The sequence below is a fragment of the Microvirga sp. 2YAF29 genome (genome assembly GCF_052114605.1).
In the GTDB taxonomy this organism is placed as follows: Bacteria; Pseudomonadota; Alphaproteobacteria; order Rhizobiales; family Beijerinckiaceae; genus Microvirga.
Map to the genome: position 1 here is coordinate 1 of NZ_JBFRFB010000002.1, position 56,120 is coordinate 56,120.

Genomic DNA, 56,120 nt, shown 5'->3' on the forward strand with positions numbered 1-56,120 from the left:
TCACCAGCTTCTCGGTGGGCACCCTGGATGGGCGGGATGCGATGATGGTGATCGAGCTGGCCACCACACCGGAAGAATACGAGCGTGGCGTGCGGCATCAGATGCCGGTGGCGATGACGCCGGAGCATGCGCGCGAGCTCGGCGAGGCCCTGCTCCTCGCCGCAAAGGCCGCGCTCATGGGCGACACACCCTCCTACGCCGTCAACTAAAAAGCATCGAACGCAAAAAGCGGAAAACCGCGTTGCGTGGAAGATGATCAAGACATTGAAACTCGAAGCATCGGCAGTGGATTCGAACTCGTGCTCGATGCTTAAAACCAGCGCCTTGGGGCAAGGGCGCTGGTTTTCTTATTTCCAGAGCTGTTTTACCGACACGCGCGAAAGCGGCCCATGTCGAGATGAAAATGGTCGTGGTGTGCGGCGTTGTAATCGGGACTGAGCACCACATCGAAGAAATCGCATGCGCCGTCCCGCACGGCTCTCAGGAAAACCTCATGGCGGCTGTTTCCGTTCCAGTCCCTGCGTAGAGTGATCTGCTTTCCATCTGCAAGCACGAAGCCTGAAATGTCCATGGCGTTGGCCGTCGCGTGCTCGCTGCGTCGTCCCCTCTCACGATGATCGATGTTGCGGCACGCATAAGTGCCGAGATGGAGCACGCGCGCCACATCCTGCCCAAGATACTCTCGCGCTGCCTGACCTATCACATTCCTTTCGAACAGCGCCCAGGCGACAGCCAAAGGGCATGTAGCGGTAAAATTTCCGCTCAGACCGATTGACGCATCTATCACTTCGACTGCGTTCGAGAGCCCGCATCCATCGGCGAGATCGCGATCGGGCACAGGCCTGTGGGACAAGGGCGATTCGGCCAAAACCGCGCGGCATTGCAATTCATCCCGTTCGAGCCGCGAGAGCTTGTGGCGTGTGAGCCAATTTATCTCATCCGTGATACGCAACGGCGCGAAGGGATTGAGGTGACGAGGGATCTGCACGACACCGCCCCAGACCAATCCGCCGGTAATGCCGAGACCGAGAGCGGCGGCAAGAGCGAGGCGCCCGATAATGGTGAGGACGACATGGTGCCGCTGTGAAGGGTTATGCTGTTCTTCCACCCTCGTGATCTGGGGTGCCTCACCCCTCGCCGCCAGCCTGCAAGATTCGAATCTCTGGACTTCTCGCCAGGTCCGTTGAATCCTCAAGCCTATAAGAAAGCGAGGCGATGATGACGCTCGATACGACAGAGGGGCGCGAGGCGGTGATCCGGACGATCGCCATGCCTGCGGATACGAATCCGGCCGGAGATATTTTCGGCGGCTGGCTGATGTCGCAGATGGATCTTGCCGCCGGCAACGCCGCGGCCAGACGTGCTAGAGGACGCTGCGCGACGGTTGCCGTCGACGGCATGGTCTTTCACACGCCCGTTCATGTGGGCGACGAAGTATCGGTCTATGCCGATCTCGTTTCGACCGGCCGGACTTCCATGAAATTCCAGGTTGAGGCATGGCGCCGTTCCCGCGATGGGGACGAGCAGATCAAGGTCACGGAGGCGATCTTCACGTTCGTCGCCATCGACAGCGGTTCACGCCCCCGTCCGCTCCCACCCGGCTGACGGGAAAGCTCAGATAGCCTTGAACACGCCAGTGTCGAGAAACGTCTCGATCATCTCGCGATAGGGCGCGATGTCGATCCCGTTCGCATCAAGCCAGTCCGGGTTGTAATAGGTCGAGGTATAGCGGTCGCCACTGTCGCAGATGAGCGACACGAGCGACCCCTCCTCGCCCGCCGCCATCATGCAGCTGGCGATCCAGCACAGCCCGAAGAAGTTCGTGCCCGTCGATCCGCCGACGCGGCGGAACAGGCGCTCGGACAGCACATGCATGGCGGCGATGGAGCCCGCATCCGGAATCTTGATCATGTGGTCGATCACATCCGGAATGAAGGACGGCTCGACACGCGGACGCCCGACGCCCTCGATGCGTGAGGGACGTGCGCACGTGACAGTCGGATCCTTGCGGCAATAGGAATCGTAGAAGGCGGAGTACTCCACATCCACCACGCAGAGCCGCGTGTCGTAGTTGCGATAGCGGATGTAGCGGCCGATGGTGGCGGAGGTGCCGCCCGTTCCCGCGCTCATCACAACCCATGCGGGGCGCGGATAGCGCTCGGCTTCCATCTGCTCGAAAATGCTCTCGGCGATGTTGTTGTTGCCGCGCCAGTCGGTGGCGCGTTCGGCGTAAGTGAACTGATCGAGATAATAACCGCCCGCCTCACGGGCGAGGCCTGCGGCGACATCGTAGACCTCACCGGGATTATCGACGAAATGGCAGCGCCCACCGAAACGCTCGATGGCCTCGATCTTCTGCCGGCTCGTCGTGCGCGGCATGACGGCGATGAAGGGTAACTGCAGCAGGTGAGCGAAATAGGCCTCGCTCACCGCCGTCGAGCCCGACGAGGCCTCGACCAGCGTCATGCCCTGCCTGATCTTGCCGTTGCAGATGCCGTAGAGAAACAGGGAGCGCGCCAGCCGGTGCTTGAGGCTGCCCGTCGGGTGCGTCGACTCGTCCTTGAGATAGATCGAGATGCCCTTCAGCCCGCGAAAGACCGGGTTGATGAGATGCGTGTCGGCGGAGCGCCGTCCATCGCCCTGAAGAATGGCGATCGCCTGTCTTGCCCATTCCCGGTCGACGCAGGGCGGCAGGCTCATGATGGGCGGACAGGCTGGACAGGACGCGGCGTCGCTCAACTCACTCTCCCGGAAGATCCATGAACCACCAAACGCTTCACGAGGCGGTGGCGCAAGCAATCGATTATACAGCTACTCCCTATACCCTTTTACTCCTTCGAGGGAAGTTTGCCGGGAGAAACCGCGCTTTCCACTCGCTCCGACAGGCTCCCCCCCTGCCAAGGTCATAAAACTGAGATATCGGGCCGGTATCGGGTGGGCGCCATGAAGACAATTGATCGAGATATTCGCGATCAGGCTCTCGATGCCGAGGATAGCTCCAGTCACTGCCCGGGATGGTTCGTTCTCTCAATCCCTCTGGCGGCCTTGGCCTGTGCGGCCGCAGCCATGATGTTCGGCTGAGAGCAAGCGCGTTGGCCGCTTGGCCGAGAGCTATTAACCATAAGACTAATTGCCTTACGTAAGCAGAGCCGGCTAATGCCGTTCCATGCATGATCGACACACACGCCCTGGCGAAGATGTTCTTGCAAAGATCTGCAATGTGTTCGCGCTGCTGTGCGGCCTGGGGCTCCTGACCCTGGCCATCAATGTCGTCCACATTTAGAGCGGACGCAGCCATGCCGGATCTGACGAAATCGCCGACGACGTCTCCTGCAATCTGGAGGATGACCGACTGGCCCGTCTATCAAGATGGGTCGGCCTGTTCAGCGGATTGTTTTTCCTGGTCTTCGCGCTCTTCATCGCTCTTGAAACAGCCGGAACCTGACAAGCGCGTCCCGGCTTCTCGGATGTGTCATTCACCTGCCTATCCGACCTGACCCGTCTCCATCTCTCCGCACCCGGCGGCCGGCTTATGATGGAGACGAAGTGGTGTTCAGGTTCGCGGTCGCCCATGTGGCGGCCTGGGTCCGGTTGGAGGCATTCGTCTTTTTCAGAACGGCTTTTACGTGAACCTTGATGGTCGCCTCGGATAGCCCCAGTTCCTGAGCGATGAGCTTGTTGGTCGCTCCCTTCATCAGGTACCGCAAAATCTGCGTCTCCCGTGCAGACAAATCTTTCGACTGCACTGCGACATTGTCGGCCAGAAGTGCATCAAGGCCTCGACCATCTTCAATATCGGCGCGAGCCAACTCATCCATGAGCTGGTTCAGGAAAGCCGAAGGAATGGAGGTCTCGCCTGATGCCACGAGTTCAAGCGCATTGATCAGAGCCTCACGCTCCATGTTCGGCCGGCAGAACCCGTTCACTCCCGCGCGCCAGAGATAGATGATAGCTTCGGTATCGAGTTTCTCCGCAATGAGCACGATCCGCACGTCAGGATGATCGGCCCTTATCTGTTCAATGCACGCCAGAGCGCTCTCCCGTGTGGAGGGCTCGCAAATGAGGAACATGCGAGGGCGCTCGGCAGATGCATCCGGCCTGTCATCCGAAATGACGAAACGTGTGCCGGACAAGAGGTGCCTGATGCCGGCGCGGAGCAAATTGTTCCAGCAAACCAAAGCAGTCGGCACATCGCTCGACGCGATGGAGGACAGGGATAAGCCCTGCTCTCTCGAAGCGACAGAAATTTTAGCCATGGAATGCCCCGATAGACATTCGGCGAGCATCGGCGAGGGTCCTGACCACATCTGTAATGTGCTCATCGGTCAGGCAGCCCCCTTGCGAGCGGGGCGAATTCCCCTGCTCTGCGATGAGAGGGGCGACAAGGCACGGATCTGGCATTGCCAGTAACGAGACAGGCTTCAAGGATCCCTCACAGCTAAGCTTTTTGAGAAGGCTAGAGCAGGTGCGCTGAGGGTCAGATGAGCCTAGTGGGTTTACCACTTTTTATTGTCTCAGTCGGAGCGGCGCGGGAGGGGTTATAGCGGGGCTATTTAGGAATGAAAGGAGAATTGCGTCATTTTGCATAGCGGCAAAGCGTCACTTTGACCCGCTCTCGAGGCATGATCGAGCAATCCCGCATGTGCCGTGATCAACTCCGACTCGAGACCAGATTCTCAGGCAATGGCCAGGCCGAGACAAGCTGTAGCGCTTTCATATCTCGAAAATTCGAATGGCTAATTTTCCCAATTTTCACTGCCTCACTGAAGAGGTGAGACGCCCTCAACTATAGAATTCATCCATTTGGATATTCCTAGCCTTTTGGATAAAAATGCAATCCCAAAGGATTACCACCGATGTATTGGTGCGGCTGAAAGCCGGAACGCATTCCTCTTATTACTGTTAAATTCTCATCCAACCAAGCCGATTAGCCTCGGAGCCCCTTCCTGGACTGAGAGTTTATTATGAAGTCGACCCATCAGCTTGCCTTCGCAGGCCTCGCTACCCTTTTGTCTTCTGTCAGCGCATTCGCCGCCGATCTGGGCCGTACAGAGGCGATGCGTCAGCCTCACCACACGCGTGGCGGGCAATGCATGCCTGCTGTGGCGAACCCGGAAGATTATACGAACTGTCGGTTTCGATATGTGAGAGGCGAGGAGATCTGCCGCTGCCAAATCACGGCTCCGGCGCAGCGGCTTGTACGCACCCCGCTCGACCGGACGGATCTCACGACCGGGTCCATCTCGGGAGCACCAAACTTCGGCGGCGTCGGTTCGATCACTCCGAACACCCCGCGTGATCGAGGCGGCCCTGACTATGCCTCTTCGTCCGGCAACCCATCGCGCGGCAACGGCCCCGAGAGTGCCCCCGGCGCGGGACCTGGAAACCCGAATGGCGGCCAAACGGGCAATCCCCCTGGCCGTAATCCCGGATCAGGTGGCGGGACCAATCATGGCGGAAGCACGCCTCCTGGTGGCGGCACGAGCTCCGATGGCGGCACGTCGCCTGGATCCAATCCCGGAAATGGCGGCTCCGCTCCGGGTGGCACGGATAATGGCGGGAATCCCGGAAACAACCCGGGTGGACCTGGAGACAATCCTGGCACCCCCAGCGGTGGTGATACGGGCACTCCTGGCAATCCCGGCGGCAATCCCGGTTCAGGTGGAGGTCATCCCGGACATGGTGGCCCCGGACACGATGGTCCTGGAGGCGGTAAAGGAGGCCACGGTGGAAAGGGCGATCACGGTGGCGGCAAGGGCGAACACGGTGGCAAGGGTGACCACGGTGGCGGCAAGGGCGGACACGATGGAAAAGGTGACCATGGTGGCGGCAAAGGCGGCCATGGCGGGAAAGGAGACCACGACGGCGGCAAGGGTGGCCATGGTGGAAAAGGAGACCACGGTGATGGCCGCGGTGATCATGGAGGCGGCAGAGGCGACAATGGCGGCAAGGGTGACCACAGCGGTGGCGACCATGGCGGTCGAGGTCGCGACTAACCGATTGTCATAAGGAGGAGCCGCGGAGATCACGCATCCTCCCAGATTAAAGGCCCTGCCAGAAGTCGATTCTGGCAGGGCTCCCCGAATTGGTGAACGTGCCCGGTCAGACGACGAAGAAATCGTGCGCATGAGCTTGTTCGATAGCATCGCAATTTGAAAAAATTGGTGGGCCCGGCAGGACTCGAACCTGCAACCAGACCGTTATGAGCGGCCGGCTCTAACCATTGAGCTACAGGCCCTTCCGAGGAAGGCCAGGGGTGTCCGGAACCTTGGTTCCTCACCCCTTTTTCGGTGGCGGGCCGGGTGCTCCGACCGTCCCTTGTACCTGTCTTACAATAGGTCCCGCGTCAAGCCGCTTTGGCTCTGGAAGGCAATCTACAGCTACCCTTTTACGGCATCCTGCGCCATGGGCACCGTTGGTGCCGGATCCTGCTCCCCTATGTAGAGGCTCAACTTCCGGGAGGATGGAATGGGATTGCTGGTGGATGGCGTCTGGCAGGATCGCTGGTACGAGACGAAGAGCACGGGTGGGCGCTTCGTGCGCAAGGATGCCGCATTCCGCAACTGGGTCACTCCCGACGGCGCCGCCGGCCCTACTGGCAAGGGCGGCTTCATGGCGGAGCCTGGGCGCTACCACCTCTATGTCGCCCTCGCCTGCCCCTGGGCGCATCGCACGCTGATCATGCGCAAGTTGAAAGGTCTGGAGGCGACAATCGGCCTCTCCGTCGTGCACTGGCTCATGCTTGAGCACGGCTGGACCTTCGAGGAGGGGCCCGGAACCATTCCCGACCCGATCCACAACGCGCGCTATCTCCACGAGGTCTACACGGCCGCCGCACCGGACTACACAGGCCGTGTGACGGTGCCGGTTCTGTGGGACAAGAAGACATCCACCATCGTGAGCAATGAATCCGCCGAGATCATCCGCATGATGAATTCTGCCTTCGACGCGGTGGGCGCGAAGCTCGGCGATTATTATCCGCAGGCCTTGCGTGAGGAGATCGATGCGCTGAACGCGCAGGTCTACGACAAAGTCAACAACGGCGTGTACAAGGCGGGCTTTGCCACCACGCAGCAGGCCTATGAGGAAGCGGTCCGCCCATTGTTCGAGATGTTGGACAGGCTCGACGAGCGCCTGTCCTCACAACGCTATCTTTTCGGCAGCGCCATGACCGAAACGGATATCCGCCTGTTCACGACTTTGGTGCGCTTCGATCCCGTTTATGTCGGCCACTTCAAGTGCAACCTGCGCCGCATCGCGGATTACGCGAACCTGTCAGGATATCTGCGCGACATCTACCAGATGCCCGACATCCGCGAGACCGTGAACATGCATCACATCAAGAGCCATTATTACGGCAGTCACAGGTCCATCAACCCGACTGGCATCGTGCCGATGGGACCCGTGCTCGATCTCGATGCTCCGCACGACCGCGCGGCATTCTAGGATGTCAGGCGATCACGCGCAGATGCAGAGCGCATCGACGATCCTGACATCGCCGCTGCCTTTTCGGATGACGACCGGGTTGAGGTCGCAGGCGATCATGATTCCATCGAGGTCGCTGGCGAGCCGCGAAAGATTGACGGCGGCCTGCACAAGCCCATCCCAACTCGTCTTCGGCGAGAGGTTCCGATAGCCGTCCAGGATCTTGGCGAGCTTCGTGCCGCCCACCATGGCCCGCGCATCGTCCTCGCTCAACGGCCCAAGCTTCGCCGCGCGGTCTGCCAGGATCTCGACCATGACGCCGCCGCTTCCCAGAACCATGAGAGGCCCGAAGGGTTCAGCCGCGGTAAAGCCGGCCATGGCCTCGATCCCGCCGATGATCTGCTCCTGAAGTTCGTACCCGTCGATAACGGCGCCGGGCAAAGCCGCACTCACCTTCGTGCGGATCGACTCGATTGCGGATCGCAGCGATGCCTCATTCTCGACGCCGAGCACGACGCCGCCCACATCGGAACGGTGCTGGATCTGTGAAGATGCGACCTTCACCACCATGGGGAAGTCTATTTCGCTTGCACGCCGGACCGCCTCGTCCGCATCTTTTACGACAATCGACCTGACGAGCGGGAGATCGTATTCCCGTAAGATCCGGAAGGCTGTTGCCGGATCGAGCGGGCCGGATTGCTCCGCCAATTCGCGGCGGAAGGAAGCTGCGTTCGGATGGAAGGGCTGGCGCTGAGGCTTGCGTGCATCGGCCCAGGCGGCGGCGCGGCCCGGCCTGCCGAGGTTCAGGTTGCCGACGGCCAGGAGCCCAGGCCTCAGACCCCGAAGCAGAGGTACATTGTGCTCCGCCATCAGATCGATCACCTTTGGGTGAAGGTTCTCGGAAGTCGGAGAGATCACGACGAGCGGCTTCTTCGCTTGTGCGCCGGTTTTCGCATAGACATTCAAAATGCCCATGTAATTTTCCAGCCCCGCGGGATTAAGGCTTTCCTGGCAGTCCTGGAACGCCACAATCGCCCCGACGTTGGCATCGTCGGACACGGCTGCAATCGCCTCGTCGGGATTGCGGTCAGCACTGATGCTCGCGCCGAAATCGACTGGATTGAGGCCCGAGACTCCCGGCAGGGCTTGCAGCAGCCGCTGCTCCGTCGCATCACTGAACTGCGCGACCTCGATCCCGCTCATCTCGGCGATGTCGCAGGCAAGCGCGGTTTGGCCGCCGGAAATTCCGACAATGCCGATGGCGCTTCCTCCGACCATTCTCTTGGAGACCGCACCGCATTCCAACGATGCAATGAGCTCGTCGTAATCAGACACGACGGCGATGTCTGTCGACTCGAAAAAGTCATCGTAGGCATCACTGCTGCTGACCAGCGCACCGGTATGGGCCTGCGTGGCCGCAAGGCCGCTGGCTGTGCGGCCAACCTTCAGGATGACCAGCGATTTTCCTGCCGCATGGACGGCCTCGGCGGCATAGGCCAGAGCCACGGGATCCTTGATCGATTCCGCCACGACGCCGATTGCGCTCGTTGCGTCGTCGTCGGCCAGCCAGCGGATATAATCGGCAGCGGCGACATGAAACTCGCTGCCCATCGTGACGACCTTCGAGAACCCGGCGAGGGTCGAGTTCATCACGGAAATCGCAGCTGAGCCCGATTGCGCGACCAGGGCGACCCGGCCAGGCCGCAGGCGCTTGGATGGGCGGGCGGGATAAAGGGGAATGGAATCCGTAAAGTTTACGAGCCCCATGCAATTGGGTCCATGAACCTTGATACGGCTGGACTGCCCGAATGCGCGGATGGACTTCTCCTGCTCATCCGTGAAGCCGTTCGTGAACACGATGGCCGACCGGACAGGACTTTGCTCGAGTTCCGCGAGCATGCCTGGAACATGCGCGGCCGGAATCGCGACAATCGCGAGATCGGTATCGCGCGGTAGATCGGCGACGGAATTGATCGCCCTCAGCCCGTCGATCTCCTTGGCCTCGGGATGAACCGGCAGAACGTGACCGGCATAGCCCCATTCCTTCAGGTTACTGATGACGACGTTTCCCTGCGTCATTCTTTTCGCGGATGCGCCGACAATTGCGACGGCCCGCGGGCGCATCATCGAAGTTACGTCAATATGCAAGGTCGTGTCCTCTCAGAAGATCGATGATGCGGCACAGCCGATGAGGCTATGCCGCAGATATCAATGGGCGTTTTACTGCTCGCTCTTCGGCAACCAGGCCTCGGCCCAGTTCGGGTGCGTGTTGAAGGAGAAGTTGAACTGCGCGTCCAAGCCCTTCAGGTTCGTCGTCACCGCCTCGAAGACCTGCGAATTGGTCAGGGCGAGCTGGTTCAGGTCCCGCGCGACGATCTCGGCATACTTCTTATAGTGGGCCTTCTGCTCGCTGAGCGGTGCAGCCGAGGCATCGAGCGCCACTTTGTCGAACTCGGGATTGCAGTAACCCGTCGGATTGGCGAACGGCACGTTTCCTTCGTTGCAGACGAAGCTGCGATCGACGCCGAGCACAGGATTGGTGCGCCCAGTGAGCGAGATGACCGAGGCGTCGAAATCACGCTTGGTATAGACCTTGTCCGTCCAAATCTGCTGGTCGAGTGCGCTCAGCTTGACATCGATGCCGATGGCCGACCACTGCGATTGCACCACCTGCGCCACAGCATCGTAAGGAGGCTTTCCGATCACGGTCAGCTCGATGCTGAAGCGCTTTCCATCTTTAAGCGGATAGCCTGCCTCGTCGAGAATCTTGCCGGCCTTCACGGGATCGTAGGCGAAAAGCGTATCGTAGTTGATCGAGGTATCGTGCAGATCCTTGAACTGGGTCGGGATGGCGTTCTTGGCCGTGTCCGCGAGGCCCTGATAGACGTCCTGCACGATGCGCTGCCGGTCGATGGCATGGAAGAGAGCCTGCCGGACCTTGATGTCCTTCGTCGGCCCACGGGTCACATTGAGATCGACGACGGCCGTTTCCGGCGCGTTGTTGACGATCTGAACAACCTTGATCTTGCCGTTCTTCGCCGCGTCCTGTGTGGCTTTGACCTGCACGACTTCAGGACGGTACCAGTTCACCTCGCCGTTGACGATCGCGTTTAGGCGCTGCTGCGGAGCGGGGATCAGGGCGAACACGACGGAGTCCAGATAGGGCTTGGAGCTTTCCCAGTAATTCTCGTTGCGCACGAAGGTGATCGACTGTCCGCTCTCCCAGCTCTTGAACTTGAACGGTCCAAGGCCGACAGGCGCGCGGTTGGCGGGGTGAGTTGCGATGTCCTGCCCCTGATAGACATGCTTCGGCATCAGGGGGAAGACCTCTTTGTCGAAGAGATCGAGCGTTGCCGTCAAAGGCTGCTTCAGCTTCAGGACGAAAGTCTTCGCATCCGGGGCGGAGGCCTCCTCGATCAGCGGCATGAGCTTGGTCAGATAGGTGTTGTACTTGCCGAAATCATTGAGCGTGAACACCACGTCTTCGGCAGTGAACGGCTTGCCGTCCGACCATTTTACGCCTTCGCGCAGATGAAAGGTGTAGGTCTTGCCGTCCTGCGAGACGTCCCACTTGGTCGCTAGGCGCGGAAGGCGCTTGCCCTCACGATCGTAGGTCATCAGGCCGTCGGCCCACACATCGGCCGCGAACAATGCGGGGACGGAAGACGTCAGCTGCGTGTTGAGCGTCGGGATCGTCGTCGCGTTCAACGCCGCAACGACCGTGCCGCCCTTAACGGGCTTTCCGTCATCGGCTTGAGCTGAGGCGACACCCGCTGTGCAGGCAAGGAGCGTGGATGCGAATAAGGCACTTGTTGTCGAACGGCGAAGTGTCAGTCTCATTGGCGTTCTCCCGTTGTGATCGTTGCTGCGCATTTCTTGCCGTTTGTTCAGCCTCGGCCTTCGTGCGCTTTCTTCTCCGTCATCCATCCGGCAGTGAGTTCTTCCGCGCGATGGCAGGCGGCCAGGGTCGTGCCTACGCCAACCGGCCGCAGGGGCGGGCTGGATTGGGCACAAATCTCAATCGAATAGGGGCAGCGGTTTCGGAAGCTGCATCCGCCCTCGACCGGTGTCTGAGACACGGGCGCGGGAGGCTTGATCACTGACGACCGGATGCGGCTGCGCCGAGGATCGGGCGAGAGCCTCGCATCGAGAAGCAGGCGCGTATAGGGATGAACCGGTGCGGTGTAGATCGTGCTGCCGATCTCGACGATCTTGCCGCGATACATGACCGCCGTGCGGTCGGCGATCGATTCCATCGCGCCGAGATCATGGCTGATGATGACGAAGGCGACGTTCGTTCTGCTCCGCAGGTCGCGCATGAGCTGAAGCACCTGCGCCTGAATGGACACGTCGAGGCTGGAAAGAGGCTCGTCGGCTATGATGACGCTCGGCTCCAGCATCATGGCCCTGGCAATCGCGACACGCTGCTGCTGACCGCCGGAGAGCTGATGCGGAAAACGGCCGGTATATTTCTCGGGCGGAGTGAGACCGACGGCATCGAGCTGCGCTTCGATGAAGCGTGTCTGATCCGCAGGGGGAACGAGATCGTGGCGTCTGACCACATATCCCAAGGATTGCTCGACCGTCATGCGCGGGTTCAAGGACGACGACGGATCCTGAAAGACGGCCTGGACGTTGCGCCGGTACTCGGCGCGGACAGCACCCGCGAGTTTGGACAGGGATTGCCCGCGATAGACGACCTCCCCTGCCGTGGGACGGTTGAGCATCAGCAGCAGCTTGGCCATGGTGCTCTTGCCGGAACCCGATTCACCGACGATGGCGAGCGTTTCACCCTGGTTGACGGCGAGATCGACTCCGTCCACGGCACGCACGGTCGTCCAGCCCCAGCCCGTCGCATCGCGGCTGGTATAAGTCTGGCTGACTTTCCTCAGTTCGAGAATGGGCATGTTCATGACAGGACACTCTTCTCATGCCGACCATGCGTGCTCAGCCCGATGAGGCGCGCCGAGTACGGATGTTGCGGCCGCTCGAACAGATCGATGGTCGATGCGCTCTCGACGGTCTGACCGCCTTTCATGACGTAGACGCGGTCGCACAGCTCCGCGATGACGCCGAGATCATGGGTGATGATCGCAACCGCCATGTTCCTTTCCTTGTGCAGCCTGTAGATCGTCTCCAGGACCTGGAGCTGCACCGTGGCATCGAGCGCCGTCGTCGGCTCGTCAGCGAAGAGAATTTTGGGATCGCTCGCCAAGGCCATCGCGATCATCACCCTCTGGCGCATGCCGCCCGAGAGTTCATGCGGGAAGCGGCGCGCGACATTGCGTGGATCGGCGAACCCGACCTCGTCGAGAAGATTGCAGACCCGTTGGCCCGCCGATTGACCGCGTGCATTGTCGGACAGGGCTTCGGCGATCTGACGCTCGACGCGCTGCGTCGGGTTCAGGTATCCGAGAGGGTCCTGAAAGATCATCGAGAAGCCCCGCGCACGCCGCAGGGCACGCAGGTCGCGATCGCTCATGCTAAGAAGATCGCGGCCCTCGAACTTCACATCGCCGGACAGTTCCTCGATGCGCAGGTTCGGCATCAGCCGGGAGACGGCCCGCACCAAGGTGCTCTTGCCCGAACCGGATTCTCCGACGACTCCGACGCATTCGGACTGATGGACCTTGAGGTCCGCGCCATCGACGGCCCGGACGATCTGATCCGACACGCGAAGGTGAACCTTCAGGTTCCGCACATCAAGAAGCATGTCTCCAGCGGCGTGCAATCCCGTATTGACCGCGTTCATTGGAGACCTCCCATGCCGCGCGTGGCGCGCGGATCGTTGATCTCGTTGATGCCGTCGGCGAAGAGGTTGAGGCCAACGACGGTCAGGCAGATCGCGGCGCCGGGAAACACGCTCATCCACCACGCGCTGTCCATGTAATCCTGGGCGACGAAGAGAAGCTGTCCCCAGCTCACCATCGAGGGATCACCCAGCCCGAGGAAGCCGAGGCCGGCTTCGATGAGGATGGCGATGCTGGCATCGAGCGCGACCTGGACGATGATCGGCTGCGCCGCATTCGGCATGATCTCGCGGAAGATGATGTGAGATGTCGACAGATCGGCCACGCGCGCCGCGGCGATGAACTCACGCTCGCGGAGCTTGATATACTGGCCATAGACCAGACGCGCCTCCATCGGCCAGATCGCCAGCGCGACGGCGATGACGAGCAGCCAGAAATTGGACCCGAAGAGCGCAACCGCGCACAAAACGAGCATGATCACCGGCAACGTCTGGAAGAGCTCGATGACGCGCATCAGGATCACTTCAACCGGGCCCCGGAAATAGCCCGCGAGGATTCCGATGGTTCCGCCGACGAGAAGAGCGGCGAGTGCTGCACCCAATCCGACGAGAAGCGACGATTGCGCGCCGTAGAGGATGAGCGAGAATATGTCTCTGCCGATATTGTCCGTGCCGAACAGGAATTCCTTCGACGGCGGCGCAAGGCTCTGCGGTGTCTGCTGCAGCGGATGATAGGGCGCGAGGACCGGCGCCAGGATCGCGATGAGGACGAGCAGCAGCAGGATCACCGCACCGATGGCGCCATGCCGGGTTCCGGCCATGTTGCCGACCAGCGTGAGACCCCGGTCGAACCTGGCGCGAAAGCCGGACGTGACGGGTTTTGAAGTAAGGCTTGCCATAAGCGGATTACCCCTTCGTCCTGATGCGCGGGTCGAGCAGCGCATAGAGCATGTCGACCACGAGGTTCATCAGAATGACGGCAAGGGCCGAGAAGATGACGACGCCGATGATGGTCAGGTTGTCGCGAAGGCGGATCGAATCCACCATGAGCAGCCCCAGGCCAGGCCACGTGAAGACGGTCTCCAGCAGAACCGCGCCGCTCAGGGCCGAGCCGAAGGCGTAACCGGCGATGGTGACGAGCGGCAGGCTGGAATTGCGCAGCACATGGCGACGGATGATCTGGCCACGTGTGAGCCCTTTCGAGCGCGCCGTGATGATGAACCCTTGCGACAGCGTATCGATCACGCTGGCACGCATGATGCGGGCGAACCGCATGCCCTCATGGATGGCGAAGGCAGCGACCGGCAGCGCCAGATACTGCATCTTTTCCAACAGCCAGTTGAACCCGCGAGCACGGGACACGAGCGGCCCGATGCCTTGCGTGGGGAACCACCCGAGATTCAGGGCGAAGAACATGACGAGGAGCTGAGCGAGCCAGAAGGTCGGCACCGCGTACATGATGAGCGCGGACGTGGTCCAGAACTTGTCGGTCCGCGCGCTGGGCGTGGTGCCGGCAATCACGCCCAGCAGGATTCCGAGCGGGATTGCGAGGGCAAATCCGACGGATGCCAGCAGGATCGTGCGCGGCGCACGTTCCAGGATGATGTCGAGCACGGGCCGCTGGTTCTGATAGGAATATCCGAAATCGCCGTGCAGAACGGAGGTGAGATAATTCCAGACCTGCAGCAGGAAAGGATCGTTCAGCCGATACTTCTCTTCGATGGCCGCCCTATAGGCGGGCGGCACGGGAAAATCGCCAACGAGGGACTGAACCGGGTCCCCCGGGATCAGGTGAAGAAGGGTGAACATCACCACGATGATCACGAAGATCAGCGGCAGCGCGTAAAGAACCCGTTGTGCGATGAACCGGAGCATGCCGGACCTCCACCGTCAGAGGCGATGGAAGTTGGCTGCGTTGCCGTACAGCCACTTTTCGATCACGTGATCCTTGAGCGGCAGGTTCTTGTAATCGTCGATCAGGCTCTCGAACGACGTTCCGAAGAGATAGCGCGACAGGCCGACCATCACCTTGTCCTGCAGCAGGGTGTTGCCGAACTGGAGGAATTGCTCCCAGCCGGAACCATTCTGCGCGAAGTAGCGCGGATGATGGGCCGCGGTGTCGACGTAGAGATTGGGGTGCCTGCGCAGGAGCCCGACCATGTCGTTGACCCAGGGCCAGCCGGCGAGACCCGCCACGATCCTCAATTCGGGGAAATCCACCGCGACATCGTCGAGATAACGCGGATGCCCCAAGTCGTAAGGCCGGTCGTTCGCATAATTCATGGATGTGTAGATGCGCACCGGAACGTCGAGTTCGGCGGCTTTCGCATAAAGCGGGTAATAGCGGCGGTCGTTGGCCACCACGCCGTTATAGAGAGCAGAGAGGCGCAGGCCGTTCGCGCCTTCTTCCTTGACCAGACGCTCGAATTCCCGGACGGCGCGCATGCCGTCCATCGGATCCATGGTCACGAACATGAAGAAGCGACCCGGATGGGCGGCGTGGATCTTGCCCGTCGCGCTGTTCTCGGCGCCGACCAGCAATCCGCGCTCGACTCCCGCGCGGTCCATGTCCTCGACAAGACGCTTCAACCCGCCGTCATCGACCGGCTGTTCGGGCGTTTCGCCGCGTTCGCGGGATTTGAAGACGCGACCGTAATTGGCGAAACCATAACCCTCAGGACGCGGAAGCGATTGCGCGAAGGGAGTGCCGGGACGCCCGCGTGCGATCCGCTCCAAGTCCGGGTTGGCCTCGCTGGCCGGCAGCCCGATTTCCATATCGATGACACGGGTCATTCTGGCGTCTCCCTGACAAGCCTTTATGGCTCTTGGCTTTGCTTCTGCCTGATTTGATGACCTTGGGTTACCTCTGTCAACTAAATTTACATTTGTAGTGCAAAATGTCGAATATGTTGACACTATTGACCGGATAATGTTTTATAATGCTCAAGAGCAGGCATCAGGTGGCCTGGCTTGGGCAGCCTCTACAGGCATGCTTCCGGTTTTCGACGCTGCTGGCAGGGGGCATTGGCGTGCAGGAGCTTGATGTGACGGAATCAGATCGTGATGCCGGATTCGCGACGACATTGGCGAAGGGCCTCGCCGTTCTCGAGGCATTTCGGCCTGACCGGCCTTCGATGAGCAATGTCGAGATCGCCAAGCATACCGGCCTGAATCGCCCGACCGTCGCTCGTCTCACTTACACACTCGCGAAGCTCGGCTATCTCAAACAGGAGGCATCCAAGTTCAGGCTCAGCTGGGCCGCGCTGATGCTGGTCAACCCGCTGCTCGTCAACACGAAGATCCTCCAGATCGCCCGCCCCTCCATGCAAAAGCTCGCGCAGGACGTGGGTGGCACGGTCTCCATCGGCGTCATCGACCGTTCGAATTTCGTCTATCTCGAAACATCCCGCGTCAACGAAAATGTCTGGACGTCCCAGGACCTCGGCACGATCGGCCCTTTGGTTCCGGCCGCGATCGGCCATGCGCTGTGCGCGCAACTCACAGATGAGGAATTCGAAGTCAAAATTCGGCAGATGAAGCGCAACACGCCGGAGCTGTGGAACAAGTACTCCCCGGCATTCATGGAGGGCGTGGAAAGCTGCAAGAAACGCGGCTTCTCGGTTGTGCGCGGGACATGGATTCCGGGGACGCATTCAGCCGGCGTTCCTCTGCTCCGCGACAAGAACGGAGAATGCTTCGCCATGAATTGCCGAGTGCCGGTCTTCAGGCTTCAGGGTAATCAGATCGAGGATGAAATCGGCCCTCGCCTGATCTCTCTTGCCGAGAGCGTCAGAAACCAACTCGCTTTCATTTTTCCATAGGGGCGCACCGTCCCTTTTGGCAGGCCGCGCTGGAAACCGACTTCGTCTTCACATTCGCTAGAGGTGGAAGATGCGTAAGCTACAGGTCAGACGTTTGGCGCCGACAATCATCGCGCCAGACGATGACCCACGCTTTGTGATTGCCCTCGCACGCGGCTTGAGCGTGCTCAGAGCATTCAGGCGCGGCGAACCGGGACTCGGCAATCAGCATATCGCGGACCGCACCAGCCTCCCGAAATCGACCATCTCGCGACTGACCTATACCCTGAGCCGCCTGGGCTATCTGGAATACTCGCCGCTGACCGGGCTCTATTCACCTTCCGCCGCCGCCCTTGCCCTTGGCTTCAGCGCACTTGGCGGATTGTCCATTCGCGATGTGGCGCGGCCGATGATGCAGACCCTTGCTGATCGGATCGGATGTTCCGTCTCCATCGGCGTGCCGGACCGCGGAACCATGGTGTATATCGAGCATTGCCGCGGCCCGGGCCTGCTTCATATCGGCATCGAGATCGGCGCGCATATCGACATGGCGATGTCCGCCATAGGGAGAGCCTATCTTGCGGGCCTTGATCCGGCCACGCGTGACAATGTGCTCGACGAGATATGTCCGCCTGAGCCACGCGGCGATGCCGTTCGCCTGGGAATCCAGCGCTCCATGGAGCAGTTCAGTGCACAGGGATATGTCACCATGGCCGGGGAATGGAAGGAGGAAATCCACTCCGTCGGCGTGCCCCTCACGCTGCGCGGTTCGCAGCCTTACGCGGTCAATTGCGTGGGGCCGGCGCATCTTCTTCGCGGCGACTTTCTGGAGGATGTCGGTTGCAATCTCGTCGACCTCACGGCACGCATTCGTCGCGCCATGAGTTCGGATTGAGAGCGCATCCGCGTTCCCTCAGATGTGAATGGCGCGGCCCTGCGCATTCAGCACAGCCTCCTGAAGGGCCTCTCCCTGTGTCGGATGAGCATGGATCGTGCCTGCGATATCGTCGAGACAGGCACCCATCTCGATTGCCAACCCGAAAGCCGTGCTCAACTCCGAAATCCCCTGCCCCACCGCCTGGATGCCGAGAACCAATTCGTTGTCCGCACGTGCGACGACGCGCACGAAGCCGTCTTCCTCCAGCTTGGTCATGGCGCGGCCATTGGCCGAGAACGGGAAGCGCCCGACACGAACGTCGATACCGGATCGCTTGGCCTCGTCGGGCGACATCCCTACCGAGACGATTTCGGGATCGGTGAAACACACCGCCGGAATGGCCCGCTTGTCCCAGACGCGGTTATGTCCGGCGACGATCTCCGCCACCATCTCTCCCTGCATCATGGCGCGATGGGCAAGCATCGGCTCGCCGGTGACATCGCCGATGGCATAGATGCCGCGCATAGAGGTTTCGCAGCGGCTTCCGATGCGAATGAACGGCCCGTCCATGTCGAGCACGAGATTCTCGATGCCCCATCCTTGCGTCAGAGGCTTTCGCCCGACGGTAACGAGAATCTGTTCGGCCGCGAGTTGTCTCTGCTTTCCGTCCTCGCTTTCGACCAAGAGGGAGCCCTTCTCCTTCGCAAGGCCCAGCACCTTCGTTCCCGTCATGACCGTGACGCCGAGCCCCTGGAGCCTCTTGGCAACTGGCCGCGTCAGATCGGCATCGTATTGCGGGAGGATGCGCTGCTGCATCTCGACGACCGTCACATCGACACCGAGCTTGGCGAATGCCGTTCCGAGCTCCAGCCCGATATAGCCGCCGCCGACCACGGCGAGGCTTTTGGGAAGCGTCGTCGAACTGAGCGCATCGGTCGAGGAGATGACGGTTCCGCCGAAGGGGAGGTTCGGAAGCTCGACCGAGGTCGAGCCCGTTGCGATCACCACATTCTCCGCGCGGATGACCTGCATCCCCGTTTCCGTCTCGACTTCCACACTCTTTCCGTCGCGAAAACGAGCCCAGCCATCCACCACTTTGACGTGGGATTTTTTCAGGAGACCTGCGACGCCGTTGGTCAGCCGGCCGACGATACCGTCCTTCCACGCGATGGTCTGAGAGAGGTCGATTTCGGGCTGCGCGACGCGAATGCCGAGCGGGCTGTGGCCCGATCCCATATGCGTGATCTTGGCATATTCTTCTGCCGCGTGAATGAGCGCCTTGGAGGGGATGCAGCCGACGGTGAGACAGGTGCCGCCGAGCCTCGTCGCCTCCACGAGAACCGTGTCGATGCCGAGCTGTCCGGCGCGGATGGCGCAGACATAGCCGCCGGGTCCTCCACCGATCACGAGGAGCTTGCAGGAAATGTCCTTCATCGGCTCAAGCCTCCACGAAGATCATGGCAGGGGTCTCCAGGAGCGTCTTGATACGCTGGATGAAAACGGCGGCATCCCAGCCGTCGACGACACGATGGTCGAAGCTGGAGGAGAGGTTCATCACTTTACGAGGCACGAATGTCGATCCGTCCCACACGGGACGTACGACCATCTTGTTGACACCGATGATCGCGACCTCGGGATAATTGATCACCGGCGTCGTCACGATGCCGCCCATTGCGCCGAGCGAGGTAATGGTGATCGTCGATCCGGTGAGATCATCGCGCTTCGACGTGCCGTCCTTGGCTGCATCGGTGAGCCGTTTCAGCTCGATGGCGCATTCCCAAAGATCGAGCGCTTCCGTGTGGCGGACGACGGGAACGACGAGGCCGGAATCGGTCTGCGTCGCGATGCCGATATGCACGCCTTCATGCTGATGAATGATGCCGGCCTCGTCATCGTAGATCGAATTGAGGCGGGGCTGCTCGGCAATCGCCTTCACCATGGCGCGCATGAGGAAAGGCAGAAGTGTCAACTTCGGCCTGTCGGCGCGCTTGCTGGCATTCAGCTCCGAGCGGAGATCTTCCAGCGCGGTGACATCGACTTCTTCCACATAGGTGATGTGGGGAATCCGCGATTTCGAGATCGCCATCTTCTCGGCGATCTTGCGGCGCAGGCCCACGACCTTGATCTGCTCGACGGCGGTCTTCGCGACAAGTCCGGTCCCCCGGAATGTCTGGACCCCATGCGCCATGAAGGCATCGAGATCTTCATGCGTGATGCGCCCGGCGGGACCCGTGCCGGGAATCTGGCGCAGATCGAGACCGGCTTCGCGCGCACGATGGCGTACGGATGGCGGCGCAATCGGCTTGTCGCCCTCTCCACGCGCCATCGCTGGCCTCGGCACTCTCGGCGTATCGCTCGGACCCTCGCGCGGCGGGCGCGGCGTGGTCAGCCTCACAGGCATCGACGGCTTTTCCCGAACCGCCGGCTCAGCCGCCGCAGGAGAAGGCGCGGCCTTCTCGACTTCTTTCACCTCGGAAGGAGGCGAGGACGCAACAACATCTTCGCCTTCGATCTTCAACCGGATGAGAGGCGAGCCGATCGGGATCACGTCGCCGATATCCCCGCCGAGCCAGGTCACCTCGCCATGAACCGGAGAAGGAATTTCCACCGTGGCCTTGTCGGTCATGACCGCGGCGAGGATCGTGTCCTCGCGAACGAGATCGCCCACCTTCACATGCCACTCGACAAGCTCGGCCTCGGCAACGCCCTCCCCGACATCGGGCATCTTGATCACATGCTCGCTCATGTCAGGCCTCCATCGTCTCAAGGAGTGCGCGGCCAACGCGGGAGGGACCTGGGAAGTAATCCCATTCCTGCGCATGGGGATAAGGCGTGTCCCACCCGGTCACGCGCGCAATCGGAGCTTCGAGGTGATAGAAGCAGGCCTCCTGCACGAGAGCCGCCAATTCCGCGCCGAAGCCTGACGTGAGGGTCGCTTCATGAACGACGACGCATCGCCCGGTCTTCCTGACGGATGCGGCAATCGTTTCCAGATCGAGCGGCACGAGCGTCCGCAAATCGATGATCTCCGCATCGACATTCGTCTCCGCTGCTGCTGCCTGGGCCACATGAACCATCGTGCCATAGGCCAGCACGGTCACGGCCGATCCTTCCCGCACGATTGTCGCCTTGCCGAGCGGATGCGAGAAATAGCCGGAAGGGACTTCACCCAGTTCATGCTTCGACCACGGAATGACGGGACGATCATGATGGCCGTCGAAGGGACCATTGTAGAGGCGTTTCGGTTCGAGGAAGATCACCGGATCGGGGTCCTCCATCGCCGCGATCAGCAGGCCCTTGGCATCGTAGGGGTTCGACGGAACGACCGTCTTCAAGCCCGCCACATGCGTGAACAAAGCTTCGGGACTTTGGCTGTGCGTCTGCCCGCCGAAGATGCCGCCGCCGGTCGGCATGCGAATGACCAGTGGACAGGTGAACTCGCCGTTCGAGCGATAGCGCAGGCGCGCCGCCTCCGACACGATCTGGTCGTAGGCGGGATACATGTAATCCGCGAACTGAATCTCGACACAGGGGCGAAGGCCATAGGATGCCATGCCCACCGCCGCGCCGACGATTCCCGATTCACTGATCGGCGCATCGAAGCAGCGTGTCCTGCCGTATTTCTGCTGAAGTCCTGCCGTGCAGCGGAAGACGCCGCCGAAATAGCCGACATCCTCGCCGAACACGATCACCTTTTCGTCGCGCGCCATCATCACGTCCATGGCGTCGCGGATGGCCTCGATCATTGTCATGCGTGCCATAGTCAGACACCCGCCTGCTGGCGCTGACGACGCAGATGCGGCGGCATCTCCTCGTAGACGCCTTCGAACATATCGCGGGCGGAAGGCTTGCCGCCCGCATGAAGCGTGCCATGGCTCTCCGCCTCCTTCTGCGCAGCGATGACCGTATCGAGAATTTCCGCCTCCGCCTGCTTGTGCCGCTCCTCGGACCAGGCGCCGCGAACGATCAGGTGGTTCTTCAACCGCTCGATGGGATCACCGAGCGGCCATGCATCGGACTCGGTCTTGGGCCGGTAAGCGGAAGGATCGTCCGATGTCGAATGCGCACCGGCGCGATAGGTCACATATTCGATGAGCGTCGGCCCGAGATTGCGTCGGGCGCGCTCAGTGGCCCATGCGGCGACCGCGTGAACCGCGAGATAATCATTGCCGTCAACCCGCAGAGACGGAATGCCGAAGCCCAAGCCCCGCGCGGCGAAGGTGCCCGCCCCTCCTCGCGCAATTCCCTGGAAGGTGGAGATGGCCCATTGGTTGTTGACGATGTTGAGGATCACCGGCGCCTTGTAGGTGGAGGCGAAGACGAGCGCGGCATGAAAGTCCGATTCCGCCGTCGAGCCGTCGCCGATCCAGGCGGCTGCGATCTTGGTATCATTCTGGATCGCGGATGCCATCGCCCAACCCACGGCCTGGATGTATTGCGTGGCGAGATTGCCCGAGATCGTGAAGAACCCGTGCTCCTTGGATGAATACATCACCGGCAGCTGGCGGCCCTTCAAGGGATCGTGCGCGTTCGAATAGATCTGGCACATCATGTCGACCATGGAATAGCCGCCGGCGATGAGAAGCCCGGCCTGCCGATAGGTCGGAAAGTTCATGTCTCCCGGCGAAAGCGCCTTCCGGAACGCGGAGCTGATGGCCTCCTCGCCGAGATGCTGCATGTAGAATGAGGTCTTACCCTGCCTTTGCGCGATCAGCATGCGCGCATCGAAGGTGCGCAGCGTCATCATGTGCCGCATGCCCTCGATCAGTTGCTCATCGGTGAGCAGCCCCGCCCACGGCCCTACCGCTTCGCCCGCCCGATTGAGGACGCGGATGATGGAAAACGCGAGCTCGCGGATATCCTCCGGGTTCGCATCCACCTCGGGCCGCGGCACGGTTCCCGCCTTGGGGATTTTCACATTGGAGAAGTCGGGCGCGCCGCCCGGGCGGACAGCCGGTTCGGGGACGTGAAGGGACAAGGGTCGGACATCGTTCATGGCGATTGGATCTCCCGGAGAGGGAAATAGGCGCGCAAGCCACCTAGGCCATAGGCATTGCCGGTTTCAAAGCGGATGGATGCTTCCAGCCCGTGAAGCGCCGCGCGTGTTCCCTCCCCCTTGCGGGGAGGGTTAGGGTGGGGGTGGTGCGACCGGGTGAGTGCTTTGTGAGTCTGGCTCAGTGTCATCCCCGGCGAGCGTCAGCGAGGGAAGGGGATCCACGGTCAAGCGCAGCGCTATGGATTCCCTTCCCCTCCGCTGCGCTCCGGCCGGGAATGACACTGTAAGGCTGTTGTGCTCGCTGGACGAAGCGCATCGCTCCGACTTTGCGACCCCCACCCCCACCCCTCCCCGCAAGGGGGAGGGAAACATGCGCTGAATCTTTAAGGCCGGTAAACCTCGACAGGCTCCGTGAAACCCTGCACCTGATGCATGCCGAGCGTCGAGGGATTGCCCCAGAGATGTTCCACGAAGGGCTTCGACATGAGAAGCGGTTCGCTCAAGGTCTTGTTGAGATCCGCGATGCGGCTCGCCAGGTTCACGTCGCGCCCGATCACGGTGAAATCGAGCCGCTGGCCCGAACCCACATTGCCGTAGGCGGCATCGCCATGATGAAGGGCGATGCCCACCTCGATAGGCACGGGAAAACGGCCTTCGTTGTTGGCGGCCTCCACCCGGCGCAATGCCTTGGTCGCCGCGCTCAGTGCCGATTGCGCCGCGCCGCCGGTATCGTCGCCTTTGTCGCGGACAATGGCGAGCAAGCCGTCGCCCAGGTATTTCAGCACCTCGCCGCCCTCGTCCTCGATGGGCGGGACAAGGCAGTCGAAATAGTTGTTCAGGAGTTCGACCGCACTCTCGGGGCTGAGCGTCGATGAGATGCGCGTATATTCGCGCATGTCCGCGAACAGGATCGCGGAGCGGATCCGGGTGACCTGTCCGCGCTGGATGGTGCCGCCGAGGATCGCCCGGTGCGGATCGTCGCCCACATAAATGCGCAGCACCTCGTCAAGCCGGTTGCTCGTGGCGCGCAGCTCCGTCACGAGCGCGAAGGACGGCAGGATCAGGCGCAGGATCGTGAGGCTGCGGGAGTTGAACCCCTCGGCCGAGCGGGTCGCGAAAGAGATCGCGTTCTTGGCGCCGTTCGTGAAATTGATCGGAATGGTGAGGTAGTGGCGGTAACCCACTTCCTTGAGCTCCGGCACAATGGCGAAGAGCGAATCCGGCGTCTCGTCGAGATTGAGGAACAGCCACTCCCCAGTCCGGCTCACATGGGCGAAGGGGCTCTGCTGATAGACCGCCTCACGCCGGTCGCCGTGGGGCAGGTAGCGCACGATGGTGCCCTCCTCCCGGGTCCAGAACCGCCCGATGCCGGCATATTCCGAATGCAGCGCCTCGATGGCCGAGGCAGCCCGGTCGATGGGAAGCCCGAGATCGATCAGCTTGAGCAGGAACCCGGTGAGAACCTCGTTCGCATCCTCCATGCGTGAGGCGGTCATTTCCAGCCAGTCCCGCAGGGCGATGACGCGAGTGAGCGTCTCCGGCTCCAGGCTTCGGGCCAGGGACAACAGATCGCTCGGAAGCGCCGCGTAGGGTGAAGCTGACATCATAAGGCCAAGGTGTGTTCTCCCCCATCCTCCTTCAAGCCGTGAGGACGGGTCGGATTGGAGAAAAGTCTTATGCAATGAAAAGTGGCAAGGATTTTGACAGAAGGCCAGCCACATAATAGAGCCGAGGCATGGCAACCATCGATACCTTCTTCGTCACCAAGATCTACCGCGCCGAAATGACGGACGCCAAGGCCGAGCGACGCAATGCGGAGCTGGAAGCCGCCTGCCTGTCCATCGCCGAGGACGACGAGGCAGGCCAGCGCTGGTGCGACAAGAACGGCTATCCGGGCTACACCTCCTATGCCTCCCTGAACGACCTGCCCTGGCGGGTGCCGGTGTTCGGCGAGCTGCTGAAGGAACTCGACAAGCACGTGGCGGCCTTCGCCAAGGATCTCGAGTTCGATCTCCAGGGCCGCAAGCTGGTGCTCGACAGCCTGTGGATCAACATCCTGCCGCCGGGGGGCATCCACACCTCCCACCTCCACCCGCATTCGGTGATCAGCGGCACCTATTACGTGACCATTCCCGAAGGCGCGAGCGCCCTCAAGCTCGAGGACCCGCGCCTCGGCTTCATGATGGCCGCCCCGCCGCGCAAGCCGAAGGCCAAGCCTGAGAACCGCCAGTTCGCCTATATGAAGCCCGCCCCCGGCACCGTGCTGCTGTGGGAAAGCTGGCTGCGCCACGAGGTGCCCCTGAACGAGGCCGAGAGCGAGCGCATCAGCGTGAGCTTCAATTACGCCTGGCAGTAACTGTCACCTCCCGTCATCACCGGCCTTGTGCCGGTGATCCCGATGGTTTGAGGCGTGGCGCTTTTCGCATCGGGATGGCCGGGACAAGCCCGGCCATGACGGAAAAGGAAATGCACGCCTCCCAAAATCAACGCCTCGTTTCCGGCGGCAGGGCCTTGCGGGATGGGCTATAAAATGCCCATGACCCGTGATGACGACACCCTCTATGCAGCTCTCCTCGCCCGCGATCCTTCTTATGAAGGCTTCGCTTATGTGGGCGTGAAGACGACCGGCATTTTCTGCCGCCTCACCTGCCCCGCCCGCAAGCCCAAGCGCGATAACGTGGTTTTCTTCGGGAATTGCGAGGATCCACAAGGCGCAGGCTTCCGCCCTTGCCTGCGGTGCAAACCCTTGGGCCGGCAACGGCCGGTGAGCGGCGCACTGGAAACCTTGCGTGAAAAGATCAAGGCCGAGCCGGACCGGCGCTGGAGCGCCGAAGACCTGAAAAGCCTCGGCTACGACCCGTCCACCGTCCGCCGCGCCTTTCAGCGTGAATACGGCGTGACCTTCGCGCAATATGCCCGGTCGCAACGCCTAGGGGTGGCCGTCAACCGCTTGAAGGAGGGAGGCTCCGTGATGGATGCGCAGCTGGATGCCGGATACGAATCCGGAAGCGGCTTTCGCGACGCGATCACCAAGCTCGTCGGCGATGCCCCCGCGAAGGCCACGGGACGCGCGATCCTGACCGCGCAATGGCTCGACACGCCCATCGGCGCGATGCTTGCCATCGTGGACGATGTGGGTGTGCAACTTCTCGAATTCGTGGACCGCACGGCGCTCCCAACCGAGATCAACCGCCTGCGCAATCGCGTCGGTCCGATCTGCTTCGGCAATAGCCCTGTGCTCGAAGAGCTTGCTCGACAGGTTGCGCGCTACTTCTCTGGCCAGTTCACCGATTTCGACATTTCGGTGGTGCAGAGAGGCAGCGCCTTCGAGGCAAGCGTATGGACGGCACTGCGGCAGATCCCGATGGGCAGCACGCGCAGCTATGGCGAGATCGCCCGCTTCATCGAGCGGCCTGAGGCGCCGCGCGCCGTGGCGCGGGCGAACGGGGCCAATCAGGTGGCGATCATCGTGCCCTGCCACCGGGTGATCGGCGCCGACGGAGCCTTGACCGGCTATGGCGGAAAGATCTGGCGCAAGAAGTGGCTGCTGGAGCATGAACGGCGCATGGCCGATCAGATTGTCAAAGCTTCACAGCATTCAGCGCAGCCGACATTCGCGCTTTAGGATTTTCTCTGTCGCCAATACCACCCGCTCACGTCATCACCGGCCTTGTGCCGGTGATCCACGCCTTCACTTCCTACCCACCAACCTCATCCTGAGGAGCAGCAAAGCTGCGTCTCGAAGGATCGTCCAGCCATCTCTGGACACGCCCTCGTCCTTCGAGACGGATTGCTGACGCAATCCCCTCAGGATGAGGGCTATGGGGAAGGCGTGGATGGCCGGGACAAGGCCGGCCATGACGAGGTGGAAATGGGACAGTCGTGCTCGCTAGATCAGGCCCGCGCCCTTTCGATCCTCGGCAGGAAGTATGTCAGCAGGCCGATGGCGGGCAGGAACGACACGACCTTGTAGACCGTCTCGATGCTCGTCATGTCGGCGAGCTGCCCGAGCACTGCGGCACCGAGGCCGCCCATGCCGAAGGACAGGCCGAAGAACAGGCCCGCGATCATGCCCACGCGGCCCGGCACCAGCTCCGTCGCATAGACGAGGATGGCGGAGAAGGCGGAGGCGAGAACGAGACCGATGATGATGCTCAGCACCGAGGTCCAGAACAAGTTGGCATAGGGCAGCATCAGCGTGAACGGCAGCACGCCGAGGATCGATATCCAGATCACGTAGCGCCGCCCGATCCGGTCCCCGATGGGACCGCCGATGACGGTGCCCGCCGCCACCGCGCCGAGGAAGGCAAAGAGATAGAGCTGCGAGTCCTGCACCGACACCTGGAACTTCGCCATCAGGTAGAAGGTGAAGTAGCTCGTCATGCTCGCCATGTAGAAGTTCTTCGAGAAGACCAGCACCATCAGGATCGCGATGGAGATGGCGACGCGCTTCCTTGTCAGATTCGACACGGCAGCGGCGGCACGGGGCTTCGTCCTGAGGTCGACCAGCTTCGCGTTATACCAGCCGCCGACATTGAACAGGATGACCATGGCCAGCAGCGCGACCACGGAGAACCAGGCGATGCTGGTCTGACCGAATGGCACAACGATGAAGGCCGCGAGCAGAGGCCCGAGCGCCGAGCCCGCATTGCCGCCCACCTGGAACACCGATTGCGCGAGGCCATGCCGCCCGCCGGACGCCATGCGGGCGACGCGGGAGGATTCAGGATGGAAGACGGATGAGCCCATGCCGACGAGCGCAGCACCGAGGAGAAGCATGGGATAGGAATGGGCCTGCGAGAGCGTCAGCAATCCGATCAGGGTGAAGCCCATGCCGATGACGAGCGAATAAGGCTGCGGCTTCCTGTCGGTATAGATCCCGACAAGAGGCTGGAGCAGCGAGGCCGTACACTGGAAGGTGAGCGTGAGCAGGCCGATCTGGCCGAAGTCCAGGCGGTAATTCTCTTTGAGGATCGGATAGATCGCCGGAAGCAGGGACTGGATCAGGTCGTTCAGGAGATGGGAGATGCTGATCGCCGCGAGGATCGATACGGCCACTCCCTCCACCTTCGGCTGAACGGGAGCGGCGGTGAAAGCGGGCGATTTGGTATCCATTGCGGCGTTCTTCTGATCCAGGGGCAGAGCCTTAAGACAAAAGCCCCATGTTTGGCGTTTCTTAGCTGCCTATAATGCAGATTGCCTCATGAAGCGCCATGTTATCCTGCAAGGCAGGGTTGCCGCCCAAGCACACCCCTACTTCTTTTCCTCCCATTCATAGACCTCCTCGGGGCCATCGGCGTAGGGAGCGACCTCTTCCTCCACTTCGCGGAAGATGATCTTGACCTGGGGGATCACGTTCTCGTCGTTCTGCTGGATGCGCTCGAAGCGCAGCACGTCGTAATAGGCGCAGCGCGAGCGACCTGGATAGGAACGGCAGACCGAGGGACGTCCGTGATAGATCGTGCAGCCGCGGGTCTTCTGGTCAAGGAACATGCAGGTGCGCTCGAAGATCACGTCCTTGACGCGCTTGAGCACGCGCTCGCCTTCGAAATCGGTCGTGTAGCGACGCTTGGCCTCATCAATGGATACGCCGAAGAACTTGGCCAGCCGCGTGATGTCGCGTTTCGTCACCACCACGCGCTCATAAATCGAACAGCAGAAGGCCGGGCACTTGTTGCAATCGAAATAGACGCGGGGCTGGTCGTCCTTGATCACCCGTTCGGACATGAAGGCTCCTGTTGCGGACCAGGCCGGGAGAATGGTCGGACAAACATATCTATAGGAGTACGCCGCTCAATCCAGCGCCTTCCCTCACTCATTCACAAGCGTAACTTCAGTGGCTTCATGCTGCGTCCCTGCGCCGCGCCCCGGTCAAGCTTGCAACGCCCCCGGCGTCACAAGTTCCGCTCATTCGCCCTCTAGTTCCGGTTGCAAGAAAAATCACGGAACAAGGGGTCCTCTTCATGGCACAGGCAACGGCTTATGAGCAGCTCATGCTCGAACTGGTGAACGCAGCGCGCGCCAAAACCGGCGCACAGCCGCTCACCTTTAACGGCAACCTCAACGCCTCCGCCGATTCTCATAGCCAGTGGATGATCGACGTGGACGTCTTCTCCCATACGGGTGTGAACGGTTCCGCGCCGACGCAGCGCATGGAGAGCGCTGCTTATGCCTTCACCGGCTCGTGGGGCTCTGCCGAAAACATCGCCTGGGCCAGCACGCGCGTGCCGAACGGCTTTCAGGATGAGGTGCGATTGCTGCACACCAACCTCATGAACAGCCCGGGCCACAAGGCCAACATTCTCAACGGCGATTTCCGTGAGATTGGCATCGGCTTCAAGGTCGGTCCCTATCAGGGCTGGGAAGGCGCCTTCGCGACGCAGAACTTCGCGCTCTCCGGCGGCAAGGTGTTTCTCACCGGCGTCACGATGGACGATAAGGACGGCGACCGCGCCTACGATATCGGCGAAGCGCTAGGCGGCCTGACTGTCAGTGCGGTCAGCTCCACCGGCGCGCGCTTCACCACGAAGTCGGGAGGAGCGGGCGGCTACAGCCTCGCGCTCGATCCCGGCTCATACAAGGTGACCTTCTCCGGCGGCGGTTATGCCTCCGTCACCAAGGAGGTGACCATCGGCACCAAGAACGTGAAGCTCGATCTCATCGATCCGGCGAAGGCTGCGCCGGTGAAGGTCCTCGTGGGCGATGCGCTCGCCAATGTGCTCAACGGCACGGGCGGAGCGGACCGGATCCACGGAAAGGCCGGGCACGACAAGATCCATGGGAAGGGCGGCAACGACACTCTCATCGGTGATGCCGGCAATGACTGGCTTTACGGCGAGAGCGGCCGCGACACGCTCATCGGCGGCGCGGGCAACGATGTGCTTACCGGCGGCTCGCATGCGGACAGCTTCCGCTTCACCGGCAAGTGGGGCCGCGACAAAATTCGCGACTTCCAGGACGGTATCGACCGCATCGACCTGCGCGGCAACGGCCTGAGCTTCGACAAGCTGTCGATCGCCACGGGTAACGCCGACACGGACCGCATCGCCGACGACGTGATCATCAAGGCGAACGGACAATCGATTGCGCTGCTGAACGTAAAGGCCGCGCTCATCGGCGCTTCGGATTTTCTGTTCTAAGCTGCCGCGCTTCATCCCTCCCTCCTTCTGGCAGGGAGGGATGTATGAACCCGACCCTGGCGTCAGGAGCCGGAAGTTTTCCGCTTCGATGCATTCAACGCCACAGCCGCACGAATAAGCGCCTTCAGCGCCTCTTCATCGATCGTGTCGCCTTCGCGAAGATCGATGGCGCGTCTGGTGTTGCCCTCCAGGCTGGCGTTGAAGAGGCTGGATGGATCCTCCAGCGAAGCGCCCTTGGCGAAGGTCATCTTCACGACGGACTTGTAGGTCTCGCCCGTGCAGATGATACCGGCATGCTCCCACACGGGAACGCCTCGCCACTTCCATTCCTCGACCACGTCGGGAACGGCCTGCTTGATGAGAGCGCGGACACGGGCAAGCGCCTCGCCGCGCCAGTCGCCCAGCTCCTCGATCTTCGCATCGATCAGCTCAGACGGCGAAAGCTCGCCGATGACGCTCGAACCGGGCTTGTCTTTCTTCACGATTGCCATCTCACATTTTCTCTCCGGGCAATTGGCTGGCCTGTTTCACCCAATCGACGAACCGGGCTTCATCGAGCCGATCGTTCTCATGAATATCGAGATATCGCACCTCCTTCTGCTTGGACATGCCAGGAGGAACAGGTGTCAGCGATGTGCCGCGAAAGAAGACTATCTTTACGTATTTCGTGAAGCAATGGAAGCTGAGGAACCACCCCTCGCCTTCGACGCCGTAGAATGGCGAGTTCCATTTGACCGCCTTGCTTACTCCGGGAATTGCGTTCTCGATGAGCGCATCGATGCGGCGCCCAAGATCGCTTTTCCAACTGGGCATCGCGGCGATATAGGCCTGCACCGGCGCATCGCCGTAGCCCTTCGCTATCTGAGGATTTCCGCCCGAGAGAAGAACGGGTTGCGCGGAAGGCGCCGCAGTATTCGCCTTCTTCGCAGTCGTTCGTTTGTGTGCAGCGTCGGTCATTGTCTCAATCCAGCAGCCACGCCAGCACTAGCGGCAGAAGCAGCGCGGTGACGAGCGCGTTGAGGCCCATGGCGATGCCGGCGAATGTGCCGGCGAGCGAATTCACCTGAAATGCCCGCGCCGTGCCGATGCCGTGCGAGGCGAGCCCCACGGCGAATCCACGGGCGCGCCAATCCTTCATGCGCAATGCATTCATCAGCGGCGTCACCATGATGGAACCGACAACGCCCGTGAACATGATAAGGATCGCCGTCAATGCGGGGGCCCCGCCCAACGCCTCAGTGATGCCCATGCCCACCGGCGCGGTGACGGATTTCGGCGCGAGCGAGATGAGGAGGTTTTTCGGAATGCCGAAGAGCTGCGCGACCGCGACTGCCGATACGATGGCCGTGACCGAACCGACGACAAGCGCCACCATCATCGGCACGATGGCGCGCATCACGATGCGGCGGTTCTCATAGAGCGGGATAGCGAGCGCGACTGTCGCGGGTCCGAGCAGGAAATGGACGAATTTCGCGCCCTCGAAATAGACCGGATAGGGCGTGGCGGTCGCCCACAATACGAGCGCCACCGTCACCACGGACAGGAGCACCGGATTGAACAGGGGATTGCGGCTGAACGCTTGCGAGATCCGATCCGCGATCAAATAAGCGATCAGCGTCACCACGAGCCAGAGCAGCGGCGTCTGCGAGAGATAGACCCAGAGGGAAAAGGTCTGATCAGTCACGCCTCTCGCCCTCCTCCGCCGTTTCCATGGACGAGCCGCTGAGGCGCGACACGAGCACGAAGGTGACGACCGTCACGACGAGCGTGACGAAGGTGGACGCGATCACCGCTACGCCAAGCCCGACGCCGTAATCGGCCAGCACGTCGAGCCGCTGCACCACGCCGACGCTCGCGGGGATGAACAGAAGCGAGAGATGCGAAAGAAGCCCCTTCCCCGTCGAGTCCAGTGCCCTGCCGAATTCCGGCACCCAAATCCTGATGCGATCACGCATGCTCAAAAGCACGAGCAGGAGGATCATGCCGAGCACGGGACCGGGCACGAGCCAGCCGAACCCGCGGGCGATGACTTCGCCGAGGAGCTGGCAGAGAAGGATGATGGTGAGGCTGACGATCATGATGACGGAGGATACGAAAAAGGCGGGCTCGATGCCCGCCTTATGTTGTTGCTCAGTTATCCAGGAAGCTTCTGAGCTTCCGGCTCCGCGAGGGATGCTTCAGCTTGCGCAGGGCTTTCGCCTCGATCTGGCGGATACGCTCGCGGGTCACCGAGAATTGCTGGCCGACCTCTTCGAGAGTGTGGTCGGTGTTCATGCCGATGCCGAAGCGCATGCGCAGCACTCTTTCCTCGCGCGGGGTCAACGACGCGAGGACTCGCGTCGTTGTCTCACGAAGATTGCTCTGGATCGCCGCATCGATGGGCAGGATCGCGTTCTTGTCCTCGATGAAGTCGCCGAGGTGTGAATCCTCCTCGTCGCCGATGGGCGTTTCGAGGGAGATCGGCTCCTTGGCGATCTTCAGGACCTTGCGCACCTTTTCCAGCGGCATGGCGAGCTTCTCGGCCAGCTCTTCCGGGGTCGGCTCGCGGCCGATCTCGTGCAGCATCTGGCGCGAGGTGCGGACGATCTTGTTGATCGTCTCGATCATGTGCACCGGAATACGGATCGTGCGGGCCTGATCCGCGATGGAACGCGTGATCGCCTGCCTGATCCACCACGTGGCATAGGTCGAGAACTTGTAGCCGCGGCGGTACTCGAACTTATCGACCGCCTTCATGAGGCCGATATTGCCCTCCTGGATCAGGTCCAGGAACTGCAGGCCGCGGTTCGTGTACTTCTTGGCGATGGAGATCACGAGACGCAGGTTCGCCTCGATCATTTCCTTCTTCGCCTGCCGGGCCTCGCGCTCGCCCTTCTGCACCATCATGACGATGCGGCGGAACTCCTGGATCTCCAGGCCGGTCTCGCTCGCCAGATTGTGGATGTTCTCGCGCAGGTCGTGGATGCCGTCCTTCGCCTTGGCGACGAAGTCCTTCCAGCCCCTGCCGCCGAGCTTGGAGACGCGCAGAACCCATTTCGGGTCGAGTTCCCAGCCCTGGTAGTGCCTGAGGAATTCCTCACGCGCGACGCCGTGGCTTTCGGCAAGGCGCATCAGGCGGCCCTCATGCGAGATGAGGCGCTTGTTGATGTCGTAGAGCTGCTCGACCAGGGCTTCGATGCGGTTGTTGTTGAGCGAGAGCGACTTCACCGAGGCGACGATGTCAGACTTCAGCTCGCGGTACTTACGCTCCTGGGCCGGGGTCAGCTGCTTGTTCTGCATGCGCTGTTCCACATGCTCGACCTGCAGGCGGCGCAGCTTCTTGTAGTTGTCGGCGATGGAGTCGAAGGTCTCGAGAACGCGCGGCTTCAGCTCGGCTTCCATGGCCGAGAGCGACACGTTGTTCTCAAGGTCGTCGTCATCCAAATCGCCTTCCGGCGGGGTCACTCCCTCCTCGCCCTCAGTGGCGGCCTCTTCCTCGCCCTCTTCGCCAAGCGCGTCCACCTTGGGCGCGCCCTTGCCGTCAGGGCCGGCATAGGTGGCTTCGAGATCGATGATGTCGCGCAGCAGCACCCGGCCTTCGACGAGCTCGTCGCGCCAGATGATGATGGCCTGGAAGGTCAGCGGGCTCTCGCAGAGGCCCGCGATCATGGCCTCGCGGCCAGCCTCGATGCGCTTGGCGATCGCGATTTCGCCCTCACGCGACAGTAGCTCCACCGAGCCCATCTCGCGCAGGTACATGCGCACGGGGTCGTCCGTGCGGTCGGTCGGCTCCTTGGCCGTGGTCTCGCGCACAGTGACGGCGCGTGTCTGCGACGTCTCGACGAGATCGCCGCTCTCGGCTTCCTCTTCCTCGGCCTCGGGCTTCTCGCCCTCTTCCGCCTCTTCGGACTCGACGACGTTGATGCCCATCTCGGAGAGCTGGCCGAGCACGTCCTCGATCTGCTCGGAGGAGAACTCCTCCGGGGGCAGAACCTCGTTCAGCTCATCATAGGTGACATAGCCGCGCTTCTTCGCGAGCTTGATCATCCGTTTGACGGCGGCATCGCTCAGGTCCAGAAGCGGCCCGTCGGTCTGCTGCTCCGGAGCCGTCGTCTCGCCTTCGTCCCGTTCGGTTGCCTTCGTTGCCATGCTTCGTTCTACTCCGGCGCCCTGCCGGTCCCCTTAAGCTAGGCGCCCAATGCGCGACAGGGTGGCGAGACTCAATGAGCCTACCACCCGGAAATCAGTCCCAACCATAAAACAGCAAGTCGCTTGACTAACCGTTAACCATCTCACCCGCACCGCCTGCGCCATGCCGCGCTCTGACCTTTAGACATGGGCGCCCCCCATGGAACCGCCCTTATCCATATCGGCCTCGGCACCCTCGACGGAGGACAGCTGGTTTTGGACCTCTCGCAGCCAGGCGAGATTGGCCTCATTGTCCTCTTCGGCGAGCGCGCGCTCGGCAGCCCGAAGCTCGCTATGTAACGTGCGTGCACGACGATGCAAGGTGATGGCCTGCCGCAATGCGTCCTCAAGCCGCAAGGAATCGGCATGAGGATCGAGCATCCAGCGGTCTCCGGGACGGACCAGGGCGATCATCCGGTCGGCCGCATCAGCCAGTCCGGCCCGCTCAAGACGGGCCTGCATCACGGTCGTATCGGCCGACTCGCCGCTGGCTGCTCCGTCCAGCAGAAGACCTCTTATCATTTGGGCCGCACGCCCCTCAAGTTCAATATCTGCAAGGATTTCTGCCTGATTGTGAAGGAGCGCGGGGTGTACCAGGAAGGTGCCGAGGATCATCGCCTCGCGCGGGGATTCCGTCGAGCCGCCGGTAAAAAGCGCGTTGCGGGCAAGCAGCGGGGACACACTCAAACGAGAGCTCGGCGTGGTCGGGGAAGGCCCGCGAAAGTCCCGCTTTCCGCCCCTCTCCTGACGCTTGAAACGATTGGCACGGGAATCGGGATTCAGGGCCGAAATCCGACTTTCGACATCCTCCCGATAGTACTTTTTGAGTGTCTCATCGCGAATCAGTGCCAGTGATTCGCGCAAACGGCGTTCCAGGGCGGCCCGCCGCTCGGGGGTATCGAGCGGCCCCGCTTCCAGCTCCCGCGCCCAAAGCACGTCCACGAGAGGCTTGGCCGCGGCCAGCACCCGCTCGACCGCTGTCCTCCCGCCGTAACGAGCGAGATCGTCCGGATCCTGCCCCTGGGGCAGGAGGGCGAAGCGCAGGGATTTGCCCGACGTCAGGTTCGGCAGGGCCACATCGAGGGCGCGATAGGCTGCGCGCTGGCCCGCCTTGTCGCCGTCGAAGCACAGGATCGGATCCTCGGAGAGGCGCCAGAGCAGGGCCAGCTGGTCCGCCGTCAGCGCCGTGCCCAGCGGCGCGACCACGTTGGGAAAGCCCGCGACGGTGAGGGAGATCACGTCCACATAGCCTTCCACCGCGATCACCGTGCCCCGGTCATGGGCGGGCTGGCGGGCGTGGTGGTAATTGTAGAGAAGCCTGCCCTTATTGAAGAGCGGCGTATCCGGCGAGTTGAGATATTTCGCCGGCGCATCCGCGCTCATGGCGCGCCCGCCGAAGGCGATGACCCGTCCGCGTACGTCGCTGATCGGGAACATCACCCGGTCGCGGAAGCGGTCATAGGGCACCTTCACGTCCTCGCCGGAATAGAGAAGTCCCGCCTCCACCATCATGTCGATGGAGACACCCTTCTCGGCCAGGAAGTCGCGCAGGCCGAAGCGCTCGGGCGGCGCGTAGCCGATGCGGAAGCGCTTCTGCGTCTCGACGCTGAGCTGGCGTCCGGCGAGGTAATCGCGCGGCTTCATGCCGAAGCGGCCTTGGAGCGAGGCCTCGAAATACTGGGTTGCCAGCTCCATGGCGTCATAGAGGGTCTTGCGCTTGACCTCCTCCGCCCGGTCCTCCGGCGTGAGCTTGGGGAGCGGCACCCCCGCCTCCGCCGCCAGCCGCTCCACGGCCTCGGGGAAGGACAGCCCCTCCGTCTCCATGACGAAGGTGAAGATGTCGCCATGCTTGCCGGAGGAGAAGCAGTGATAGAACTGCTTCTGATCGTTCACGTAGAAGGACGGCGTCTTCTCCGCATTGAACGGCGACAGCCCCTTCCACTCCCGCCCCGCCTTCTTCAGGCGCACGCGCTTGCCCACCACTGCCGAAACCGGCAGCCGCGCGCGGATCTCCTCAAGGATTTGGGGCGGGTAGCGCAATGTGAGCGGAATCTCCAAACCTGCTCCATAAACTAGGGCAGTGGAGATGAGGTTAAAAACGCCAATGCCAAGCTATTCTTTGCCCATTATTCACAGGACCCGCGCCTGCTGCTCCCTCATGGCGCCGTCACGACGATGGCTGAGCAGGGAACAGCTTCCTCACACCTATAGCTATGAGGCACGTCGGAATCGAAATAGATCGCATCGCCCTCGTCGAGGATGAATTCGCTGCCGGCGATGCTGAAGGCGAGCTGTCCCTTGATGACGTAAATCAGTTCCGCGCCGTCGTGCTGGTGCGGCTGCGATTCCTTCGATGATGGCGGAAACTCCGCATAATAAGCGTGCAGCTTACGGTCGGTGACAGGGAAGTCGAGGCTTTCGAAAAAGTAGGACGGCATATCCTCTCGTGGCCTGTCCGGCAGGCGCAGCCGTTCCGCCTTGCGGACGACGGCAACCCGGGGCCGATCAGGCCGCTCGGCGAAGAAGTGCTCGAGCCCGACGCCGAAGACCATGGCGATACGCAGCAGAGTCGGCAGGGTCGGAATCAACTGTCCGCGCTCGATCTTGGACAACATGGCCGGCGACAGGCCTGTATGCTCCCCGAGTTGCACGAGGCCGAGCTTCTTTTGCTGCCGCAGCACTCGAATCTTGGTGCCGATTTCGTATTGCCCCAACCCGTCAGCCAGTGTCTCCGACAGCATTTCGCGCCTCCATTTTCACCTGAATGAATTTATGCTGCGATCTTTTTACTGTAAAGAAAATCAATGTTCATTTCACGATAATTTGAGTATTGAGAAACTCATTTCTCACCATAAGAAATATGCAGAGGCCAACAGAATGGTCTTCCCCGGTCGCGAGGGAGCGACCGAGCCACCCTGTGCAAGGAGCATGAACGATGAAATTCGAAATCAGGAATCTGGCGATCGCGACGGTTGCGGCTCTTGGAATCGTAGCCGGGGGCTCAAGCGCCCGCGCAGCCGATGTCGTCGATACGGCCGTCGCGGCCGGTCAGTTCAAGACGCTTGCGGCCGCGCTGACCGAAGCGGGTCTCGTCTCCACTCTCAAAGGCTCAGGTCCGTTCACGGTCTTCGCCCCCACGGATGCAGCCTTCGCCAAGCTGCCCGCCGGAACGGTCGAGAACCTTCTAAAGCCGGAGAACAAGGATAAGCTCACCGCCATCCTGACATACCATGTCGTCCCCGGACGGGTGATGGCAGCCGACGTCGTCAAGCTCCAGCAGGCAAAGACGGTGAACGGCAAGACGCTGAAGGTCAGCACGAAAGGCTCGGGTGTCATGATCAACGACGCCAATGTCACGAAGGCCGACATCGCAGCCTCGAACGGCGTCATCCACGTCGTCGATACCGTGATCCTGCCGCCGAATAACTGATCCTGCCGCCTGGGGCGCCAAGCAAGCGCTCCAGGCGCACATTTAGGAATTCATCGGCCCGCCGGTTCCTATGCAATGGGCAGCGTAACTCGAGCGACAAGGCCGGTCCGTCCCCGCCTGTTGGCGAGCGAAACCTGCGCCCCGATCCGGATGGCGAGAGCCTTGACGATCGAGAGCCCCAGCCCTGTTCCATCCTGCTCGCTGCTTCCGCGCACGAAGGGATCGAAGACTCGGGTAAGCAGATCCTCCGGAATCCCAGGTCCGGTATCGGCGATCTCGACCGTCACGTGTTTCGCATCCACTTGGAACGAAAGATCGATATGCCCGCCGCGCGGCGTGTAGCGGATCGCATTGTCGAGCAGGTTGGAAAACAGCATGACGAGATCATGTTTCTCTCCCCTGACCGGAACCGGTGCCATATCCACGGAGGAGAGTGTGATGCCCCTGCCCTGCGCCAGCGTCATCACGCCGGCGATGGCCTCCAGCAGAACCTCGTTGACCGGCACCGGCTGCGAGACTTCAGAGGATCGCATGCTTTCTGCGCGGGCAAGCGTCAGCAGCTGGCTCGTCAGTTCGGACATCCGATGGATTCCGAGTTCCATGTCTTTCAGGATGTCATCGACTTCGGCGCGATTCGAGACCTGACGAAGATTGCGAAGCTGAATCCTGAGCGAGGTCAGAGGCGTCCGCAGCTGATGCGCCGCGTTCGAGACGAATTGCCGTTGAACGGCCAGCATGGCCCTGACGCGCGAGAGGGCTTCGTTCATGGCCCCGACGAGAGGAGCGATCTCGCCCGGCAGGTTGGGTGAGGAAAGCTGCACCGTCGAATCGGGCCGGCGCTCCAGAAGCTGATGAGTGAAATGATCGACCGGACTCAAGATGCGACCGACGACCCATCGCACCAGGAGCCAGGAAATCGGGATGAGCAGAAAGGTGGTGACGAGAGCGGGCAAGGCAGCCTTCACGGCAAGCTCTCGCCTCACTTGCGCCTGCTGCGAAACCTGCACCGTTCCATCGTCGAGAACCCAAGTATAGCTGCGCCATCGTCCCTCCGGCGTGGCGAAATTCGCGAAACCTGTCCTCTGCTGGCGCGGCAGATCGAACCCGGGCGGAAACGACTTGAGCAATTGGCCCTCCCCGTCCCAGGCCTGCACCACGATCATATCGGTCGCGTCGAGCGGAGGTGCCGGCATCTGGGCCAGGTCATCGACCGACCCCACCACGTCGAGCGCGATTCCCCGCATCTGATCGTCCAGGAAATTATCGGGATCTTGCTGCGCGACGATATAGGCCCCGACGCCGCCCATCAGGCCGAACGAGATCAGGAGAATCGTGAACCATATCGTGAGCTGCCTGCGGAGGGAGTTGCCGTGTTTCATTTGGCGACCATCCATCCCACACCGCGAACATTGCGGATGATGTCGTTGTCGAACTTGCGCCGGATATAATGGATCAGAACATCGACCGCGTTGCTCTCCACCTCGTCGCCCCAGCCATAGAGCGCATCCTCCAATTGCTTGCGCGACAGGATGGCGCCGGGGCGTGCGAGAAGTGCCTGCATGAGCGCGAATTCCCGCGCCGGCAGAAGCTGGGTGGCGCCTTTGTACGTCGCGTGGTGACCTGCGAGATCGAGCACGATTTCCGATGATTGGACCAGCGATGTCGGATGCCCGTCGTGACGGCGCACGACGGCCCTGATCCGGGCGGAGAGTTCATCGAAATCGAAGGGTTTCACCATGAAATCATCAGCCCCGAGATCAAGGCCCGCGACCCGGATATCGATCTCGTCATGGGCGGTGACGATCACGACCGGTGTCGTGTCCTTGCGTCGGCGCATATCCTTGAGCACGTCGAGACCGGCTTTGTCCGGGAGGCCCAGATCGAGCAGCACGATGGAATAGAGCGTCGCGCGGAGCGCCTCCAGCGCATCGCCGCCGGTATGCGCCCAATCGATCGCGATCCCGGTTCCTTCGAAAGCCCTGGTCAGGCTGCGTCCGATCAGAAGATCGTCTTCCACGAGGAGAACCCGCATATCGGCTGCCCATGCTGCGACCTGAGTTCACCGCCATCGCGGCCAAGATTCAACGATGCATTTTGCCGCTCGCAGCAAAGCGCATTCGATACGCCCTCATTCTCTCCTAATTCGCCGGGGGTAGCATCAACGACAGGTACAGACGAGTACCTTCATTCGATGGAGAGATTCGATGAAAAAGTTCCTGATCGCCGCATCCGCCGTGGCCTGCCTCATGGCGGCACCCTTGGCTGCGCAAGCCGCAACAGCATCGCAGCCCTCATCCTCGTACACGGCGCCCCATGCTCAGAAGCACGCGACGGTACGCCATCATACGTCCAAGCATGCGTCCAAAAGCCAGGCCAATCGCCGCGAAGCTTCGATGAAGCATCACAAGGCCAATTGCCCTCCCGGCTCGCAGAGCGCAGCATGCCAGCCGTCCACGACGGGTTCAACCAAGAAGATGGATTGAATCGAGCGCCCTAGATCGGGCTCGTAGCGTCGGAGCTGTTCGCTCCATCCAGTCATCTCAAGCGTTACTACAGCGTATTCCCCTCTCCCGAACGGGAGAGGGGAATGAGTGAAAGGCCGATTTGCCCATTTTCACTCAGCGGTATTCGGCATCGATGCAGGAATGGCGTCGTCAGGCCTTTTCGTTTCGGGACCGGTGATAAGCCACGAGAGCATTGGCATGGCCGTGCCCCATCTCGTGTTCCGACTTGAGGGCAGCAACCATTTCCATGTGCTTCTTGTCCTCCATCGCATCGAGAAGATTCATCCAATGGCTGATGGGATGGCCATAGTTCTTCTCGATGGACGGGAAATAGGAAGCGGGACCTTTGACTTTGTTGTCTTGAGACATTCGCGCGGCCTCTCGGCGGTTACTGACCATGAATATGTAGCAGGGTTTTAAGGGCGAGAGTGCAGGGAGTTCTCCGCAAGCCCATTCAGTAAAAATGCCTCCCGCAAGTGCAGCGCAAGGCAAAAAAATTTCCTTTCGGTCCCGACAGGGGTGATGAGGTCACTCGGAAAAGAAGATGATGTGCTCGCGCGGGTGAGCTATTCGGGATAAACCTCGGCGCTCTCCGGCGTCGCCTTGTTGAAAAGGATGAATACCAAGGGGTTTCCTGGTTCTGACATTGCATCGCTGCGCTGCCCCGTTATCTCTCCGGCCACGCCGCTTGTATACTCCGCAACCACTTCGCCGAAACTATTGCGCTGGATGGCCACCTTCTGTCCGGCCACGACCTTGTCGTTGAGCTTGACCAGATGCTCGACGACCCCGCCCGCAGTGGCGAGGATCGGGAACGCACTGTTGCCGACAAAAACATTCACGTCCTTTCCCGTACGTCCCATTGGCCCGGCAAGGATGCCATGATGCTTAAGGACGTTCATTGTGCCTTCCACGAACAGGGAAATCATTGTGGGGTCGAGGACGCGCGCAGCTCCGATCTCCGGAGTGAAGGACGGGATGCCCACGTCCATAAACGCGTTATGCAGAACACCGGGATACACATGATTGTCGAAGATTTGGCCAACAGGGTAAAGCTCCACCATTGCCTTGACCTCGGGCACATCCATGCCGGCGATATTGAATGCCGTGACTTCAAATCCAGTTGTCCCAGTATGAAAGTCAATTGCAACGTCGGCGTTCGGCCGGAAGAGTCGGTTGAATAGGAGCCAGGCGTGTCGGCTGGGCGCGGTAGCGCCGTTCTCGTTCCCCGGCCACTCCCGATTCATATCGATCAGATCCATGCCCCTGCCCGAATTGGGCCATCTGCGCTGCATGCTTTCCATGGCAGGGCGGGACACGTCCGTCACCGCCATCACCGTGCCCGACATCTTCGCCGGTTCGAGCTGGTTCATCACGGTCTGGACCGTATGCACAGAACTCATTTCGTCGCCATGCACACCACTGACCAAGACGGCACGCTTGCCCGGCTTTGCTCCCTTTGCGACCGTCACAGACACATACCAGTGCTGGCCGGTCGGCATCTCAACACCCTGGAAATACAAGAGGTGCTTCTGCCCGGGTTCCAGGTCGTTAACGTCGAGCGCACTGACGACTTTCTTCCCGTCGATCACATCGCCGGTATAGGCCGTTCCCTGGGGCACTGCCGGAAGCGTGTTTGCAGACGAGGGCATCGTGCCCTGAGGGTTGGCAGCACTCGCCTTGGTGGCGAGGGCGGCCGAGGCGATGGCTGAGATCATGAAGTCCCGTCGATCAACGCTGTTACCTGAGTCTTCAGACATGGTGAGGGCCCTTCCAAGATGCCGAGGCAGCAAAGTCGAAACAGACACGCACCTGTTTTATCACAACCACGAGTTTTGCGGGTTTATTATCCGTTGGTCCCGGCTGCATCTCCTGCTTGGCAAGTAACGGGATCCGCTGAGCGGGAGGTTATGGAATGTTGAGCCGAATGGGAGAACGGATCCAAGAATTTCCAAGATGGGTCAAAAGCAGGAAAAGGACTGTAGGTCCAAGCTAGAGGGTGCCGAATGAAACGCATGTTCTCTTTTTGTTCTTGACAATCATCCTAAGCTTCGCTATAACCTGACCCGTCCTGACCCGACGAGGGGCGCGCTCGCGAGGCGTCGCATGTGTGGGGTCGGGGGCGGTCCTGCTGTGGGCTTCGCAAGCCTGCCGTCGGGAGGCCCTCCGCTGAAAGACGCGGTGTACGCCTAAAAGAACCGTGCGCGAGATGCAGCCTTGCTCTCACACACAACCATCATCGAGCCGGGCTGCCTATCGCGCCACCCTCGATCAGCTTTCAGGCTTCGGGCTGCTTCAGCCCGGAGCCCGCAAGCGCATGCCGTTTCCAAGGCAAGTCATTTTCCAAGACACATCACGTCCCAAGACAATTCATTGCAGAACGCACCATTGCCGGAGCTTTTCATGAGCCGCGCCGTATCCTCCGAACCCGAATTTCCCGATTGCGACGACACCCTGCGCCGTCTCGCCAACGTGCTGCAGATTCCCCTCACTTGCCGCAGGCAACGCTGCCGTCGCGGAGGCCAATGCGAGGGCGGGTACGGGCCGCCCTGCTATTTCGAGAACCATAGGGATTTCGTGGCGGGTGTCCGCGAGCAGATGCCGGAATACCGGGATTACTGGAGCACCAAGCGGCAGGAAATGCAGGAGGGGCTGTAGCCGTAACGGCTTCGCGTTCCAGCAGCCATCCCGGACGAAGCGCGGCGCAGATCCGAGATAGCAGGCAGAATAAGGCGCCATTCTTCGAACGATCCCGGGTTCCGCTTCGCGGCCCCGGGATGACGTGATCGGACTTGGAGGAGTTTGGAGGAGTGCGGAAAACGCCTCAGCCCTTCGGCAGCATGTCCTTCACGAGGCCACTGGCCTTGGCGAAATCCATGCGACCCGCGTATTTGGCGCGGAGCGCGGCCACGACCTTGCCCATGTCCTTCATGGAGGCGGCGCCCGTCTCGGCGATGGCGGCTTGAATCGCGGCCTTGGTCTCGGCCTCGTCCATCTGCTGGGGCAGGTAGGAGGTGATGACGGCGACCTCGTTCTTCTCCTGATCGGCGAGTTCCTGGCGGCCACCCTGCTCGTACATGGTGATCGATTCCTGGCGCTGCTTCACCATCTTCTGGAGCAGAGCGAGGATTTCCTCGTCGGAGAGCGGCTCCTTGCCGTTGCCTCTCGCCTCGATGTCCTTGTCCTTGAGGGCGGCCTGGATCAGGCGGATCGCGCCAAGCTTGGCCTTCTCGCCGGCCTTCATGGCCTCTTTCATCTCGGCGGTGAATCGTTCGCGCAGCATGCTGATCTCCTTTAAATTAAGGTGCTTGAAACGTTGACGGGACGCGAGCAGCCCCTTAAGTCACGAGGACAGTTCACGGGCGGCCCTGTACGGGCCTGTTCAAGCACGGCCTGTTGGCCTCCGGACTTAAAGAGATCATGACGATGCTGCAAGACAAAGACACCGCCGGGTCCCACTCGGGTGGCTGGGAAGAGCCACGCGCAACGGCCGTTCTCGTGCTCCAGGACGGCACGGTGCTGGAAGGCTTCGGCATCGGCGCTGAAGGCGAGGCCACCGGCGAGGTCTGCTTCAACACGGCGATGACGGGCTACCAGGAAATCCTGACGGACCCTTCCTATGCCGGGCAGATCATCACCTTCACCTTCCCGCATATCGGCAATGTCGGCACCAACGACGAGGATATCGAGAGCGTGAACGCCGCCTCGTCCTCCGGCGTGCGTGGGCTGGTTCTGGCCGCAACCATCACCGAGCCCTCCAACTGGCGAGCCTCGCGCGATCTCGATGCGTGGCTCAAAGCCCGCCAGATCGTGGGCCTGACCGGCATCGATACCCGGGCGCTGACCGCGCTGATCCGCGACAAGGGCATGCCCAACGCAGTGATCGCCCATGACCCCAACGGCAATTTCGACCTCGCGGCCCTCAAGGCCAAGGCCGCTGCCCTCCCCTCCATGGACGGCCTCGACCTCGTGCCACTGGTCACCAGCACCCAGCGCTTCGACTGGAACGAGACCACCTGGGAGCGCGGCGAAGGCTATGGCCATCAGGACGGTGAGCCCAAGCATCACGTGGTCGCCATCGATTACGGCGTGAAGCGCAACATCCTGCGTCTGCTGGTCCGGGCCGGCTGCAAGGTCACGGTGGTTCCGGCCACCGCCTCGGCCGAGGACGTGCTGGCATTGAAGCCCGACGGCGTTTTCCTCTCCAACGGCCCGGGCGATCCGGCGGCGACCGGCGAATATGCCGTGCCGGTGATCCGCAAGGTGCTGGAGGAGAAGATCCCGACCTTCGGCATCTGCCTCGGCCACCAGATGCTGAGCCTGGCCGTCGGTGCCAAGACCAAGAAGATGCATCAGGGCCACCATGGCGCGAACCATCCGGTGAAGGACAAGACCACCGGCAAGGTAGAGATCACCTCCATGAACCACGGCTTCGCGGTGGATCCCGAGACCCTGCCGAAGAACGCGGTGGAGACCCACGTCTCCCTGTTCGACGGCTCCAATTGCGGCATCTCGCTCACCGACCGTCCGGCCTTCTCGGTGCAGTACCACCCGGAGGCCTCCCCCGGCCCGCAGGACAGCCATTACCTTTTCGACCGCTTCGTGAAGCTGATGGACGAGGGCAAGGCCAAGGCCTGATCGGCTGAGCTTCAAGATCATCGCCGTCACTCTCGCCGAGTGGCGGCGCTTTCATTCGGGCAGCTTGGCATTGTGCGTTTTCTCACTTGGCCAACAGCCGCGACAAACGGGGAGATTGCCTCCCGCCCCCAAATCACGTTAACCGGTTCTTAACTATAAAACTTAATGATTTCCGGGCTTTGCTTTGGGGGTTTCTCCGATGGATCTAAAAAACAATTCCGGCGAATTCAGCCGTCTTCACAACCTCTTCACCTTCCACCTCGGCATCGCGGTCATGCTCTCCTGGGCGACGTCGCTCTATGCCGCCTTCTACGCCCCGTGGGTGCGCAACATCCGCCCGCTTCTCGACCCCACCAATGTGGGACAGGTCGAGAGCACGTGGTCGTACCTCTTCATCCTTCCCGTCGTGCTGACGGCAGCCTGGCTGATGTCGATCTTCGGCCAGAAGATCTTCGCGCAATTCCAGCTGATGAAGAACCAAGCCATCGAGTTCGGCGTCGCCGCCATCGTGGCCTTCGGCGTCTTCTACCTCTCCATCGACCGCGCCGTCGCGGCCATGCTGCTGGGCATGTAAGGCGCTGCCTCTGCCGGATACGGGCAGATGACGTCAGCTTAAGCTTGGGCTAAGACTCAGCCCCATGAACTGGCGAGATTACTGGAACCAAGACACGCCGATCTATTCGGGGGAGCGGCACAAGCTTCTCCATTATCGGCTAGTCGCGAACGATATCATCGGCCTGATCCCCTCCCACGACACCGTTGTGCTCGATTACGGGTCGGGCGAGGCCTTGTTCGCGGACAAAGTCGCGGCTAAATGCGCGAGGCTCTACCTGAGCGATGCGGCCCCGCTCGTGCGCGACCGCTTGAACGAGCGTTTCAACAGCAATGACCATATCGTGGTGCTGTCGCCGGAGGATGTTGCGGCCATCGACGACAAGTCCGTCGACCTGATCGTGGTCAACTCGCTTCTGCAATATCTGTCGTTGGATGAACTGCGCGGGCTTCTCAAGCTGTGGAAGTCAAAGCTCAAGAGCCGCGGCCAGCTTGTCGTCGCGGACATCATCCCTCCCGATCTCAGCCCTGTCACTGACGCAAAGGCTCTCATGAGATTCGCGTGGGAGGGGGGCTTCCTGCGATCCGCGATCCTCGGCCTCGCTCGCACGGCCTTCTCGGATTACCGCAAGATCCGTGAGGATATCGGCCTGGCGCAATACAGCGACGAGGAAATGCTCGACATCCTGAGCGAAGCGGGTTTCACGCCTGAGCGAGCCAAGCGCAACCTCGGTCATAACCCGGCGCGGATGACCTTTATCGGAAGCGTCGCTTAAGCAGCCGCCGCACAGACACGCTGCGTGCGCCGGTCGCTGGCAATGGAGAAGCCCAGAACGACGAGGCCTGCAACTGCGAGAATAGCGCCGACCCAGCCTGTCGCCGCAAAGCCGTAACCGGCGCTGATTGCCAGACCGCCAAGCCAGGCGCCGAGCGCATTGGCGATGTTGAAGGCGGAGTGGTTCGAAGCCGCTGCCAGGGTCTGCGCATCAGCCGCCACATCCATGAGACGCGTCTGCAAGGCGGGACCGATGGCCACGCTGGTGCCGACGAGGAAAACGCAGATCGAGAGCGCGTAAGGATTCTCCGCCGTCAGCCAGAATAGCGTCATGACCACGGCACTGCCGATGAGCGTTCCCGCGATCATCGGCATCAGCGCCTTGTCGGCGAGCCAGCCCCCGATGAGATTCCCGACGATCATGCCGGAGCCGAACAGGGCCATCATCACCGGTACGGCGCTATCGGGCATCTGCGCGACCTGGGTCGCCGTCGAGGCGATGTAGGAAAACACGGAGAAGAGGCCACCGAATCCGACGGCGCCGATGGCGAGCGTGAACCAGACCTGCTTACGCTTGAAAGCGCCCAGTTCTCGCATGGGGCTTGCACCCTCTTGAACCTTGTCCTTTGGCAGGAAGATCCAGATGAGGAGGACCGTCAACGCCCCCATGAGACCGACCGCGCCGAAAGCAATGCGCCAGCTCATGATCTGGCCGAAGAAGGTTACAACCGGCGTACCTATGAGAGTCGCGACGGTGAGTCCCAGCATGACCCGCGCCACGGCCTGCGTACGCTTGTTCGGCGGCGCCAGGGACGCGGCGACGAGCGAAGCCACGCCGAAATAGGCGCCATGCGGAAGCCCGGTCAGGAACCGCACAAGCACGAAGGATTCGAAATCCGGCGTAAGGGCGCTGACCACATTGCCGACGGCAAAGATGGCCATAAGCATCAGCAGAAGGGTCTGGCGCGAGAGCTTGGCCGCAAGCACCGCGATGATTGGAGCTCCGACCACGACGCCGAGAGCATAGGCACTGATGGCATAGCCGGCCTGAGGCTCAGTGATGCCGAACTCCTTCGCCATATTGGGAAGGAGCCCCATGATGGCGAATTCGCCGGTTCCGATGCCGAAGCTGCCGACGGCAAGAGCCAGTTCGATCAGGGCAACCGCGAGGCGCGAGCGAGGAGCCTCAACAGCCTCCGCGAACTCCGCAGAAGAGCTCTCGTCAACAACTGCCAAATTGGACATGGACCCCCCGAAATTTTGAAAGGCGGACGCACCTCCGGCGCACGGCTCCAAGGGTCCACGGAAAGTTTATTGCACCGCAACAAGATTCTGAGGAGCCATGAAAATGCAAGCCTGGACTGCATGGGAAGACTGGAGCGCAAAAATTCGCGCCAGCGCCTCCGTTTACGCGAAGGTCCAGGTCTTGTGGGCAATGAAGCTCCACAACATCACCACTCCCGTCGTTATGACCTGAGCCAGAAGATACGGTCCCTCGAGCCACACCGTGAGCGCATGCATGAGGAACCAGGTCAGCAGGAAGCCGACGAAGGCCACCATGGCGAAGCGCCATGTCGCCTCCCGGTGAGGCCGATCGCTCTGATAGGTATGTTTTCGGTTCAGGGCATAAGAGATCAGCCCTCCCGCCACATAACCGGCGAGCGTCGCCGGAACCGGGTGTACGCCTCCGCCTTCCACGAGCAGGATGAGAAGCCCGTAATGGGCCACCGCCGCGGCCAGACCGACCCCGGAGAAGGCGACAAGCTGGCGGACCAAGCGATGAAAGGGAAATGATGCGTTCACAACCCTCTCGTTAGCGTGTCGGCACGTCAAGGTCATCTTGTTTCGTGGGGCACGCTTCCCCCAGCCAGGTTGCCTTTAGGCCTTCCTTTCCCGGCCAAGGCCGTGTAAGAGCCTCCCTCAACCTTAAATCTGACACACACCAGCTGCGCTCGAAGCGCCGCATCATGCGGCCGCGCGGCTGGACACGCCTGGGTGGGCCTATGCCGAAGCGGACAGACATCTCCTCCATTCTCATCGTCGGCGCCGGACCGATCATCATCGGTCAGGCATGCGAGTTCGATTATTCGGGAACGCAAGCCGTGAAGGCCCTGAAGGAGGAAGGCTTCCGCATCGTCCTGGTGAATTCGAACCCGGCGACGATCATGACGGACCCGGATCTCGCGGATGCCACCTATGTGGAGCCGATCACGCCCGAGATCGTCGCCAAGATCATCGAGAAGGAGCGCCCGGACGCGATTCTGCCCACCATGGGCGGCCAGACGGCGCTGAACTGCGCCCTCTCCCTCAAGAAGATGGGCGTGCTCGACAAGTTCAACGTGGAGATGATCGGGGCTACGGCGGAAGCCATCGACAAGGCCGAGGACCGGCAGCTCTTCCGCGAGGCCATGACCAAGATCGGCCTCGATACGCCGAAGTCGCGCCTCGCCAACGCCTCGGCGCTCAAGAAGGCCGACCGGGACGCCTATCTCGCCGAGCTGGCGCGCATGGAAGCCATGGACATGCATCCCGGCGACAAGAAGCGCACCGTCGCCGCCTACAAGCTGAAATGGGATGCCGCCGAGAACGACCGCCGCAAGCGCTACCAGGAGCACGCCCTGGGCGAAGCCCTGATCGCGCTTTCCGAGGTCGGCCTGCCTGCGATCATCCGCCCGTCCTTTACCATGGGCGGCACCGGCGGCGGCATTGCCTATAACCGCGAGGAATTTCTCAGCATCGTGGAAGGCGGCCTCGACGCCTCGCCCACGAACGAAGTGCTGATCGAGGAAAGCGTGCTCGGCTGGAAGGAGTACGAGATGGAGGTCGTCCGCGACAAGGCGGATAACTGCATCATCATCTGCTCCATCGAGAACTTCGATCCGATGGGCGTACATACCGGCGACTCGATCACCGTCGCCCCTGCTTTGACGCTCACCGACAAGGAATACCAGATCATGCGCGACGCCTCGCTGGCGGTGCTGCGCGAGATCGGCGTCGAGACCGGCGGATCGAACGTGCAGTTCGCGATCAACCCGGAAAACGGGCGCATGATCGTGATCGAAATGAACCCGCGCGTGTCGCGCTCGTCCGCCCTGGCCTCCAAGGCCACCGGCTTCCCGATCGCGAAAGTCGCGGCGAAGCTCGCGGTCGGCTACACGCTCGACGAGATCGCAAACGACATTACTGGCGGCGCGACGCCCGCTTCCTTCGAGCCCACCATCGACTATGTGGTCACGAAGATCCCGCGCTTCGCCTTCGAGAAATTCCCCGGCGCCTCGCACACGCTCACCACGGCCATGAAATCCGTGGGCGAAGCCATGGCGATTGGCCGCTCCTTCCCGGAATCGCTGCAGAAGGCCCTGCGGTCGCTGGAGACCGGCCTGACCGGCCTCGACGAGATCGAGATCGAGGGCATGGGCAAGGGCGACGACCGCAATGCCATCAAGGCAGCACTCGGCACACCCACGCCCGACCGTATCCTCAAGGTCGCACAGGCCCTTCGCCTCGGCATCAGCCACGACGAGGTTTATGAGAGCTGCAAGATCGACCGCTGGTTCCTGGAGCAGCTTCAGGACATCGTCGACATGGAAGCAAAGGTGAAGGCGAACGACCTTCCCAAGACGCCCGGCGCCTTCCGCCAGATCAAGGCCCTCGGCTTCTCCGACGCGCGCCTCTCGGTGCTCACCGGCACGACCGAGGCCGAGGTACGCGAAGCACGCCGCGCTCTCGACGTGCGCCCGGTCTTCAAGCGCATCGATACCTGCGCGGCGGAATTCGCCTCGCCGACCCCCTACATGTATTCGACCTACACCGCACCCTTCGCCGGCCAGCTTGCCGACGAAGCCAATCCTTCCGATGCCAAGAAGGTCATCATCCTCGGCGGCGGACCGAACCGGATCGGCCAGGGCATCGAGTTTGATTATTGCTGCTGTCATGCCTGCTTCGCGCTCAAGGATGCGGGCTATGAGACCATCATGATCAACTGCAACCCGGAGACGGTCTCGACCGATTACGACACCTCCGACCGGCTCTATTTCGAGCCGCTGACGCAGGAAGACGTGCTGGAGATCATCGAGACCGAGCGCTCGAAGGGCACGCTCCACGGCGTGATCGTGCAGTTCGGCGGCCAGACGCCGCTGAAGCTCGCCCATGCCCTTGAGGAAGCTGGCGTGCGCATTCTCGGCACCTCGCCGGACGCCATCGACCTCGCGGAAGACCGCGACCGGTTCAAGCGCCTCCTCGACAAGCTGCACCTGAAGCAGCCCAAGAACGGCATCGCCTATTCGGTCGAGCAGGCCCGCCTGATCGCAGCCGATCTCGGCCTGCCCTTCGTGGTGCGCCCATCCTACGTGCTCGGCGGCCGGGCCATGGCGATCATCCGCGACGAGACCCAGTTCGAGGATTACTTGCTCGGCACCCTGCCGACCCTGATCCCCTCTGACGTCAAGGCGCGTTACCCCAACGACAAGACGGGTCAGATCAACACGGTTCTGGGCAAGAACCCTCTCCTCTTCGATCGCTACCTCTCGGACGCCATCGAGGTGGACGTGGATTGCCTCTGTGACGGCAAGGACAGCTTCATCGCCGGCATCATGGAGCATATCGAGGAAGCAGGCATCCACTCGGGCGACTCAGCCTGCTCGCTCCCGCCGCGCTCCCTGTCTGAAGAGACCATCGCCGAGCTGGAGCGCCAGACGAAGGCGCTGGCGCTGGGCCTCGACGTCGGTGGCCTGATGAACGTGCAATACGCCATTAAGGACGGCACGATCTATGTGCTGGAGGTGAACCCGCGCGCCTCGCGGACCGTGCCCTTCGTGGCCAAGGTGATCGGCGAGCCCATCGCCAAGATCGCCGCCCGCGTGATGGCAGGCGAGGAGTTGGCCAAATTCGGCCTCACCCCGAAGGAATTGCCGCATATCGGCGTGAAGGAAGCCGTGTTCCCCTTCGCCCGCTTCCCCGGCGTGGACGTGCTGCTTGGGCCGGAAATGCGCTCCACGGGCGAGGTCATCGGCCTCGACCGCAGCTTCGGCGTAGCCTTTGCCAAGAGCCAGCTCGGCGCCGGCAGCCAGGTGCCGAAGACCGGCACCCTCTTCGTCTCGGTGCGCGACTCGGACAAGGAACGCATCCTGCCGACCGTGCGCATGCTCGAGGAAGTGGGCTTTAGGGTGCAGGCCACGGCCGGAACCCAGAAATTCCTGGTGGAGAACGGCGTGAAGGCGACTCGCATCAACAAGGTGCTGGAAGGCCGCCCGCACGTGGTCGACGCCATCAAGAACGGGGATATCCAGCTGGTCTTCAATACCACCGAAGGGGCGGGCGCCCTCTCGGATTCCCGCAGCCTTCGTCAGGCTGCCCTCTTGCATAAGATACCTTACTACACCACTCTTGCAGGAGCGATTGCTGCAGCCGAAGGCATCAAGGCCTATCTCGGCGGTGATCTCGAGGTTCGGGCGCTTCAGGACTATTTTGCCTGAGGCATTTGGCCTCCACATTGGAACTGCGAAGCTTCATGGAAGTTTTCGTTGACATGCGAGGGCGCTGGAAACAGCGGCCTCGTACCTCTTTTTAGACGAGACAAACGATGGACAAGGTCCCTCTGACGATCAAGGGTTTTGCGGCGCTGGAGGAAGAGCTCAAGCGACGTCAACAGGTTGAACGCCCCCGGATCATCCAGGCGATCGCGGAAGCCCGCGCGCTTGGCGACCTGTCGGAGAACGCGGAATACCATGCAGCCAAAGAAGCCCAGTCCCTCAATGAGGGCCGCGTCCTTGAGCTGGAAAGCCTCATCTCCCGTGCGGAGGTCATCGATATCGCCAAGCTCTCGGGCGACCGGATCAAGTTCGGCGCAATCGTGAAGCTGGTGGACGAGGACACCGAGGAAGAGAAAACTTACCAGATCGTCGGTGAGCCCGAGGCCGACGTACGCTCTGGACTCGTGTCCATCGCGTCCCCCATCGCCCGCGCCCTGATGGGCAAGACCATCGGCGACACGGTGGAGGTTTCGACCCCCGGCGGCGGCAAATCCTACGAAGTCGTCGGCGTTCGTTTCAGCGCCTGATATGATGAGGGGGCAAGTAATGAGAAATCAGACCATGCTCCCTCAATCCCGCCGTTCTTTTCTTCACAAGCTCGCCTGCGCCGGTCTCGCCGGTGCGGGACTGCTTGCGTATGCCCCGGCGCAGGCGCAGGGCTTTCCCCAGGCCTTTTCCGCATTCTCCGTGGATGTGAGCGCCCTGAAGGCCAAGGGCCTCGGGCCTTTTGCCGATCTCGTCGCCCAGGCGGCCCTGGACGAGCTTCACCGTTCCTTTGCGGATCGGGTGGACCCGCGCGGGCCGCGCTTCGTGCTGGTGATCACTGGAATTTTCCTGACGCCCTTCCCTGACGGCGCCGTCGGCTGGCGCCGCGAAGGTGGCGGAGGCGGCGGAAGCGATGGAATGGACGGCGAAGCTCTGGCCGTCGGTCGGAATGGCGAGATCCTCGCCCGCCATCCGCAGCACGCGACCCTTCAGGCGGATAGAAGCATCCGCGACCCGGACGAGCTGGGCCGCGCGGCTGCGATGGCCCGGAACTACGTACTCTGGCTGCGGCGCAGGCTTTGACTGAAGCTTAGTTGTCGGCCTTACTCGGTCGCCTCGGCCACGTCCTCGATGGGGACCAGCGGCTCGTCCTTGATCAGGTCGAGGGTCAGGGCCGTGCGGACGTTGCGGACGTTCGGCAGGGATGTGAGTTCGGAGACGAGTTCCTGGAACGAGGTCAGGTTCGGGGCTACGCATTTCATGATGAAGTCGATATCGCCCGAGAGAATCCAGCATTCGCGGACCATGGGCCAGTCCTTGACCCGCTGCTCGAATTCGCGAAGCTCCTTCTTGCCCTGAACATCGAGCTGGACCATGGCGAAGCAGACGATCTCGAAGCCCAGGCCCTTCGGGTCAAGGATCGCACGATAGGCCTTGATGATGCCGGCGCTCTCGAGCGCACGCACCCGGCGCAGGCATGGTGGTGCCGACAGGCCGACGCGACGGGCCAGCTCCACATTCGTGATGCTGCCGTCGGCTTGCAGTTCCCTCAGAATGGCCCAGTCGATGGAATCAAGGCGTCCGCGCACGGTAACTCCAGGAAGACATGACCCAAACGGCGGGTAAAAACCCTTTTGCGCCTGGATCATGAAACATTGGTCAAAAAGCTCGTCTTGGCTGAGTAGACCGTGTAGAGGGTCTGCACAAGAAGGGCAGACGATTAAGTCGCAATGAACTTCATGAACTCCACAGGCTCATTGATCGAATGTTGCGCGATTTGACCGGCCCGACCTCTTGGGTGCTGACCGACGGCAAGGCCGGAGACGAGCTTCAGGCCCTGAGCGTCGCCGAGGCCCTCGGGCTGGAACCGGAGATCCGCCGCGTTGCTCCCAAAGCGCCTTTCGTATGGGCCATGCCCTGGGGGCCCATCGACCCGCGCGAGCGTCCCGGTGCGCCGAACAGTCCACTCGCCCCGCCTTTTCCCGATATCCTGATTGCCTCCGGCCGCCGGGCCGTTCCTTATCTGCGCTTCGTGAAGAAGGCTTCTGGCGGCAGGACCTATACGGTTTTCCTGAAGGATCCCCGCACGAGACCCAAGGTCGCCGACTTCATCTGGTCCCCTGATTATGACCGCGTGCGCGGCGGAAACGTCCTCACCACCCTTACCCCGCCTCATCGCGTCTCGGCACGGAAGATTGCCGAGGCCCGTGCCCATCCGGATCCCAGGCTGGCCCACCTGCCCCATCCCCGCGTTGCGGTTCTCGTGGGCGGCGATAGCCGACATCATCGCTTCCAGGACAGCGACATCGCGCGCCTCGTCGCGCACCTGACCACTTTGGCCGAAACCGGCGCTGGCCTGATGATGACCGCCTCGCGGCGCACACCGCCTGCCTTGCGGACGGCCCTAGCTGCATTGGCGAAGAAGCATGACGGCTTCTTCTGGGCGGGTGGAAGCGAGAATCCCTATGTCTCCCTGCTGAGCCTCGCCGATTTCATCGTGGCGACCGCCGATTCCTTCAACATGATCGGCGAGGCCGCCGCCACGGGACGGCCGATCCTGGTCTTCGAGCCCTCCGGCGGACACCCGAAACTCACTGTTTACATGGATCGCCTGAAGGCCCATGGAGTTGTGCATGCCTTCGAGGGCAGACTTGAAGGACAAGCCTACCAGCCCTTAAATTCAACACCTCAGATTGCGGATGCCATCGCGCGGGGCTTCAGCCTTCATCGCCGCGCCCTCGGTTTGCCGGACATCGCCTTTTCACTGGAGACCTCCTGATGGCCCATTCTCACTCCAAGCTCATCATCATCGGCTCGGGCCCGGCAGGTTATACGGCGGCGATCTATGCGGCGCGCGCGCTCCTCGAACCCGTGATGATCTCCGGCTTCCAGCCGGGCGGCCAGCTCATGATCACTACCGACGTGGAGAATTATCCGGGCTTCGCCGAGGTGATCCAGGGTCCCTGGCTCATGGAGCAGATGCGCCTCCAGGCCGAGCATGTGGGCACCAAGATGATCTCGGACCACATCACCAAGGTGGACCTGAAGCAGCGCCCCTTCCGCCTCGAGGGCGATTCCGGCGACGTCTATACCTGCGACTCCCTCATCGTCGCGACGGGTGCCCAGGCCAAGTGGCTGGGCCTACCCTCCGAGGGCCTGTTCCAGGGCTTCGGCGTTTCGGCCTGCGCCACTTGCGACGGCTTCTTCTACCGCAACAAGGAAGTTGTGGTGGTGGGCGGCGGCAACACCGCCGTCGAGGAGGCGCTCTATCTCGCCAACCTCGCTTCGAAGGTCACCCTGGTTCACCGCCGTGATTCCCTGCGAGCTGAGCGCATCCTCCAGGACCGCCTGTTCAAGCATCCCAAGATCGAGGTGCTCTGGAACCATGCGGTCGAGGAGATCTGCGGTACCGAAAACCCCTCCTCCGTCACCCATCTTCGCCTGAAGAACATCAATTCCGGCGAAATCTCCGACTTCAAGACGCACGGCGTCTTCATCGCCATTGGCCACAAGCCCGCGACGGAGCTGTTCGCGGGCCAGCTCGACATGAAGCCGGGCGGTTATCTTCAGGTGAGCCCGGGCTCTACGAGCACCAATATCCCGGGTGTCTTCGCCGCCGGCGACGTGACGGATGACATCTACCGCCAGGCCGTGACTTCGGCAGGCATGGGATGCATGGCCGCTCTTGACGCCGAACGCTATCTGGCGGCCCTGGAGGTCACTCAGGAAGCCGCCGAATAGGTTTATTAACAACTGGTTAGTGCTGCGCTCGGATTCCTGTTGCGTCAGGCGGCTGCCTCATTGGAAATAAGGTGCCCCGCGTCATGTGCATGCGAGGCATGAGGGAAGCGCCGTGGACTGGGACAAAATCCGGATTTTCTACACCGTCGCGGAAGCGGGCAGCTTCACGCGGGCCGGCGATGATCTGGGCCTCAGCCAGTCGGCGGTGAGCCGCCAGATCAGCGCGCTCGAACGCGAGCTGAAGGCCCCCCTCTTCCACCGCCATGCCCGTGGGCTCATTCTCACCGAGCAGGGCGATCTGCTGTTCCGCGCCGCCCGCGACATGCGCATGCGCCTCGAGACCACCAAGGCGCGTCTCGTGGAGACGAGCGAGCGCCCCTCAGGCGAGCTGAAGGTGACGACCACGGTCGGCCTAGGCTCCATCTGGCTGGCCCAGCGCGTCGCCGAGTTCCTCGATCTCTATCCGGATGTGCGGGTCGAACTGATCCTCTCCAACGAGGAACTCGATCTCGCCATGCGCGAGGCCGATGTAGCGATCCGCCTGCGTCGCCCGGCCCAGCCTGACCTGATCCAGCGGCGCCTCTTCACGGTGCATTTCCACGTCTATGCATCGCTCGATTACATCAAGCGCTTCGGCGAACCGAAGACGCTGGAAGATCTGGACGAGCACCGCATCATCTCATTCGGCGGCGACCAGCCCTCCTACCTGATGTCCGTGCACTGGCTCGCGACAGCCGGGCGCGAGGGCAAGGAGCCGCGCCAATATCATTACGTGGTCAACAACATTACCGCCTTGAAGATCGCGGTGGAA

At 61.7% G+C, this 56,120-nt stretch carries 53 protein-coding genes and 1 tRNA gene (1 of these 54 running past the window's edge); 20 read left to right on the forward strand and 34 right to left on the reverse strand.

Annotation, left to right across the window (positions count from 1 at the left end; genetic code table 11):
- Positions 1–209 (forward strand): hypothetical protein (locus AB4Y85_RS02270; RefSeq protein ID WP_441983234.1); only part of this gene is annotated, 209 nt, incomplete at its 5' end.
- Between the two features lie 155 nt (positions 210–364).
- Here AB4Y85_RS02270 and AB4Y85_RS02275 read toward each other — a convergent pair.
- Positions 365–1,108 carry an extensin-like domain-containing protein gene (locus AB4Y85_RS02275; RefSeq protein ID WP_441983235.1) on the reverse strand — a complete coding sequence of 248 codons (744 nt, stop codon included), beginning with the start codon at positions 1,106–1,108 and terminating at the stop codon, positions 365–367.
- A gap of 107 nt (positions 1,109–1,215) precedes the next feature.
- Between AB4Y85_RS02275 and AB4Y85_RS02280 the strand changes: the two genes are divergently transcribed.
- Complete coding sequence (locus AB4Y85_RS02280) at positions 1,216–1,605, forward strand: acyl-CoA thioesterase (RefSeq protein ID WP_441983236.1); 390 nt, start codon at positions 1,216–1,218, stop codon at positions 1,603–1,605.
- Positions 1,606–1,614: 9 nt separating this feature from the next.
- Here the strand turns inward: AB4Y85_RS02280 and AB4Y85_RS02285 are convergent, their stop codons facing one another.
- The 4 genes from AB4Y85_RS02285 to AB4Y85_RS02300 form a co-directional block, all read right to left on the reverse strand.
- Positions 1,615–2,700 carry a PLP-dependent cysteine synthase family protein gene (locus AB4Y85_RS02285; protein WP_441983691.1) on the reverse strand — a complete coding sequence of 362 codons (1,086 nt, stop codon included), beginning with the start codon at positions 2,698–2,700 and terminating at the stop codon, positions 1,615–1,617.
- 830 nt (positions 2,701–3,530) lie between these two features.
- Positions 3,531–4,256: a LuxR C-terminal-related transcriptional regulator gene (locus AB4Y85_RS02290; RefSeq protein ID WP_441983237.1), complete on the reverse strand. Its 726-nt coding sequence runs from the start codon at positions 4,254–4,256 to the stop codon at positions 3,531–3,533.
- A gap of 1,401 nt (positions 4,257–5,657) precedes the next feature.
- Positions 5,658–6,029 (reverse strand): hypothetical protein, encoded by a 372-nt coding sequence (locus tag AB4Y85_RS02295; RefSeq protein ID WP_441983238.1) that lies wholly within the window; start codon positions 6,027–6,029, stop codon positions 5,658–5,660.
- A 133-nt stretch (positions 6,030–6,162) separates the two neighbouring features.
- A tRNA-Ile gene (locus AB4Y85_RS02300) sits at positions 6,163–6,238 on the reverse strand.
- A gap of 230 nt (positions 6,239–6,468) precedes the next feature.
- Here AB4Y85_RS02300 and AB4Y85_RS02305 point away from each other — a divergent pair.
- Positions 6,469–7,446 (forward strand): glutathione S-transferase family protein, encoded by a 978-nt coding sequence (locus AB4Y85_RS02305; protein WP_441983239.1) that lies wholly within the window; start codon positions 6,469–6,471, stop codon positions 7,444–7,446.
- Between the two features lie 12 nt (positions 7,447–7,458).
- Here the strand turns inward: AB4Y85_RS02305 and AB4Y85_RS02310 are convergent, their stop codons facing one another.
- The 7 genes from AB4Y85_RS02310 to AB4Y85_RS02340 all read right to left on the reverse strand — a co-directional run bounded on the left by AB4Y85_RS02310 (position 7,459) and on the right by AB4Y85_RS02340 (position 15,967).
- Positions 7,459–9,552 carry an acetate--CoA ligase family protein gene (locus tag AB4Y85_RS02310; RefSeq protein WP_441983240.1) on the reverse strand — a complete coding sequence of 698 codons (2,094 nt, stop codon included), beginning with the start codon at positions 9,550–9,552 and terminating at the stop codon, positions 7,459–7,461.
- 93 nt (positions 9,553–9,645) lie between these two features.
- Positions 9,646–11,265: an ABC transporter substrate-binding protein gene (locus AB4Y85_RS02315; protein WP_441983241.1), complete on the reverse strand. Its 1,620-nt coding sequence runs from the start codon at positions 11,263–11,265 to the stop codon at positions 9,646–9,648.
- A 47-nt stretch (positions 11,266–11,312) separates the two neighbouring features.
- On the reverse strand, positions 11,313–12,338 hold the full coding sequence (locus tag AB4Y85_RS02320) for an oligopeptide/dipeptide ABC transporter ATP-binding protein (RefSeq protein WP_441983242.1): 1,026 nt from the start codon (positions 12,336–12,338) through the stop codon (positions 11,313–11,315).
- Positions 12,335–13,177 carry an ABC transporter ATP-binding protein gene (locus tag AB4Y85_RS02325; protein WP_441983243.1) on the reverse strand — a complete coding sequence of 281 codons (843 nt, stop codon included), beginning with the start codon at positions 13,175–13,177 and terminating at the stop codon, positions 12,335–12,337. The genes AB4Y85_RS02320 and AB4Y85_RS02325 overlap by 4 nt, the downstream gene beginning before the upstream one ends.
- Positions 13,174–14,073: an ABC transporter permease gene (locus tag AB4Y85_RS02330; RefSeq protein WP_441983244.1), complete on the reverse strand. Its 900-nt coding sequence runs from the start codon at positions 14,071–14,073 to the stop codon at positions 13,174–13,176. Before AB4Y85_RS02330 ends, AB4Y85_RS02325 begins: the two co-directional genes overlap by 4 nt.
- A gap of 7 nt (positions 14,074–14,080) precedes the next feature.
- Complete coding sequence (locus AB4Y85_RS02335) at positions 14,081–15,049, reverse strand: ABC transporter permease (RefSeq protein WP_441983245.1); 969 nt, start codon at positions 15,047–15,049, stop codon at positions 14,081–14,083.
- A 15-nt stretch (positions 15,050–15,064) separates the two neighbouring features.
- Positions 15,065–15,967, reverse strand: a complete 903-nt coding sequence (locus AB4Y85_RS02340; RefSeq protein WP_441983246.1) for an amidohydrolase family protein — start codon at positions 15,965–15,967, stop codon at positions 15,065–15,067.
- 251 nt (positions 15,968–16,218) lie between these two features.
- Here AB4Y85_RS02340 and AB4Y85_RS02345 point away from each other — a divergent pair, with 251 nt between their 5' ends.
- Complete coding sequence (locus AB4Y85_RS02345) at positions 16,219–16,995, forward strand: IclR family transcriptional regulator (protein WP_441983247.1); 777 nt, start codon at positions 16,219–16,221, stop codon at positions 16,993–16,995.
- Positions 16,996–17,065: 70 nt separating this feature from the next.
- Positions 17,066–17,869, forward strand: coding sequence for an IclR family transcriptional regulator (locus AB4Y85_RS02350; RefSeq protein WP_441983248.1), 804 nt, complete (start codon positions 17,066–17,068; stop codon positions 17,867–17,869).
- 18 nt (positions 17,870–17,887) lie between these two features.
- Here the strand turns inward: AB4Y85_RS02350 and lpdA are convergent, their stop codons facing one another.
- The 5 genes from lpdA to AB4Y85_RS02375 form a co-directional block, all read right to left on the reverse strand.
- Positions 17,888–19,285 carry a dihydrolipoyl dehydrogenase gene (gene lpdA / locus AB4Y85_RS02355; RefSeq protein ID WP_441983249.1) on the reverse strand — a complete coding sequence of 466 codons (1,398 nt, stop codon included), beginning with the start codon at positions 19,283–19,285 and terminating at the stop codon, positions 17,888–17,890.
- 4 nt (positions 19,286–19,289) lie between these two features.
- Positions 19,290–20,597, reverse strand: a complete 1,308-nt coding sequence (locus AB4Y85_RS02360) for a dihydrolipoamide acetyltransferase family protein (RefSeq protein WP_441983250.1) — start codon at positions 20,595–20,597, stop codon at positions 19,290–19,292.
- A 1-nt stretch (position 20,598) separates the two neighbouring features.
- Positions 20,599–21,612: an alpha-ketoacid dehydrogenase subunit beta gene (locus AB4Y85_RS02365; protein ID WP_441983251.1), complete on the reverse strand. Its 1,014-nt coding sequence runs from the start codon at positions 21,610–21,612 to the stop codon at positions 20,599–20,601.
- A 2-nt stretch (positions 21,613–21,614) separates the two neighbouring features.
- Positions 21,615–22,847 carry a 3-methyl-2-oxobutanoate dehydrogenase (2-methylpropanoyl-transferring) subunit alpha gene (locus tag AB4Y85_RS02370; RefSeq protein ID WP_441983252.1) on the reverse strand — a complete coding sequence of 411 codons (1,233 nt, stop codon included), beginning with the start codon at positions 22,845–22,847 and terminating at the stop codon, positions 21,615–21,617.
- A gap of 383 nt (positions 22,848–23,230) precedes the next feature.
- Positions 23,231–24,343 carry an adenylate/guanylate cyclase domain-containing protein gene (locus AB4Y85_RS02375; RefSeq protein WP_441983692.1) on the reverse strand — a complete coding sequence of 371 codons (1,113 nt, stop codon included), beginning with the start codon at positions 24,341–24,343 and terminating at the stop codon, positions 23,231–23,233.
- Between the two features lie 239 nt (positions 24,344–24,582).
- Between AB4Y85_RS02375 and AB4Y85_RS02380 the strand changes: the two genes are divergently transcribed.
- Positions 24,583–25,203, forward strand: coding sequence for a TIGR02466 family protein (locus AB4Y85_RS02380; RefSeq protein ID WP_441983253.1), 621 nt, complete (start codon positions 24,583–24,585; stop codon positions 25,201–25,203).
- Positions 25,204–25,383: 180 nt separating this feature from the next.
- Entirely contained in the window at positions 25,384–26,472 is a 1,089-nt protein-coding gene (locus AB4Y85_RS02385) for a bifunctional transcriptional activator/DNA repair enzyme AdaA (protein WP_441983693.1), read from the forward strand.
- A gap of 269 nt (positions 26,473–26,741) precedes the next feature.
- Here the strand turns inward: AB4Y85_RS02385 and AB4Y85_RS02390 are convergent, their stop codons facing one another.
- Positions 26,742–27,914 carry an MFS transporter gene (locus AB4Y85_RS02390; RefSeq protein WP_441983694.1) on the reverse strand — a complete coding sequence of 391 codons (1,173 nt, stop codon included), beginning with the start codon at positions 27,912–27,914 and terminating at the stop codon, positions 26,742–26,744.
- 186 nt (positions 27,915–28,100) lie between these two features.
- Positions 28,101–28,574, reverse strand: coding sequence for a YkgJ family cysteine cluster protein (locus AB4Y85_RS02395; protein WP_441983254.1), 474 nt, complete (start codon positions 28,572–28,574; stop codon positions 28,101–28,103).
- Positions 28,575–28,810: 236 nt separating this feature from the next.
- Here AB4Y85_RS02395 and AB4Y85_RS02400 point away from each other — a divergent pair, with 236 nt between their 5' ends.
- Positions 28,811–29,986, forward strand: coding sequence for a CAP domain-containing protein (locus AB4Y85_RS02400; protein WP_441983255.1), 1,176 nt, complete (start codon positions 28,811–28,813; stop codon positions 29,984–29,986).
- Positions 29,987–30,048: 62 nt separating this feature from the next.
- Here the strand turns inward: AB4Y85_RS02400 and AB4Y85_RS02405 are convergent, their stop codons facing one another.
- From AB4Y85_RS02405 to AB4Y85_RS02435, 7 genes are all read right to left on the reverse strand, one after another.
- Positions 30,049–30,477: a DUF1801 domain-containing protein gene (locus AB4Y85_RS02405; protein WP_441983256.1), complete on the reverse strand. Its 429-nt coding sequence runs from the start codon at positions 30,475–30,477 to the stop codon at positions 30,049–30,051.
- Position 30,478: 1 nt separating this feature from the next.
- Positions 30,479–30,943, reverse strand: coding sequence for a DUF1801 domain-containing protein (locus tag AB4Y85_RS02410; protein WP_441983257.1), 465 nt, complete (start codon positions 30,941–30,943; stop codon positions 30,479–30,481).
- A gap of 4 nt (positions 30,944–30,947) precedes the next feature.
- Positions 30,948–31,670 carry an LrgB family protein gene (locus AB4Y85_RS02415; RefSeq protein WP_441983258.1) on the reverse strand — a complete coding sequence of 241 codons (723 nt, stop codon included), beginning with the start codon at positions 31,668–31,670 and terminating at the stop codon, positions 30,948–30,950.
- Entirely contained in the window at positions 31,663–32,064 is a 402-nt protein-coding gene (locus tag AB4Y85_RS02420; RefSeq protein ID WP_441983259.1) for a CidA/LrgA family protein, read from the reverse strand. Before AB4Y85_RS02420 ends, AB4Y85_RS02415 begins: the two co-directional genes overlap by 8 nt.
- A 52-nt stretch (positions 32,065–32,116) precedes the next feature.
- Entirely contained in the window at positions 32,117–34,114 is a 1,998-nt protein-coding gene (gene rpoD / locus AB4Y85_RS02425; RefSeq protein ID WP_441983260.1) for an RNA polymerase sigma factor RpoD, read from the reverse strand.
- A gap of 180 nt (positions 34,115–34,294) precedes the next feature.
- Positions 34,295–36,193, reverse strand: a complete 1,899-nt coding sequence (gene dnaG, locus AB4Y85_RS02430) for a DNA primase (RefSeq protein WP_441983695.1) — start codon at positions 36,191–36,193, stop codon at positions 34,295–34,297.
- Between the two features lie 116 nt (positions 36,194–36,309).
- Positions 36,310–36,894, reverse strand: a complete 585-nt coding sequence (locus tag AB4Y85_RS02435) for a helix-turn-helix domain-containing protein (protein ID WP_441983261.1) — start codon at positions 36,892–36,894, stop codon at positions 36,310–36,312.
- A 194-nt stretch (positions 36,895–37,088) separates the two neighbouring features.
- On the opposite strand from AB4Y85_RS02435, the gene AB4Y85_RS02440 reads away from it, so the two are divergent.
- Positions 37,089–37,583 (forward strand): fasciclin domain-containing protein, encoded by a 495-nt coding sequence (locus tag AB4Y85_RS02440; protein ID WP_441983262.1) that lies wholly within the window; start codon positions 37,089–37,091, stop codon positions 37,581–37,583.
- Between the two features lie 68 nt (positions 37,584–37,651).
- On the opposite strand, the gene AB4Y85_RS02445 is transcribed toward AB4Y85_RS02440, so the two are convergent.
- Positions 37,652–38,962, reverse strand: coding sequence for an ATP-binding protein (locus AB4Y85_RS02445; RefSeq protein WP_441983263.1), 1,311 nt, complete (start codon positions 38,960–38,962; stop codon positions 37,652–37,654).
- Positions 38,959–39,615 carry a response regulator gene (locus AB4Y85_RS02450; RefSeq protein WP_441983264.1) on the reverse strand — a complete coding sequence of 219 codons (657 nt, stop codon included), beginning with the start codon at positions 39,613–39,615 and terminating at the stop codon, positions 38,959–38,961. The genes AB4Y85_RS02445 and AB4Y85_RS02450 overlap by 4 nt, the downstream gene beginning before the upstream one ends.
- 172 nt (positions 39,616–39,787) lie before the next feature.
- Between AB4Y85_RS02450 and AB4Y85_RS02455 the strand changes: the two genes are divergently transcribed.
- Positions 39,788–40,066 carry a hypothetical protein gene (locus tag AB4Y85_RS02455; RefSeq protein WP_441983265.1) on the forward strand — a complete coding sequence of 93 codons (279 nt, stop codon included), beginning with the start codon at positions 39,788–39,790 and terminating at the stop codon, positions 40,064–40,066.
- A 171-nt stretch (positions 40,067–40,237) separates the two neighbouring features.
- On the opposite strand, the gene AB4Y85_RS02460 is transcribed toward AB4Y85_RS02455, so the two are convergent.
- Both AB4Y85_RS02460 and AB4Y85_RS02465 read right to left on the reverse strand, forming a co-directional pair.
- On the reverse strand, positions 40,238–40,456 hold the full coding sequence (locus AB4Y85_RS02460) for a DUF4287 domain-containing protein (protein WP_441983266.1): 219 nt from the start codon (positions 40,454–40,456) through the stop codon (positions 40,238–40,240).
- Positions 40,457–40,653: 197 nt separating this feature from the next.
- Positions 40,654–41,847: a M14 family metallopeptidase gene (locus AB4Y85_RS02465; protein WP_441983267.1), complete on the reverse strand. Its 1,194-nt coding sequence runs from the start codon at positions 41,845–41,847 to the stop codon at positions 40,654–40,656.
- A gap of 643 nt (positions 41,848–42,490) precedes the next feature.
- Between AB4Y85_RS02465 and AB4Y85_RS02470 the strand changes: the two genes are divergently transcribed.
- Positions 42,491–42,745, forward strand: coding sequence for a hypothetical protein (locus AB4Y85_RS02470; RefSeq protein ID WP_441983268.1), 255 nt, complete (start codon positions 42,491–42,493; stop codon positions 42,743–42,745).
- Positions 42,746–42,911: 166 nt separating this feature from the next.
- Here the strand turns inward: AB4Y85_RS02470 and AB4Y85_RS02475 are convergent, their stop codons facing one another.
- Positions 42,912–43,370 (reverse strand): GatB/YqeY domain-containing protein, encoded by a 459-nt coding sequence (locus tag AB4Y85_RS02475; protein ID WP_441983269.1) that lies wholly within the window; start codon positions 43,368–43,370, stop codon positions 42,912–42,914.
- 143 nt (positions 43,371–43,513) lie between these two features.
- Here AB4Y85_RS02475 and carA point away from each other — a divergent pair, with 143 nt between their 5' ends.
- The 3 genes from carA to AB4Y85_RS02490 all read left to right on the forward strand — a co-directional run bounded on the left by carA (position 43,514) and on the right by AB4Y85_RS02490 (position 46,053).
- Positions 43,514–44,725 (forward strand): glutamine-hydrolyzing carbamoyl-phosphate synthase small subunit, encoded by a 1,212-nt coding sequence (carA, locus tag AB4Y85_RS02480; protein ID WP_441983270.1) that lies wholly within the window; start codon positions 43,514–43,516, stop codon positions 44,723–44,725.
- 199 nt (positions 44,726–44,924) lie between these two features.
- The gene (locus AB4Y85_RS02485; protein ID WP_441983271.1) at positions 44,925–45,299 is read left to right on the forward strand and encodes a hypothetical protein; all 375 of its coding nucleotides are present in this window, start codon (positions 44,925–44,927) and stop codon (positions 45,297–45,299) included.
- 64 nt (positions 45,300–45,363) lie between these two features.
- Entirely contained in the window at positions 45,364–46,053 is a 690-nt protein-coding gene (locus tag AB4Y85_RS02490) for a methyltransferase domain-containing protein (protein ID WP_441983272.1), read from the forward strand.
- Here AB4Y85_RS02490 and AB4Y85_RS02495 read toward each other — a convergent pair.
- Together AB4Y85_RS02495 and AB4Y85_RS02500 are read right to left on the reverse strand one after the other, a co-directional pair.
- Positions 46,050–47,297 carry an MFS transporter gene (locus AB4Y85_RS02495; RefSeq protein ID WP_441983273.1) on the reverse strand — a complete coding sequence of 416 codons (1,248 nt, stop codon included), beginning with the start codon at positions 47,295–47,297 and terminating at the stop codon, positions 46,050–46,052. The two genes, AB4Y85_RS02490 and AB4Y85_RS02495, sit on opposite strands and share 4 nt — an antisense overlap.
- A gap of 162 nt (positions 47,298–47,459) precedes the next feature.
- Complete coding sequence (locus AB4Y85_RS02500) at positions 47,460–47,855, reverse strand: GtrA family protein (protein WP_441983274.1); 396 nt, start codon at positions 47,853–47,855, stop codon at positions 47,460–47,462.
- Positions 47,856–48,055: 200 nt separating this feature from the next.
- Here AB4Y85_RS02500 and carB point away from each other — a divergent pair, with 200 nt between their 5' ends.
- The 3 genes from carB (at position 48,056) to AB4Y85_RS02515 (ending at position 52,651) form a co-directional block, all read left to right on the forward strand.
- On the forward strand, positions 48,056–51,526 hold the full coding sequence (carB, locus tag AB4Y85_RS02505; protein ID WP_441983275.1) for a carbamoyl-phosphate synthase large subunit: 3,471 nt from the start codon (positions 48,056–48,058) through the stop codon (positions 51,524–51,526).
- A 107-nt stretch (positions 51,527–51,633) separates the two neighbouring features.
- The gene (gene greA, locus AB4Y85_RS02510) at positions 51,634–52,110 is read left to right on the forward strand and encodes a transcription elongation factor GreA (RefSeq protein WP_441983276.1); all 477 of its coding nucleotides are present in this window, start codon (positions 51,634–51,636) and stop codon (positions 52,108–52,110) included.
- Positions 52,111–52,144: 34 nt separating this feature from the next.
- Positions 52,145–52,651 (forward strand): twin-arginine translocation signal domain-containing protein, encoded by a 507-nt coding sequence (locus AB4Y85_RS02515; RefSeq protein WP_441983277.1) that lies wholly within the window; start codon positions 52,145–52,147, stop codon positions 52,649–52,651.
- 20 nt (positions 52,652–52,671) lie between these two features.
- Here AB4Y85_RS02515 and AB4Y85_RS02520 read toward each other — a convergent pair whose 3' ends face one another.
- The gene (locus AB4Y85_RS02520) at positions 52,672–53,157 is read right to left on the reverse strand and encodes an Lrp/AsnC family transcriptional regulator (protein WP_441983278.1); all 486 of its coding nucleotides are present in this window, start codon (positions 53,155–53,157) and stop codon (positions 52,672–52,674) included.
- A gap of 176 nt (positions 53,158–53,333) precedes the next feature.
- On the opposite strand from AB4Y85_RS02520, the gene AB4Y85_RS02525 reads away from it, so the two are divergent.
- The 3 genes from AB4Y85_RS02525 to AB4Y85_RS02535 all read left to right on the forward strand — a co-directional run.
- Positions 53,334–54,347 carry a mitochondrial fission ELM1 family protein gene (locus AB4Y85_RS02525; RefSeq protein ID WP_441983279.1) on the forward strand — a complete coding sequence of 338 codons (1,014 nt, stop codon included), beginning with the start codon at positions 53,334–53,336 and terminating at the stop codon, positions 54,345–54,347.
- Complete coding sequence (gene trxB, locus AB4Y85_RS02530; protein WP_441983280.1) at positions 54,347–55,309, forward strand: thioredoxin-disulfide reductase; 963 nt, start codon at positions 54,347–54,349, stop codon at positions 55,307–55,309. The genes AB4Y85_RS02525 and trxB overlap by 1 nt, the downstream gene beginning before the upstream one ends.
- A 112-nt stretch (positions 55,310–55,421) precedes the next feature.
- Positions 55,422–56,120, forward strand: partial view of a LysR family transcriptional regulator gene (locus AB4Y85_RS02535; protein WP_441983281.1) — the 5' portion only. It continues 192 nt past the right edge of the window; only the first 699 of its 891 coding nucleotides appear in the window; it begins with the start codon at positions 55,422–55,424; its stop codon lies beyond the right edge, outside the window.

Excerpts from the sequence above, each read along its gene's own strand:
- AB4Y85_RS02420 (WP_441983259.1), bottom strand. The coding sequence starts at position 32,064 with ATGATCGTCAGCCTCACCATCATCCTTCTCTGCCAGCTCCTCGGCGAA.
- AB4Y85_RS02280 (WP_441983236.1), top strand. The coding sequence starts at position 1,216 with ATGATGACGCTCGATACGACAGAGGGGCGCGAGGCGGTGATCCGGACG.
- AB4Y85_RS02310 (WP_441983240.1), bottom strand. The coding sequence starts at position 9,552 with ATGATGCGCCCGCGGGCCGTCGCAATTGTCGGCGCATCCGCGAAAAGA.
- AB4Y85_RS02455 (WP_441983265.1), top strand. The coding sequence starts at position 39,788 with ATGAAAAAGTTCCTGATCGCCGCATCCGCCGTGGCCTGCCTCATGGCG.
- AB4Y85_RS02320 (WP_441983242.1), bottom strand. The coding sequence starts at position 12,338 with ATGAACATGCCCATTCTCGAACTGAGGAAAGTCAGCCAGACTTATACC.
- AB4Y85_RS02375 (WP_441983692.1), bottom strand. The coding sequence starts at position 24,343 with ATGACCGCCTCACGCATGGAGGATGCGAACGAGGTTCTCACCGGGTTC.
- AB4Y85_RS02445 (WP_441983263.1), bottom strand. The coding sequence starts at position 38,962 with ATGAAACACGGCAACTCCCTCCGCAGGCAGCTCACGATATGGTTCACG.
- AB4Y85_RS02380 (WP_441983253.1), top strand. The coding sequence starts at position 24,583 with ATGGCAACCATCGATACCTTCTTCGTCACCAAGATCTACCGCGCCGAA.
- AB4Y85_RS02285 (WP_441983691.1), bottom strand. The coding sequence starts at position 2,700 with ATGAGCCTGCCGCCCTGCGTCGACCGGGAATGGGCAAGACAGGCGATC.
- AB4Y85_RS02435 (WP_441983261.1), bottom strand. The coding sequence starts at position 36,894 with ATGCTGTCGGAGACACTGGCTGACGGGTTGGGGCAATACGAAATCGGC.
- AB4Y85_RS02475 (WP_441983269.1), bottom strand. The coding sequence starts at position 43,370 with ATGCTGCGCGAACGATTCACCGCCGAGATGAAAGAGGCCATGAAGGCC.
- AB4Y85_RS02365 (WP_441983251.1), bottom strand. The coding sequence starts at position 21,612 with ATGGCACGCATGACAATGATCGAGGCCATCCGCGACGCCATGGACGTG.
- trxB (WP_441983280.1), top strand. The coding sequence starts at position 54,347 with ATGGCCCATTCTCACTCCAAGCTCATCATCATCGGCTCGGGCCCGGCA.
- carB (WP_441983275.1), top strand. The coding sequence starts at position 48,056 with ATGCCGAAGCGGACAGACATCTCCTCCATTCTCATCGTCGGCGCCGGA.
- AB4Y85_RS02385 (WP_441983693.1), top strand. The coding sequence starts at position 25,384 with ATGACCCGTGATGACGACACCCTCTATGCAGCTCTCCTCGCCCGCGAT.
- AB4Y85_RS02315 (WP_441983241.1), bottom strand. The coding sequence starts at position 11,265 with ATGAGACTGACACTTCGCCGTTCGACAACAAGTGCCTTATTCGCATCC.
- AB4Y85_RS02405 (WP_441983256.1), bottom strand. The coding sequence starts at position 30,477 with ATGGCAATCGTGAAGAAAGACAAGCCCGGTTCGAGCGTCATCGGCGAG.
- AB4Y85_RS02410 (WP_441983257.1), bottom strand. The coding sequence starts at position 30,943 with ATGACCGACGCTGCACACAAACGAACGACTGCGAAGAAGGCGAATACT.
- greA (WP_441983276.1), top strand. The coding sequence starts at position 51,634 with ATGGACAAGGTCCCTCTGACGATCAAGGGTTTTGCGGCGCTGGAGGAA.
- AB4Y85_RS02470 (WP_441983268.1), top strand. The coding sequence starts at position 42,491 with ATGAGCCGCGCCGTATCCTCCGAACCCGAATTTCCCGATTGCGACGAC.
- lpdA (WP_441983249.1), bottom strand. The coding sequence starts at position 19,285 with ATGAAGGACATTTCCTGCAAGCTCCTCGTGATCGGTGGAGGACCCGGC.
- AB4Y85_RS02515 (WP_441983277.1), top strand. The coding sequence starts at position 52,145 with ATGCTCCCTCAATCCCGCCGTTCTTTTCTTCACAAGCTCGCCTGCGCC.
- AB4Y85_RS02290 (WP_441983237.1), bottom strand. The coding sequence starts at position 4,256 with ATGGCTAAAATTTCTGTCGCTTCGAGAGAGCAGGGCTTATCCCTGTCC.
- AB4Y85_RS02525 (WP_441983279.1), top strand. The coding sequence starts at position 53,334 with ATGTTGCGCGATTTGACCGGCCCGACCTCTTGGGTGCTGACCGACGGC.
- AB4Y85_RS02305 (WP_441983239.1), top strand. The coding sequence starts at position 6,469 with ATGGGATTGCTGGTGGATGGCGTCTGGCAGGATCGCTGGTACGAGACG.
- AB4Y85_RS02490 (WP_441983272.1), top strand. The coding sequence starts at position 45,364 with ATGAACTGGCGAGATTACTGGAACCAAGACACGCCGATCTATTCGGGG.
- AB4Y85_RS02350 (WP_441983248.1), top strand. The coding sequence starts at position 17,066 with ATGCGTAAGCTACAGGTCAGACGTTTGGCGCCGACAATCATCGCGCCA.
- AB4Y85_RS02465 (WP_441983267.1), bottom strand. The coding sequence starts at position 41,847 with ATGTCTGAAGACTCAGGTAACAGCGTTGATCGACGGGACTTCATGATC.
- AB4Y85_RS02450 (WP_441983264.1), bottom strand. The coding sequence starts at position 39,615 with ATGCGGGTTCTCCTCGTGGAAGACGATCTTCTGATCGGACGCAGCCTG.
- AB4Y85_RS02330 (WP_441983244.1), bottom strand. The coding sequence starts at position 14,073 with ATGGCAAGCCTTACTTCAAAACCCGTCACGTCCGGCTTTCGCGCCAGG.
- AB4Y85_RS02340 (WP_441983246.1), bottom strand. The coding sequence starts at position 15,967 with ATGACCCGTGTCATCGATATGGAAATCGGGCTGCCGGCCAGCGAGGCC.
- AB4Y85_RS02460 (WP_441983266.1), bottom strand. The coding sequence starts at position 40,456 with ATGTCTCAAGACAACAAAGTCAAAGGTCCCGCTTCCTATTTCCCGTCC.
- AB4Y85_RS02325 (WP_441983243.1), bottom strand. The coding sequence starts at position 13,177 with ATGAACGCGGTCAATACGGGATTGCACGCCGCTGGAGACATGCTTCTT.
- AB4Y85_RS02485 (WP_441983271.1), top strand. The coding sequence starts at position 44,925 with ATGGATCTAAAAAACAATTCCGGCGAATTCAGCCGTCTTCACAACCTC.
- AB4Y85_RS02360 (WP_441983250.1), bottom strand. The coding sequence starts at position 20,597 with ATGAGCGAGCATGTGATCAAGATGCCCGATGTCGGGGAGGGCGTTGCC.
- carA (WP_441983270.1), top strand. The coding sequence starts at position 43,514 with ATGCTGCAAGACAAAGACACCGCCGGGTCCCACTCGGGTGGCTGGGAA.
- AB4Y85_RS02395 (WP_441983254.1), bottom strand. The coding sequence starts at position 28,574 with ATGTCCGAACGGGTGATCAAGGACGACCAGCCCCGCGTCTATTTCGAT.
- rpoD (WP_441983260.1), bottom strand. The coding sequence starts at position 34,114 with ATGGCAACGAAGGCAACCGAACGGGACGAAGGCGAGACGACGGCTCCG.
- AB4Y85_RS02370 (WP_441983252.1), bottom strand. The coding sequence starts at position 22,847 with ATGAACGATGTCCGACCCTTGTCCCTTCACGTCCCCGAACCGGCTGTC.
- AB4Y85_RS02335 (WP_441983245.1), bottom strand. The coding sequence starts at position 15,049 with ATGCTCCGGTTCATCGCACAACGGGTTCTTTACGCGCTGCCGCTGATC.
- AB4Y85_RS02495 (WP_441983273.1), bottom strand. The coding sequence starts at position 47,297 with ATGTCCAATTTGGCAGTTGTTGACGAGAGCTCTTCTGCGGAGTTCGCG.
- AB4Y85_RS02440 (WP_441983262.1), top strand. The coding sequence starts at position 37,089 with ATGAAATTCGAAATCAGGAATCTGGCGATCGCGACGGTTGCGGCTCTT.
- AB4Y85_RS02400 (WP_441983255.1), top strand. The coding sequence starts at position 28,811 with ATGGCACAGGCAACGGCTTATGAGCAGCTCATGCTCGAACTGGTGAAC.